Origin of the sequence: Streptomyces sp. NPDC003720 (genome assembly GCF_042875075.1) — a bacterium.
GTDB lineage: Bacteria > Actinomycetota > Actinomycetes > Streptomycetales > Streptomycetaceae > Streptomyces.
The window spans coordinates 570,629-626,271 of sequence record NZ_JBIANZ010000004.1 but is presented as its reverse complement, the minus strand read 5'-3'; the positions used below and the strand labels follow the sequence as shown (position 1 = coordinate 626,271).

Annotated in this window: 52 protein-coding genes and 1 pseudogene (2 of these 53 running past the window's edge); 22 read left to right on the top strand and 31 right to left on the bottom strand. The window is 72.8% G+C overall.

Annotated elements, in window-relative coordinates; translation table 11 throughout:
• Together ACFYU0_RS14605 and ACFYU0_RS14600 are read right to left on the bottom strand one after the other, a co-directional pair.
• Positions 1-513 carry the 5' portion of an EamA/RhaT family transporter gene (locus ACFYU0_RS14605; RefSeq protein WP_389300863.1) on the bottom strand. Its footprint begins 12 nt before the window's first position, so 513 of the gene's 525 nt are visible here — the first part of the coding sequence; the start codon lies at positions 511-513; its stop codon lies off the left edge, out of view.
• Positions 514-555: 42 nt separating this feature from the next.
• Entirely contained in the window at positions 556-873 is a 318-nt protein-coding gene (locus tag ACFYU0_RS14600; protein ID WP_389300860.1) for an SH3 domain-containing protein, read from the bottom strand.
• A 182-nt stretch (positions 874-1,055) separates the two neighbouring features.
• Between ACFYU0_RS14600 and ACFYU0_RS14595 the strand changes: the two genes are divergently transcribed.
• Positions 1,056-3,161, top strand: a complete 2,106-nt coding sequence (locus ACFYU0_RS14595; RefSeq protein ID WP_389300857.1) for a serine/threonine-protein kinase — start codon at positions 1,056-1,058, stop codon at positions 3,159-3,161.
• A 53-nt stretch (positions 3,162-3,214) separates the two neighbouring features.
• Here the strand turns inward: ACFYU0_RS14595 and ilvD are convergent, their stop codons facing one another.
• From ilvD to ACFYU0_RS14575, 4 genes are all read right to left on the bottom strand, one after another.
• Positions 3,215-5,068, bottom strand: coding sequence for a dihydroxy-acid dehydratase (ilvD, locus tag ACFYU0_RS14590; RefSeq protein ID WP_389300854.1), 1,854 nt, complete (start codon positions 5,066-5,068; stop codon positions 3,215-3,217).
• Positions 5,069-5,225: 157 nt separating this feature from the next.
• On the bottom strand, positions 5,226-5,831 hold the full coding sequence (locus tag ACFYU0_RS14585) for a TetR family transcriptional regulator (protein ID WP_351667223.1): 606 nt from the start codon (positions 5,829-5,831) through the stop codon (positions 5,226-5,228).
• A complete protein-coding gene (locus ACFYU0_RS14580; RefSeq protein WP_351667225.1) occupies positions 5,828-6,640 on the bottom strand; it encodes a sugar phosphate isomerase/epimerase in 813 nt (270 codons plus the stop codon). The genes ACFYU0_RS14585 and ACFYU0_RS14580 overlap by 4 nt, the downstream gene beginning before the upstream one ends.
• Before the next feature lie 150 nt (positions 6,641-6,790).
• Positions 6,791-7,723, bottom strand: a complete 933-nt coding sequence (locus ACFYU0_RS14575; RefSeq protein WP_351667227.1) for a Ppx/GppA phosphatase family protein — start codon at positions 7,721-7,723, stop codon at positions 6,791-6,793.
• 71 nt (positions 7,724-7,794) lie between these two features.
• Between ACFYU0_RS14575 and ACFYU0_RS14570 the strand changes: the two genes are divergently transcribed.
• Positions 7,795-8,622, top strand: coding sequence for a hypothetical protein (locus ACFYU0_RS14570; RefSeq protein ID WP_351667229.1), 828 nt, complete (start codon positions 7,795-7,797; stop codon positions 8,620-8,622).
• On the opposite strand, the gene ACFYU0_RS14565 is transcribed toward ACFYU0_RS14570, so the two are convergent.
• Entirely contained in the window at positions 8,619-10,298 is a 1,680-nt protein-coding gene (locus ACFYU0_RS14565; protein WP_351667231.1) for a hypothetical protein, read from the bottom strand. The two genes, ACFYU0_RS14570 and ACFYU0_RS14565, sit on opposite strands and share 4 nt — an antisense overlap.
• 196 nt (positions 10,299-10,494) lie before the next feature.
• On the opposite strand from ACFYU0_RS14565, the gene radA reads away from it, so the two are divergent.
• Both radA and disA read left to right on the top strand, forming a co-directional pair.
• Positions 10,495-11,904 (top strand): DNA repair protein RadA, encoded by a 1,410-nt coding sequence (gene radA / locus ACFYU0_RS14560; protein ID WP_351667232.1) that lies wholly within the window; start codon positions 10,495-10,497, stop codon positions 11,902-11,904.
• A gap of 80 nt (positions 11,905-11,984) precedes the next feature.
• Positions 11,985-13,109, top strand: a complete 1,125-nt coding sequence (disA, locus tag ACFYU0_RS14555) for a DNA integrity scanning diadenylate cyclase DisA (RefSeq protein ID WP_351667234.1) — start codon at positions 11,985-11,987, stop codon at positions 13,107-13,109.
• 104 nt (positions 13,110-13,213) lie between these two features.
• Here the strand turns inward: disA and ACFYU0_RS14550 are convergent, their stop codons facing one another.
• Positions 13,214-14,050: a hypothetical protein gene (locus ACFYU0_RS14550; RefSeq protein WP_389300849.1), complete on the bottom strand. Its 837-nt coding sequence runs from the start codon at positions 14,048-14,050 to the stop codon at positions 13,214-13,216.
• Positions 14,051-14,242: 192 nt separating this feature from the next.
• On the opposite strand from ACFYU0_RS14550, the gene ACFYU0_RS14545 reads away from it, so the two are divergent.
• The 5 genes from ACFYU0_RS14545 to cseC all read left to right on the top strand — a co-directional run bounded on the left by ACFYU0_RS14545 (position 14,243) and on the right by cseC (position 18,678).
• Positions 14,243-15,118 (top strand): A/G-specific adenine glycosylase, encoded by an 876-nt coding sequence (locus tag ACFYU0_RS14545; protein WP_351667238.1) that lies wholly within the window; start codon positions 14,243-14,245, stop codon positions 15,116-15,118.
• 274 nt (positions 15,119-15,392) lie between these two features.
• Positions 15,393-15,932, top strand: a complete 540-nt coding sequence (locus ACFYU0_RS14540) for a SigE family RNA polymerase sigma factor (RefSeq protein WP_351667240.1) — start codon at positions 15,393-15,395, stop codon at positions 15,930-15,932.
• Positions 15,920-16,573, top strand: coding sequence for a hypothetical protein (locus ACFYU0_RS14535; RefSeq protein WP_389300846.1), 654 nt, complete (start codon positions 15,920-15,922; stop codon positions 16,571-16,573). The genes ACFYU0_RS14540 and ACFYU0_RS14535 overlap by 13 nt, the downstream gene beginning before the upstream one ends.
• Positions 16,574-16,608: 35 nt before the next feature.
• Positions 16,609-17,313, top strand: coding sequence for a two-component system response regulator CseB (gene cseB / locus ACFYU0_RS14530; RefSeq protein ID WP_351667242.1), 705 nt, complete (start codon positions 16,609-16,611; stop codon positions 17,311-17,313).
• Between the two features lie 12 nt (positions 17,314-17,325).
• Positions 17,326-18,678 (top strand): two-component system sensor histidine kinase CseC, encoded by a 1,353-nt coding sequence (cseC, locus tag ACFYU0_RS14525; RefSeq protein WP_389300844.1) that lies wholly within the window; start codon positions 17,326-17,328, stop codon positions 18,676-18,678.
• 108 nt (positions 18,679-18,786) lie between these two features.
• Here the strand turns inward: cseC and ACFYU0_RS14520 are convergent, their stop codons facing one another.
• Positions 18,787-20,361 (bottom strand): MDR family MFS transporter, encoded by a 1,575-nt coding sequence (locus ACFYU0_RS14520; RefSeq protein WP_351667246.1) that lies wholly within the window; start codon positions 20,359-20,361, stop codon positions 18,787-18,789.
• Between the two features lie 122 nt (positions 20,362-20,483).
• Here ACFYU0_RS14520 and ACFYU0_RS14515 point away from each other — a divergent pair, with 122 nt between their 5' ends.
• Entirely contained in the window at positions 20,484-21,083 is a 600-nt protein-coding gene (locus ACFYU0_RS14515; RefSeq protein WP_389300842.1) for a TetR/AcrR family transcriptional regulator, read from the top strand.
• Position 21,084: 1 nt separating this feature from the next.
• On the opposite strand, the gene ACFYU0_RS14510 is transcribed toward ACFYU0_RS14515, so the two are convergent.
• Positions 21,085-21,636 (bottom strand): M23 family metallopeptidase, encoded by a 552-nt coding sequence (locus ACFYU0_RS14510; protein ID WP_351667250.1) that lies wholly within the window; start codon positions 21,634-21,636, stop codon positions 21,085-21,087.
• Between the two features lie 553 nt (positions 21,637-22,189).
• On the opposite strand from ACFYU0_RS14510, the gene ACFYU0_RS14505 reads away from it, so the two are divergent.
• The gene (locus ACFYU0_RS14505) at positions 22,190-22,825 is read left to right on the top strand and encodes an HAD family acid phosphatase (protein ID WP_389300840.1); all 636 of its coding nucleotides are present in this window, start codon (positions 22,190-22,192) and stop codon (positions 22,823-22,825) included.
• A gap of 87 nt (positions 22,826-22,912) precedes the next feature.
• On the opposite strand, the gene ACFYU0_RS14500 is transcribed toward ACFYU0_RS14505, so the two are convergent.
• The gene (locus ACFYU0_RS14500) at positions 22,913-25,438 is read right to left on the bottom strand and encodes an ATP-dependent Clp protease ATP-binding subunit (RefSeq protein WP_351667254.1); all 2,526 of its coding nucleotides are present in this window, start codon (positions 25,436-25,438) and stop codon (positions 22,913-22,915) included.
• A gap of 430 nt (positions 25,439-25,868) precedes the next feature.
• Between ACFYU0_RS14500 and ACFYU0_RS14495 the strand changes: the two genes are divergently transcribed.
• Positions 25,869-26,564, top strand: a complete 696-nt coding sequence (locus tag ACFYU0_RS14495; protein ID WP_389300839.1) for an SCO3374 family protein — start codon at positions 25,869-25,871, stop codon at positions 26,562-26,564.
• Here the strand turns inward: ACFYU0_RS14495 and ACFYU0_RS14490 are convergent.
• The 10 genes and pseudogenes from ACFYU0_RS14490 to ACFYU0_RS14445 form a co-directional block, all read right to left on the bottom strand.
• Positions 26,543-26,878 carry an Lsr2 family protein gene (locus ACFYU0_RS14490; RefSeq protein ID WP_199211446.1) on the bottom strand — a complete coding sequence of 112 codons (336 nt, stop codon included), beginning with the start codon at positions 26,876-26,878 and terminating at the stop codon, positions 26,543-26,545. The two genes, ACFYU0_RS14495 and ACFYU0_RS14490, sit on opposite strands and share 22 nt — an antisense overlap.
• 204 nt (positions 26,879-27,082) lie before the next feature.
• Positions 27,083-27,616: an amino-acid N-acetyltransferase gene (locus ACFYU0_RS14485; protein ID WP_351667258.1), complete on the bottom strand. Its 534-nt coding sequence runs from the start codon at positions 27,614-27,616 to the stop codon at positions 27,083-27,085.
• 9 nt (positions 27,617-27,625) lie between these two features.
• Positions 27,626-28,075 carry a BlaI/MecI/CopY family transcriptional regulator gene (locus tag ACFYU0_RS14480; protein ID WP_389300917.1) on the bottom strand — a complete coding sequence of 150 codons (450 nt, stop codon included), beginning with the start codon at positions 28,073-28,075 and terminating at the stop codon, positions 27,626-27,628.
• 182 nt (positions 28,076-28,257) lie between these two features.
• Positions 28,258-28,437 carry a hypothetical protein gene (locus ACFYU0_RS14475; protein ID WP_351667260.1) on the bottom strand — a complete coding sequence of 60 codons (180 nt, stop codon included), beginning with the start codon at positions 28,435-28,437 and terminating at the stop codon, positions 28,258-28,260.
• A gap of 55 nt (positions 28,438-28,492) precedes the next feature.
• Positions 28,493-29,149, bottom strand: a complete 657-nt coding sequence (locus ACFYU0_RS14470; RefSeq protein ID WP_389300915.1) for a hypothetical protein — start codon at positions 29,147-29,149, stop codon at positions 28,493-28,495.
• 169 nt (positions 29,150-29,318) lie between these two features.
• A complete protein-coding gene (locus ACFYU0_RS14465) occupies positions 29,319-30,116 on the bottom strand; it encodes a type III pantothenate kinase (RefSeq protein ID WP_351667262.1) in 798 nt (265 codons plus the stop codon).
• Positions 30,117-30,121: 5 nt separating this feature from the next.
• The gene (gene nadC, locus ACFYU0_RS14460) at positions 30,122-31,099 is read right to left on the bottom strand and encodes a carboxylating nicotinate-nucleotide diphosphorylase (RefSeq protein ID WP_351667264.1); all 978 of its coding nucleotides are present in this window, start codon (positions 31,097-31,099) and stop codon (positions 30,122-30,124) included.
• Between the two features lie 5 nt (positions 31,100-31,104).
• Positions 31,105-32,823: an L-aspartate oxidase gene (locus tag ACFYU0_RS14455; protein WP_389300834.1), complete on the bottom strand. Its 1,719-nt coding sequence runs from the start codon at positions 32,821-32,823 to the stop codon at positions 31,105-31,107.
• Positions 32,820-33,821: pseudogene (gene panC / locus ACFYU0_RS14450) on the bottom strand (pantoate--beta-alanine ligase); the annotation flags it as partial. The pseudogene panC and the gene ACFYU0_RS14455, both read right to left, overlap by 4 nt.
• Entirely contained in the window at positions 33,821-34,765 is a 945-nt protein-coding gene (locus tag ACFYU0_RS14445; RefSeq protein ID WP_389300832.1) for a Rossmann-like and DUF2520 domain-containing protein, read from the bottom strand. The gene ACFYU0_RS14445 and the pseudogene panC, both read right to left, overlap by 1 nt.
• Positions 34,766-34,937: 172 nt before the next feature.
• Here ACFYU0_RS14445 and ACFYU0_RS14440 point away from each other — a divergent pair, with 172 nt between their 5' ends.
• The gene (locus ACFYU0_RS14440; protein WP_389300830.1) at positions 34,938-36,110 is read left to right on the top strand and encodes a threonine aldolase family protein; all 1,173 of its coding nucleotides are present in this window, start codon (positions 34,938-34,940) and stop codon (positions 36,108-36,110) included.
• A 59-nt stretch (positions 36,111-36,169) separates the two neighbouring features.
• Here the strand turns inward: ACFYU0_RS14440 and ACFYU0_RS14435 are convergent, their stop codons facing one another.
• From ACFYU0_RS14435 to ACFYU0_RS14425, 3 genes are all read right to left on the bottom strand, one after another.
• The gene (locus ACFYU0_RS14435) at positions 36,170-36,802 is read right to left on the bottom strand and encodes an ATP-binding protein (protein ID WP_389300827.1); all 633 of its coding nucleotides are present in this window, start codon (positions 36,800-36,802) and stop codon (positions 36,170-36,172) included.
• Between the two features lie 40 nt (positions 36,803-36,842).
• Positions 36,843-37,514, bottom strand: coding sequence for a response regulator transcription factor (locus tag ACFYU0_RS14430; protein ID WP_351667275.1), 672 nt, complete (start codon positions 37,512-37,514; stop codon positions 36,843-36,845).
• 109 nt (positions 37,515-37,623) lie between these two features.
• Positions 37,624-38,829, bottom strand: a complete 1,206-nt coding sequence (locus ACFYU0_RS14425) for a sensor histidine kinase (protein ID WP_351667277.1) — start codon at positions 38,827-38,829, stop codon at positions 37,624-37,626.
• A 118-nt stretch (positions 38,830-38,947) separates the two neighbouring features.
• Here ACFYU0_RS14425 and ACFYU0_RS14420 point away from each other — a divergent pair, with 118 nt between their 5' ends.
• Positions 38,948-39,967 (top strand): SAM-dependent methyltransferase, encoded by a 1,020-nt coding sequence (locus ACFYU0_RS14420; protein WP_351667279.1) that lies wholly within the window; start codon positions 38,948-38,950, stop codon positions 39,965-39,967.
• A gap of 21 nt (positions 39,968-39,988) precedes the next feature.
• On the opposite strand, the gene ACFYU0_RS14415 is transcribed toward ACFYU0_RS14420, so the two are convergent.
• Positions 39,989-41,137: an NADH-quinone oxidoreductase subunit D gene (locus ACFYU0_RS14415; protein WP_389300824.1), complete on the bottom strand. Its 1,149-nt coding sequence runs from the start codon at positions 41,135-41,137 to the stop codon at positions 39,989-39,991.
• 31 nt (positions 41,138-41,168) lie between these two features.
• On the opposite strand from ACFYU0_RS14415, the gene ACFYU0_RS14410 reads away from it, so the two are divergent.
• Both ACFYU0_RS14410 and ACFYU0_RS14405 read left to right on the top strand, forming a co-directional pair.
• Positions 41,169-41,672: a PH domain-containing protein gene (locus tag ACFYU0_RS14410; RefSeq protein WP_351667283.1), complete on the top strand. Its 504-nt coding sequence runs from the start codon at positions 41,169-41,171 to the stop codon at positions 41,670-41,672.
• Positions 41,669-42,994 carry a PH domain-containing protein gene (locus ACFYU0_RS14405; RefSeq protein ID WP_389300821.1) on the top strand — a complete coding sequence of 442 codons (1,326 nt, stop codon included), beginning with the start codon at positions 41,669-41,671 and terminating at the stop codon, positions 42,992-42,994. Before ACFYU0_RS14410 ends, ACFYU0_RS14405 begins: the two co-directional genes overlap by 4 nt.
• A 75-nt stretch (positions 42,995-43,069) precedes the next feature.
• Here ACFYU0_RS14405 and ACFYU0_RS14400 read toward each other — a convergent pair whose 3' ends face one another.
• Both ACFYU0_RS14400 and ACFYU0_RS14395 read right to left on the bottom strand, forming a co-directional pair.
• Entirely contained in the window at positions 43,070-44,479 is a 1,410-nt protein-coding gene (locus ACFYU0_RS14400) for a hypothetical protein (RefSeq protein WP_389300819.1), read from the bottom strand.
• A gap of 96 nt (positions 44,480-44,575) precedes the next feature.
• Positions 44,576-45,700: an alpha/beta hydrolase gene (locus tag ACFYU0_RS14395; RefSeq protein WP_389300817.1), complete on the bottom strand. Its 1,125-nt coding sequence runs from the start codon at positions 45,698-45,700 to the stop codon at positions 44,576-44,578.
• A gap of 227 nt (positions 45,701-45,927) precedes the next feature.
• Here ACFYU0_RS14395 and ACFYU0_RS14390 point away from each other — a divergent pair, with 227 nt between their 5' ends.
• The 6 genes from ACFYU0_RS14390 (at position 45,928) to ACFYU0_RS14365 (ending at position 51,048) form a co-directional block, all read left to right on the top strand.
• A complete protein-coding gene (locus tag ACFYU0_RS14390) occupies positions 45,928-47,742 on the top strand; it encodes a phosphatidylglycerol lysyltransferase domain-containing protein (protein WP_351667291.1) in 1,815 nt (604 codons plus the stop codon).
• 94 nt (positions 47,743-47,836) lie between these two features.
• Positions 47,837-48,751 (top strand): dihydropteroate synthase, encoded by a 915-nt coding sequence (gene folP / locus ACFYU0_RS14385; RefSeq protein WP_389300814.1) that lies wholly within the window; start codon positions 47,837-47,839, stop codon positions 48,749-48,751.
• Positions 48,748-49,287, top strand: a complete 540-nt coding sequence (locus ACFYU0_RS14380) for a nuclear transport factor 2 family protein (protein WP_389300812.1) — start codon at positions 48,748-48,750, stop codon at positions 49,285-49,287. Before folP ends, ACFYU0_RS14380 begins: the two co-directional genes overlap by 4 nt.
• A 247-nt stretch (positions 49,288-49,534) precedes the next feature.
• Positions 49,535-49,894, top strand: a complete 360-nt coding sequence (gene folB / locus ACFYU0_RS14375; RefSeq protein WP_351667297.1) for a dihydroneopterin aldolase — start codon at positions 49,535-49,537, stop codon at positions 49,892-49,894.
• On the top strand, positions 49,891-50,502 hold the full coding sequence (folK, locus tag ACFYU0_RS14370; RefSeq protein WP_143629579.1) for a 2-amino-4-hydroxy-6-hydroxymethyldihydropteridine diphosphokinase: 612 nt from the start codon (positions 49,891-49,893) through the stop codon (positions 50,500-50,502). Before folB ends, folK begins: the two co-directional genes overlap by 4 nt.
• Before the next feature lie 57 nt (positions 50,503-50,559).
• Entirely contained in the window at positions 50,560-51,048 is a 489-nt protein-coding gene (locus ACFYU0_RS14365; protein ID WP_351667299.1) for a DUF3180 domain-containing protein, read from the top strand.
• Between the two features lie 52 nt (positions 51,049-51,100).
• Here the strand turns inward: ACFYU0_RS14365 and folE are convergent, their stop codons facing one another.
• From folE to tilS, 4 genes are all read right to left on the bottom strand, one after another.
• Positions 51,101-51,706 (bottom strand): GTP cyclohydrolase I FolE, encoded by a 606-nt coding sequence (gene folE / locus ACFYU0_RS14360; RefSeq protein WP_351667301.1) that lies wholly within the window; start codon positions 51,704-51,706, stop codon positions 51,101-51,103.
• A gap of 108 nt (positions 51,707-51,814) precedes the next feature.
• The gene (gene ftsH, locus ACFYU0_RS14355) at positions 51,815-53,854 is read right to left on the bottom strand and encodes an ATP-dependent zinc metalloprotease FtsH (protein ID WP_351667303.1); all 2,040 of its coding nucleotides are present in this window, start codon (positions 53,852-53,854) and stop codon (positions 51,815-51,817) included.
• 195 nt (positions 53,855-54,049) lie between these two features.
• Positions 54,050-54,610: a hypoxanthine phosphoribosyltransferase gene (gene hpt, locus ACFYU0_RS14350; protein WP_351667305.1), complete on the bottom strand. Its 561-nt coding sequence runs from the start codon at positions 54,608-54,610 to the stop codon at positions 54,050-54,052.
• Positions 54,611-54,695: 85 nt separating this feature from the next.
• A protein-coding gene (tilS, locus tag ACFYU0_RS14345; RefSeq protein WP_351667307.1) for a tRNA lysidine(34) synthetase TilS crosses the window boundary here: on the bottom strand, positions 54,696-55,643 show its 3' portion. Its footprint extends 99 nt past the window's final position; only the last 948 of its 1,047 coding nucleotides appear in the window; the start codon falls outside the window, past its right edge; the stop codon is at positions 54,696-54,698.

Genomic DNA, 55,643 nt, shown 5'->3' with positions numbered 1-55,643 from the left:
CTTGCGCCTCGACGGGTCGCCCGTGCGCCGGGAGGACCGGCGCTCGTACTCCTCGCGGGCCTTGTCGTACTCCTCGCGGTGCAGCTTCTCGCCCGGCGCCTCGGTGAGGGCGCGGAAGAAGTAGGCCAGCAGTGAGCCGACGAAGCCGATGGCGAGCAGGCCGCGCAGCGAGGCCTGCCGCTGGGGGTCGTGGCGCCTGCCGAAGCCCTCCCACGTGTTGCGGAAGGCCAGCGCGCTGCAGATCGCGAACATGGCGATGATCAGCACGGTCACGAAGGCGCCGGTGCCGGCGATCCGGAGGCCGTCGTAGGCGAAGCGCAGCACCAGGCAGGAGACGACGGCCGCGGCGAGGGAGCCGGCCGCCACGCCGGCCCGGCGGGCCGCGTACCCGTGGTCGTGGTCCACCCAGGAGGTGCCGAAGAAGCGGAGGGGTTCGGGGCGGGGGCCGCCGCCGGCGGTCTCGCCGCGCGCGGAGCCCGCCTGGTCCTCCGGGGTGCCGGTTTCGTCGCTCACGGGACGATTATGGCTCCGGGGGCCGGCGGGCTCCTGGCGGGGTCAGCCGCAGCGCGGGGCGACGTAGCCGTCGCTGCCCGTCTGCACGTAGGCGTCGGAGACGTACTCGCCGTTGTCGATGTTGTCCCAGAGCTTCGAGGTGCCGTAGGGGCCGGTCACCGTCGTGCCCGGGGTCTGGCAGTAGATCGGGACCTTGGCGCCGTAGGACAGCACCCTGACGATGTTGTAGCTGGTGCCGGGGCCGCTGCGGACGTTCAGGCGGACGTCGGGAGCGACCGCGTAGTAGCGCAGCGACTGGGCTGTCACCGCCGCCTCGCCGGCGTCCTCGTTCCCGGGCTCCGCGACTGGCTCTACGGACATGGTGTTCCTCCCCCGCTGGTCCCCATGACCGCCATGGGGACCCGTTGCATCCCTGTGAGTCGACTCGCGAGACGTGTGTACGCGACTCGCACGCAGACGCTAGCAAGCCGCCTCTGTCCCGTACGAGTCATCGACTAGGCTCCGTGCGTCGCGCGCACGGACGAAGAGCACGGGGGTGGTCCATGGCGCCGCAGCGCAGCACCGGGGCGGGGGCGGAAGCGGAACTTCCCGAGTACGCCGGCCGGTACCGCCTGGAGTCGCATCTGGGGTCCGGTGGCATGGGAGTGGTCCATCTGGCCCGCAGCGACTCCGGGTTGAAGCTCGCGGTGAAGGTCGTGCACGCCGAGTTCGCGAGGGACCGCGAGTTCAGGGGCCGTTTCCGGCAGGAGGTGGCCGCGGCTCGCAGGGTGAGCGGGGCCTTCACCGCGCCGGTCGTGGACGCCGACCCCGACGCCGAACGCCCGTGGATGGCGACGCTGTTCATCCCCGGTCCGACGCTTTCGGACCATGTGAAGCGGAACGGGCCCATGCCGTCGGCGCAGTTGCGCCGGCTCATGGCCGGGCTCGCGGAGGCCCTGCGCGACATCCACCGGGTGGGCGTGGTGCACCGGGACCTCAAGCCGAGCAATGTCCTGCTGGCCGAGGACGGGCCGAAGGTCATCGACTTCGGTATCTCCCGGCCGAAGGACAGTGAACTCCGCACGGAGACGGGCAAACTGATCGGCACGCCGCCCTTCATGGCTCCCGAGCAGTTCCGCCGGCCACGGGAGGTGGGCCCGGCCGCCGATGTCTTCGCGCTGGGTTCGGTGATGGTGCACGCGGCGACCGGGCGGGGGCCGTTCGACTCCGACAGCCCGTACGTCGTGGCGTACCAGGTGGTGCACGACGAGCCGGATCTGACCGGGGTTCCGGAGTCCCTCGCGCCGCTGGTGCTGCGCTGCCTCGCCAAGGAGCCCGAGGACAGGCCGACTCCGGACGAGCTGATGCGGGAGCTGCGGTCGGTCGCCGCGTCGTACGACACGCAGGCGTTCATACCGGTGCAGCGCACGGGTGAGGCTCCCAGGGCTCCCGAACCAGCCGTCGCCGTCCAGGAGACGGGGAGCCGTCCGGTGCGGCGCCGGTTCAGGGCCGGCAAGGCGTTGACGGGCGCCGTGGCGCTCGGGCTCGTCGTGGCCGGCGTGCTGGTCTCGGTCCGGCCGGCGGGAGGCGATCCCGGTCCGGCCGCCTCCGGGCCGCGTACGGGGAAGGCCGCGTTCAGCGCCTGGGACACCCGGGCCGCGGCAGCGGGCACCGGGATGCCCCGGTGTTCGTACGGTGAGGGCAGGTTGCTGTGCGCCCAGCCCGGCGCGGTCTACGCCCTCTCCCCCGCCGACGGCACCCGGTTGTGGCGGCGTTCCGTCGCCGTGCGGACGGTGAGCGGGGCGCCGGTCCTGTCGGCCGGTCTGGTGCAGCCGTTCACCGACGGGGGGCCGCGGGTGGCGGCCCTCGATCCCTCGTCGGGCAAGGAGGTGTGGGGGCGCGATGTGCCGGCCGGCACGACGGTGCGGTACGCGGGGGACACGGCTCTGCTGACGGCCCCCGACGGGACCGTCACGGGCCTGGACGCGGCGACGGGCAGGGCCCGGTGGACGCACCGGATCGCCGGGCAGGCGAAGCCGTCCTTCACCGCCTTCCCGCGCGATCCGCTGGCGTACGCGGCCAGTACGTCGGCCGACGGGGCGAGCACCCTCGTGACCGCGGTGGATCCGGGAACCGGGCGGGTGCGCTGGCAGGCACGGCTGAAGGGGAGCCTCAGACCCGCCGGTTCGGCGGGCGGGGCCGTCTCCTTCCTCTCGGTGGACCCGGTCTACGGCTCCACGAAGGCGGTCGTCCGTTTCGATCCGGCGACCCGGTCGTCGCGGCGGGTGGACCTTCCCGTGGCCCTGGACGGCGCTCAGGCCACGGTGCGCGGCGACATGGTCCTGCTCCTGGGCACCGGTGGCCGGCTGCAGGCCGTCGACATGGCGAAGCGGAGTGTTCCGTGGCGCCTGGAGACATCGGTGAGCCGCGGTTCGGCGCCGGTCGCGGACGGCCGGCACGTGTACTTCACCGCGAGCGACGGACGGCTCCTCGCCGTCGACTCGCGTACGGGAACACTCGTCGGGCAGACGCGGGCGCGCCTGGGCGAGCACGCGACACGGGTGGTGGCGGCGCCGCCCGCTCCGCTCGTGCAGCACGGCGACGTCTACGCCACCGCGCCCGACGGCACCGTCTTCGCGGTGCCCGCGAAGGACCCCTCGGCCTGGTGACACAGCGCGCGGGGCCGCCCCCCGGTGGAGGCGGCCCCGCGCGGTGCCCGGCTTCAGCCGAGCTTGCTCACGTCGCGCACCGCGCCCTTGTCGGCGCTGGTCGCCATGGCCGCGTAGGCGCGCAGCGCGGCGGAGACCTTGCGGTCGCGGTTCTTCGGGGCGTACACCCCGGCCAGCGCCTGGTCGCGCCGGGCCAGCTCCGCCTCGTCGACCAGCAGCTCGATGGTGCGGTTCGGGATGTCGATGCGGATGCGGTCGCCGTCCTGGACCAGGGCGATGGTGCCGCCGGACGCCGCCTCCGGGGAGGCGTGGCCGATGGACAGGCCGGACGTGCCGCCGGAGAAGCGGCCGTCGGTGATCAGGGCGCAGGTCTTGCCGAGGCCGCGGCCCTTCAGGTACGAGGTCGGGTACAGCATCTCCTGCATGCCGGGGCCGCCCTTGGGGCCCTCGTAGCGGATGACGACGACGTCGCCGTCCTTGACCTCCTGGGTGAGGATCCGCTGGACGGCCTCCTCCTGCGACTCGCAGACCACCGCCGGGCCCTCGAAGGTCCAGATCGACTCGTCGACGCCGGCGGTCTTCACCACGCAGCCGTCGACGGCCAGGTTGCCCCGGAGGACCGCGAGGCCGCCGTCCTTGGAGTAGGCGTGCTCGACGGAGCGGATGCAGCCGCCCTCGGCGTCGTCGTCCAGGGCCTCCCAGCGCTCGGACTGGGAGAAGGCCTCGGCGGAGCGGACGCAGCCGGGGGCCGCGTGCCACAGCTCGACGGCCTCCGGCGACGGGGAGCCGCCGCGGACGTCCCAGGTCTTCAGCCAGTCGGACAGGGAGGGGCTGTGGACGGCGTGCACGTCCTCGTTCAGCAGGCCGCCGCGGTGCAGTTCGCCGAGGAGGGCGGGGATGCCGCCGGCGCGGTGCACGTCCTCCATGTAGTACGTGCGGTTCTTCGCGACGTTGGGCGCGACCTTGGCGAGGCAGGGGACGCGGCGGGAGACGGCGTCGATCTGCTCCAGGCCGAATTCGACGCCCGCCTCCTGGGCGGCGGCCAGCAGGTGCAGGATCGTGTTGGTGGAGCCGCCCATCGCGATGTCCAGGGCCATGGCGTTCTCGAAGGCCTGGAAGGTGGCGATGTTGAGCGGCAGGACGGTGTCGTCGTCCTGCTCGTAGTAGCGGCGGGTGAGGTCCATGACCGTGCGGGCCGCGTTCTCGTAGAGGGCGCGGCGGGCGGTGTGGGTGGCGAGGACCGAGCCGTTGCCGGGCAGGGAGAGGCCGATGGCCTCGGTCAGGCAGTTCATCGAGTTGGCGGTGAACATGCCGGAACAGCTGCCGCAGGTCGGGCAGGCGTTCTCCTCGATGCGGAGGATGTCCTCGTCGGAGATCTTGTCGTTGACGGCGTCGGAGATCGCGTCGACCAGGTCCAGGGTGCGGACCGTGCCGTCGACCAGCGTGGCGCGGCCGGACTCCATCGGGCCGCCGGAGACGAAGACCGTCGGGATGTTCAGGCGCAGGGCCGCCATCAGCATGCCCGGGGTGATCTTGTCGCAGTTGGAGATGCAGACCAGGGCGTCGGCGCAGTGGGCCTCGACCATGTACTCCACCGAGTCCGCGATCAGGTCGCGGGAGGGCAGGGAGTAGAGCATGCCGCCGTGGCCCATGGCGATGCCGTCGTCCACGGCGATCGTGTTGAACTCGCGCGGGATGCCGCCCGCCTCCTTGATCGCCTCGCTGACGATCCGGCCGACCGGCTGGAGGTGGGTGTGGCCCGGCACGAACTCGGTGAAGGAGTTGGCGACGGCGATGACCGGCTTCCGGCCGATGTCCGCACCGGGTACACCGGAGGCGCGCATAAGGGCGCGGGCGCCCGCCATGTTGCGGCCGTGGGTGACTGTGCGGGACCTCAGCTCGGGCATCGTCGCTCGCTCCTTCGAAGACCTTCTGCCAGAGAGTTCTGACTCCTCCGAGCGTACGCCGCCCCTCCAAGGGATGGACAAGCATGTCCGGAATGCGGGACGCGTGTTTCACGGCCGGGGGTTCCGGGGCCGGGCCGGGCCACGGGCGCCGGCGGTGTCAGGGCTGCGTCAGATGGCTCTGCACCACGGGCGCGACCCGCGCGATGATCTGCTCCAGGTCCACCGAGGCCAGCGGCTCCAGCTTGATCACGTGGCGCATCATCGCGGCGCCGACGAGCTGCGCGGCGGCCAGCTCGGTGCGCAGCTCCGGGTCCGGCAGGTCCACCTGGGCGGCCACCCGGCGCAGCACCTGGGTGGCGACCAGGCGGCGGAAGACGGCCGCCGCGGCCTCGTTGTTCACGGCGGAGCGGAGGATCGCGAGCAGGGGCGTACGGGTCGTGGGGTTCTCCCACACGCCGAGGAAGAAGCGGGTCAGCCGCTCGCCGACCTCGGCCGGCGGGACCTCGGCGATCGCGTCGGGCACGTCGAGCGCGGGCGCGAAGGCGACCGCGACGGACGCCTCGAAGATCTGCTCCTTGGTGCCGAAGTAGTGGTGGACGAGCGCCGAGTCGACCCCGGCGGCCTTGGCGATGCCGCGCACGGACGTCTTCTCGTAGCCGCGCTCGGAGAACTCCTCGCGGGCGGCGGCCAGGATGCGGTCGCGGGTGCCGGCGGACTCGGTGCGCGGGGGCCGGCCCCGCCGGCGCGCGGTGGTGCCGGTCATCGCCGGGGCACCCGCACGGCGGAGGCCAGGTGCTGCCGGGTGAAGGCGAGGGCCTCGGCGAGGTCGGCCTCGCGCTCGGCGCTGGACATCGCCCGGCGGGTGTTGACCTCGATCACGACGTGGCCGTCGAAGCCGGTGTGCGAGAGCCGCTCCAGCAGCTCGGCGCAGGGCTGGGTGCCGCGGCCGGGGACCAGGTGCTCGTCCTTGGCGGAGCCCCGGCCGTCGGCGAGGTGGACGTGGCCGAGCCGGTCGCCCATGCGGTCGATCATGGCGAGCGCGTCGGTGCGGGCCGTCGCGGTGTGGCTGAGGTCGATCGTGAAGTGCCGGTAGTCGTCCTTGGTGACGTCCCAGTCGGGGGCGTAGGCCAGCATCTCGCGGTCGCGGTAGCGCCACGGGTACATGTTCTCGACGGCGAACCGCACGTCCGTCTCGTTCGCCATCCGCCACACCCCGGTGACGAAGTCGCGGGCGTACTGCCGCTGCCAGCGGAAGGGCGGGTGGACGACGACCGTGTCGGCGCCCAGCTTCTCGGCGGCCGCCCGGGCCCGCTGGAGCTTGGTCCAGGGGTCGGTGGACCAGACGCGCTGGGTGATCAGCAGGCAGGGGGCGTGCACGGCGAGGATGGGGACGCCGTGGTGGTCGGACAGCCGGCGCAGCGCCTCGATGTCCTGGCTCACCGGGTCGGTCCACACCATGACCTCGACGCCGTCGTAACCGACGCGCGCGGCGATCTCGAAGGCCGTCGCCGTCGACTCCGGGTACACCGAGGCCGTCGACAGGGCGACCTTTACGTCCCTTGGTTCAGCCACGTCCGTCACCTTACGGGGTAGGGCGGCCCGGACGCGGGGTGCCGGTTCGCCATTGTGAGCTTTGCCATCCGCGCCGTCGCCGGCGGGCCGGGGGCCGCTCGCGCGCGCGGCGGCGGCATGTGCGGATACGGTTCCGCACCCCCTCGGCACTCAGCCCGAGCCCATGTGGTCGAGACGGCGGAGGATGACGCCCTCGCGCAGCGCCCAGGGGCATATCTCCAGGCTCTCCACGCCGAACAGGTCCATGGCGCCCTCGGCCACCAGGGCGCCGGCGAGGAGCTGGCCCGCCCTGCCCTCGGAGACGCCGGGGAGTTCCGCGCACTGCTCGGCGGTCATCCCGGACAGCCGGGGCACCCAGGCCTCCAGGGACTCCCGCTTGAGCTCGCGCTGGACGTAGAGGCCCTCCGCGCTGCGGGCGGCGCCGGCGATCCGGGCGAGCTGCTTGAAGGTCTTGGAGGTGGCGACCACGTGGTCGGGGGCGCCGAAGCGGCTGAACTCGCCGACGGTACGGGCGATCTCGGTGCGGACGTGGCGGCGCAGGGCGCGCACGTCGTCGGGTGCGGGCGGATCGCCGGGCAGCCAGCCGGCGGTGAGGCGGCCCGCGCCGAGCGGCAGGGAGACGGCCGCGTCGGGCTCCTCGTCCATGCCGTAGCCGATCTCCAGGGAGCCGCCGCCGATGTCCAGGACGAGCAGCTTGCCGGCGGACCAGCCGAACCAGCGGCGGACGGCGAGGAAGGTGAGCCGGGCCTCCTCGGCGCCGGTGAGCACCTGGAGCCGTACGCCGGTCTCGTCCTGCACGCGCGCGAGGACGTCGTCGGCGTTGGTGGCCTCGCGGACGGCGGAGGTGGCGAACGGCAACAGGTCCTCGACGCCCTTGTCCTCGGCGGCCTGGAGCGCGTCCCGGACCACGTCGACCAGCCGGTGGATGCCGTCGTCGCCGATGGCGCCGCTGTCGTCGAGCAGTTGGGCGAGCCGCAGGTCGGCCTTGTGCGAGTGCGCGGGCAGCGGCCGTGCGCCGGGGTGGGCGTCCACCACCAGCAGATGCACCGTGTTGGAACCCACGTCCAGGACACCGAGTCTCATGTACGGCACGCTACTGCCAGATCCGCCCTCCTCGGTCCCCGCGGCGGCCCCGGGCCACTTACCCTGGAGGCGTGCCAAAGACGAAAAAGGCGAAGGACGACAAACCGTCCAAGTCCGGCAAGACGCCCAGAACGGCCCCGGTACCGAGTGACGAGAAGGGCCTCGACTTCGCGCGCGCGTGGGTGGAGTTCCCCGATCCGGCGGACGAGGAGCAGGTCTTCCGCTGCGATCTGACATGGCTGACCTCTCGCTGGAACTGCATCTTCGGCAGCGGCTGCCAGGGCATCCAGGCGGGCCGCGCGGACGACGGGTGCTGCTCGCTGGGCGCCCACTTCTCCGACGAGGACGACGAGAAGCGGGTCGCAGGGCACGTGGCGAGGCTCACGCCGGAGATCTGGCAGCACCACGACGAGGGCATCCGCAACGGCTGGACCTCCGAGGACGAGGAGGGTTCGCGGCAGACCCGGCCCTTCCAGGGGTCGTGCATCTTCCAGAACCGTCCGGGTTTCGCGGGCGGCGCGGGCTGCTCGCTGCACATCCTCGCCCTGAGGGAGGGCCGGGAGCCGCTGGAGACCAAGCCGGACGTCTGCTGGCAGCTGCCGATCCGGCGGACGTACGACTGGATCGAGCGGCCGGACGACACGCGCGTGCTGCAGGTGTCGATCGGCGAGTACGACCGCCGGGGCTGGGGCCCGGGCGGCCATGACCTGCACTGGTGGTGCACCTCGGCGACGTCGGCGCACGGCGCGGGCGAGCCGGTGTACGTCTCGTACCGGGCGGAGCTGACCGAGCTGATGGGCAAGGCCGGCTACGACCGGCTGGCCGAGCTGTGCGAGCAGCGGCTGGCCTCGCAGCTTCCGCTGGTGGCCCCGCATCCGGCGGACCCGGGGCGTCCCTAACCGTCCGACGGGCTCGGGTCCGCGTCGTCGCTGGACGGCGGGGGCGAGCTCGGCGGGTCGGACGGCGTCGGGTCGGCCGGGGTGGACGGCGGATCCGAGGGCGAGGTGGGCGGACTGGACGGCGGGTCGGTGTGGGCCGGGGCCGAGGGGCTCGGGTCGGGGGCGGGCGTCGAGGGCCGGGCCGAGGGGCCGCTGGGGGCGGTGCCGTAGCCGTCGATGGTGACCACGGCGCCGGCCGGTGACACCGCCACCCGCGCGTGCCAGTGTCCGGACGGCTCGCGCAGCCGGTCGACGTACACCTTGACCGTGAAGGTCTCGCCGGGCCGGAGCGTTCCCCCCGACCGGCTGAAGTAGAGCCAGGACGCCGGGGTCGACGCGGACCAGCGGACCGGTTCCGGGCCGGACGCGGTGAGCGTGATCAGCGTGACGTCGCCGTCGGTGCGCGCGCCGACCGCGAGCCGGCCGGCGCCCTTCCCGCCGGCTCCGCCGACGCTGACGACCTCCACGGACACGTCCGCCGTGCCCTTGCCGGCCGGGGCGCCGGACGGCTTCACGCGGGCGTTGCCCGCGTTCTCGTAGCCACCGCCGGTGTCGCCGCCGAACGCGTCGGGGCCCCGCGCCTCGCTCGCGGGGCCGCCCGGGCGGCCGTCCTCGCCGCCCACCGGACCGCCGCGGTAGGCGGCCCACAGGGCGAGCACGGGCGCGGCGACCACGGTGGCGACGACGGTCGTGGTGACGGCACGCGCGCGGAGCCGGTCGCGGCGGGCCGCGCGGTCCTTGGGGTCCATCGGGAAACCGCGCCGGTCGAAGCGGGGCACGGCCGCGCCACGCGCGCGCGGGTGGTGGGCGAGGGCGACGTGCAGGGCCGCGCGGGGCGCCTGCAGGACCGGCAGCTCGGCCGGGGTGACCGTGGCGCCGGGCCAGCGGCCGGGGACGGCGCGCTCGGCGGTGCGGCGGCAGCGGGGGCAGTCGTCGACGTGCCGGACCAGCTCGCGGCGCAGGGTGGGGCTGAGGACCAGCCGGCTGTCCCCGGTGAGGTGGGCCACGCTCGGGCAGCCGCCGGTCTCGACCACGGCGAGCGCGGCGCGGGTGCGCTCGACCTCGCAGGCCGCGGAGGCCAGCAGCTCGCGCGCGGCGGCGGGCGCCATGCCGAGGACGGCGGCGACCTCGCGCTCCGCGAGATGGTGGCGGACGGCGAGCTCCAGCGCCTCGCGCTGCTCGGGGGTGGTGCCGGCCGCCTCCGGCCAGGCGAGCAGGGCGAGTTCACCGCGCCGCTGCTCCAGGACCTCCGGCGCCACGGGCGGCTCGGCGTCCCGTTTCGCGGTGGCCGGGCGGCCCGACGCGTGCGTGGCCTGGCGTTTCTGCCGAGCCTCGGCGAGCCCGCGCAGGCACGCCCAGCGGGCCAGGGCGTACAGCCAGGCCCGCTGGTCGACGGCCTCCGGGACGCGCTGTCCGCGCCGCTCGGCCAGCGCCAGGACGTCCCCGAGGGCGGCGGTGGCCGCGTCGTGGTCGCACAACACGGACAGGCAGTAGGTGAACAGACCGTCCAGGTACGGCTCGTAGCGCGCCGGCGGCCGCTGCGCGAGGGTGCGCGCGGCGGCGCGGTCGCGCGCCTCCCGGTGTGTCCGATGTGCGCCGGTGGTGCGGGTCGTCGTCTCCGGACTGCTGCTCATCACCCGTGCGACCGTAGGCGGCGGCGCAGTGCTCCTTCCGGCGCCTTGAGCTCTTTTAATTCGTACGGGTGAAACGATCCCTCATAAGGGGACAGGAACCTTTCGTTCCACGGCACGGGCGGACGCGCCGTGACCGGTACCGGACCGCTCCCGGACGGCCCGCGGGGGCGCTGTCAGTGCCGCGGGCTACGGTTTCCGCATGGCTGCCCGTACCAAGACCACCAAGGACCGACCGTCCTACCGCTGCACCGAGTGCGGCTGGCAGACCGCCAAATGGCTCGGCCGCTGCCCGGAGTGCCAGGCCTGGGGCACGGTCGAGGAGTACGGCGCGCCCGCGGTCCGCACGACGGCGCCGGGCCGCGTCACCAGCTCGGCGGTGCCCATCGGCCAGGTCGACGGCCGTCAGGCGACCGCCCGTACGACCGGCGTGCCGGAGCTGGACCGGGTGCTCGGCGGCGGTCTGGTGCCCGGCGCGGTGGTCCTGCTCGCGGGCGAGCCCGGCGTCGGCAAGTCCACCCTGCTGCTGGACGTGGCCGCCAAGTCGGCCAGTGACGAGCACCGCACCCTCTATGTGACGGGTGAGGAGTCGGCGAGCCAGGTGCGGCTGCGCGCCGACCGCATCGGCGCCCTGGACGACCATCTCTACCTGGCCGCCGAGACCGATCTGGCGGCCGTCCTCGGCCACTTGGACGCGGTGAAGCCGTCGCTGCTGATCCTGGACTCGGTGCAGACGGTCGCCTCGCCCGAGATCGACGGCGCGCCCGGCGGCATGGCCCAGGTGCGGGAGGTGGCCGGCGCCCTGATCCGCGCCTCCAAGGAGCGCGGCATGTCCACGCTGCTGGTGGGCCACGTCACCAAGGACGGCGCGATCGCGGGTCCCCGGCTGCTGGAGCACCTGGTGGACGTCGTGCTGCACTTCGAGGGCGACCGGCACGCCCGGCTGCGCCTGGTCCGCGGCGTGAAGAACCGCTACGGCGCCACGGACGAGGTCGGCTGCTTCGAGCTGCACGACGAGGGCATCACGGGCCTCGCCGACCCGAGCGGGCTCTTCCTGACCCGCCGCGCCGAACCGGTCCCGGGCACCTGCCTGACGGTCACCCTCGAGGGGCGCCGCCCGCTGGTGGCGGAGGTGCAGGCGCTGACCGTGGACTCCCAGATCCCCTCGCCGCGGCGGACCACCTCGGGTCTGGAGACCTCCCGGGTGTCGATGATGCTCGCGGTGCTGGAGCAGCGGGGGCGGATCAGCGCGCTCGGCAAGCGGGACATCTACTCCGCGACGGTGGGCGGGGTGAAGCTCTCGGAGCCCGCCGCCGACCTGGCGATCGCCCTCGCGCTCGCCTCGGCCGCCAGCGACACCCCCCTGCCCAAGAACCTGGTCGCGATCGGCGAGGTGGGGCTCGCGGGCGAGGTGAGACGGGTCACGGGCGTGCAGCGCAGGCTCGCCGAGGCGCACCGGCTGGGCTTCACGCACGCGCTCGTTCCGGGCGATCCGGGCAAGGTCCCGGCCGGGATGAAGGTGCTGGAAGTCGCCGACATGGGGGACGCGCTGCGGGTGCTGCCGCGCTCCCGTCGCCGAGAGGCCCCACGGGACGCGGAGGACCGCCGGTAGACTTTGCCCAGGTCTCGCCCGTCCGTACGAACCGAGTGCGCGCGACGGCAGCACCCAGAACCTGCGACCGGAGGAGTGCAGTGGCAGCCAACGACCGGGCAGCAGCTCCCGGAAAGTCCGGTGGGAGCGCCGGCTCCGATCGCCTGATGCGCGCCTCGCTGAGCGCCGTGGCTCCTGGCACGCCCCTGCGTGACGGCCTGGAGCGGGTCCTGCGCGGCAACACCGGCGGCCTCATCGTCCTGGGCTCCGACAAGACCGTCGAGGCGATGTGCACCGGCGGCTTCGTCCTGGACGTGGAGTTCGCCGCGACGCGGCTGCGGGAGCTGTGCAAGCTGGACGGCGGCATCGTGCTCTCCTCCGACCTGTCGAAGATCCTGCGGGCCGGCGTGCAGCTGGTCCCGGACCCGACGATCCCGACGGAGGAGACCGGCACCCGGCACCGCACGGCGGACCGCGTCTCGAAGCAGGTCGGCTTCCCGGTGGTCTCCGTCTCCCAGTCGATGCGGCTGATCGCGCTCTACGTCGACGGCCAGCGCCGTGTCCTGGAGGACTCCGCCGCGATCCTCTCCCGCGCCAACCAGGCCCTGGCCACGCTGGAGCGGTACAAGCTCCGCCTGGACGAGGTCGCGGGCACGCTGTCCGCGCTGGAGATCGAGGACCTGGTGACGGTCCGGGACGTCTCGGCGGTCGCCCAGCGGCTGGAGATGGTCCGGCGCATCGCCACCGAGATCGCCGAGTACGTGGTCGAACTCGGCACCGACGGCCGTCTTCTCGCGCTCCAGCTCGAGGAGTTGATCGCCGGAGTGGAGCCCGACCGCGAACTCGTCGTCCGGGACTACGTCCCCGAGCCGACGGCCAAGCGGTCCCGCACGGTGGACGAGGCGCTGGCGGAGCTGGACGCCCTGACACACGCGGAGCTCCTGGAAATGGGCACCGTGGCACGCGCGCTGGGCTACACGGGCTCCCCCGAGACCCTGGACTCCGCGGTGTCCCCGCGCGGCTTCCGGCTGCTGGCGAAGGTGCCGAGGCTGCCGGGCGCGATCATCGACCGCCTGGTGGAGCACTTCGGCGGGCTGCAGAAGCTGCTCGCCGCGAGCGTGGACGACCTGCAGACGGTGGACGGCGTCGGCGAGGCCCGGGCGCGCAGCGTCCGCGAGGGCCTGTCCCGCCTGGCCGAGTCGTCGATCCTCGAGCGGTACGTCTGACCGGAGCGGGCGCGCCCGCTCAGCGGCGGGCACGCGTGGCGCCGGGGGCGTGACGGCCCGTGTCCGGCCGCGGCACCGGGCGCCTCACCAGCGGCGGCGCCGCGCTAGTCGGCCGACAGCACGAACGAGGCGCGTGCCTTCGCGAACCCCGGCGCCTTCGCCTCCAGCAGATAGGTTCCCGCCTTCGCCGACCCCGCCGGGGGCGTGGCGCACTCCGGCGCGCTCGGCTTGCGGTCCCACTTCACGGTGTACGTGATGCTCTGGCCGGCGCCGACCCGGAAGAGCAGGCTCGCCGCGCCCTTCGGGCAGTCGTCCGAGGACCAGTACGCGTCGTCGCCCTCCGCCGGCGTGATGGTCAACACCGCCTTCTTCGGGCCGAGATCGACCTTGCAGTCGCCGGACGAGGAGTTCTTCGCGACGAGTTCGAACTCCGGCGTCTGGTCGGGCGAGTAGGAGTTGTGCACGCTGCGCAGGGTCAACGTGACCGCGCCGGGCGTGCAGTTCGGCAGCGAGGAGGACGCGGGCAGCGCGTCACCGGTGCCGACCCCGCCGCCGCCCGCGGCGGAACCGCCGCCTGAGCCCCCGCCCGAGCCGCCGTCCGGGCCGCCGTCGGACCCGGCCGAACCGGAGCCGCCCTTGCCGTCCGAGCCGGAGTCGGAGCCGGAGCCGCTCCCGCCGGTGTCCCCGCCGCCGCCCGACTCGTCACGTCCGCCGGGGTGTTGGCTGTACGCGGGTCCGGACGAGGAGGGTCCCGGTGTGATGGTGGACGCGGGATTCTTGCCGTTCGGCCCGTCGGCGCCGTTCCTGCCGCCCCCGCCGCCCCATGTCACGATCCACGTGATCAGCAGCGCCAGCAGGGCGAGGACGGCCAGCATCAGCACCCTCCGTCGCCAGTAGATGGAGGAGGGGAGCGGCCCGACCGGATTGCGCAGAGATCCCACGGCGCAAACTGTACGAGAGATCAAGCCTCCCGCTCGCGCCACCCGCCGCCCGGACGACAACTTTTCCGGATCATCATCCCGGCAACTGCCGGGGACGAAAGGCTTCTTCACTCACCGCCACGCGACGCGACGCTCCGCGACCGCGCCGTCGTCGGCCACAACACACGCGAGGCGTGGCAGGATCGGAAGGCCATGACTGAGAAGCTTCACGCCCCCGTGATCGCCTGGTTCGACTCCCACGCCCGCGACCTCCCCTGGCGCCGCCCGGAAGCGGGTCCCTGGGGCGTGATGGTCAGCGAGTTCATGCTGCAGCAGACCCCGGTCAGCCGGGTGCTCCCGGTGTACGAGCAGTGGATGGAACGCTGGCCCCGCCCCGCCGACCTCGCCAAGGAGGCCCCCGGAGAGGCGGTGCGCGCCTGGGGCCGGCTCGGCTACCCCCGCCGCGCCCTGCGTCTGCACGGAGCGGCCGCGGCCATAACGGAACGGCACGGCGGTGACGTGCCGACGGACCACGCGCAGCTCCTGGCGCTGCCCGGGATCGGCGAGTACACGGCCGCCGCGGTGGCCTCCTTCGCGTACGGACAGCGCCACCCGGTGCTCGACACCAACGTGCGCCGGGTCCTCGCGCGGGCGGTGACGGGCGTCCAGTACCCGCCGAACGCCACCACGGCCGCCGAGCGGCGGCTGGCCCGGGAGCTGCTGCCGGAGGAGGAGGGGACGGCCGCGCGCTGGGCCGCCGCCTCCATGGAGCTGGGCGCGCTGGTGTGCACCGCGAAGAACGAGGGCTGCCCGCGCTGCCCGATCGCCGCGCAGTGCGCGTGGCGGCTCGCGGGCAAGCCGGAGCACGAGGGCCCGCCGCGCCGGGGCCAGACGTACGCGGGCACGGACCGCCAGGTGCGCGGCAAGCTCCTCGCCGTGCTGCGGGAGGCGCACGCGCCGGTGCCGCAGGCGTCGCTGGACCGGGTCTGGCACGAGCCGGTGCAGCGCGCCCGCGCGCTCGACGGGCTCGTCACGGACGGTCTGGTGGAGCCGCTGCCGGGCGGTCTGTACCGGCTGCCGCTGACCTGACGCACGCTTAAGTCACGGCCCACCGGCCTTCGTTACGACACCTCCAGGTCGACGAAACGGCGAATAGCCGGACAAAAGCCCCGCGTTCCTTACCCCGTACCTACTTCCGTTACACAACCGACGGACAGCCGATTGCCGGCCGCAGGCTGCTCCGCACAGCCTCGTGACAACCGCTCCGTAGCTTTCTTCCCGTGCCCGGCGGACCAACGGGCAGGCAGCACGGCGGGACTTCCGGCACGGGGCCGGAGTACACGGGGAACGGAGGCGGTCGATCATGGCGCAGGGAGAGGTGCTCGAGTTCGAGGAGTACGTCCGCACCCGGCAGGAAGCGCTGCTGCGCAGCGCCCGCCGACTGGTCCCGGACCCGGTCGACGCCCAGGACCTGCTGCAGACCGCGCTGGTGCGCACGTACGGACGCTGGGACGGCATCGCCGACAAGCGGCTCGCGGACGCCTATCTGCGCCGGGTGATGATCAACACCCGCACCGAGTGGTGGCGGGCGCGCAAGCTGGAGGAGGTCCCCACCGAGCAGCTCCCGGAGTCCACCGTGGAGGACGCCACCGAGCAGCACGCGGACCGGGCCCTGCTGATGGACATCATGAAGGTGCTCGCACCGAAGCAGCGCAGTGTCGTGGTGCTGCGACACTGGGAGCAGATGTCCACGGAGGAGACGGCCGCCGCCCTCGGCATGTCCGCGGGTACGGTCAAGAGCACGCTGCACCGGGCGCTCGCCCGGCTCCGCGAGGAGCTGGAGGCCCGCGATCTGGACGCACGCGCGCTGGAGCGTGAGGAGCGGGAGCGTTGCGCGGCCTGAGCGGGGCCGGGCCCGAGCGGGCCCCAGGCAGTTCCATGGCGGTGATCGCGGCGGCGGCCTCGGTCACCGCCCTCGGCCTTCTCGCCGCCGCCTGCGGCACCGGGGGGACCGGCGCACGGGACGAGGGACCGGCGCACGCCTCCGCGGTGGCGGGCGCCGTCGCCTCCCCGCCGCCGAGTCCGTCCGACTCCTACCGGCGGGTGGACGCGGTGGCGCTGCTGCGGCACGACCCGGCGGTCTCGGCCTCGGTCAAGCGCGATCTCAAGCCGTGCAACGGCGACGACTACCCGGTCGACGTGTCCTACGGCGACCTGACCGGCAGCGCCGTGAGCGACGTCGTCGTCAACGTGCTGACCTGTACGGACGCGGTGGGCGTCGGCTCGTACGTGTACCGGGACGAGAACGGCGCGTACAAGAACGTCTTCCGGTCCGAGGAGTCCCCGGTCTACGCGGAGATAGTCCAGGGCGTCCTCACCGTGACCAGGCAGGTGTACCGCAGGGGCGACCCGATCTCGCGCCCGTCCGGCGAGGACGTGATCCCCTACGAGTGGCGGGCGGGGCGCTTCGCCCAGGGGAAGCCCGTCCACAACGACTACAGCAAGTCCGTCGGCGGGGACGCGACGCCCCCGCCCGACAACTGACCGGCCACAAGCACACGAGGACTGAGAGCACCGGGATGGCAGACCAGACCCACGTCCTGTTCGTCGAGGACGACGACGTCATCCGCGAGGCCACCCAGCTCGCCCTGGAGCGGGACGGTTTCGCGGTGACCGCCATGCCCGACGGGCTCTCCGGGCTGGAGTCGTTCCGGGCCGACCGGCCCGACATCGCGCTGCTCGACGTGATGGTCCCCGGCCTGGACGGCGTCAGCCTGTGCCGCCGTATCCGGGACGAGTCGACCGTGCCGGTGATCATGCTGTCGGCGCGCGCCGACTCCATCGACGTGGTCCTCGGCCTGGAGGCGGGCGCCGACGACTACGTGACCAAGCCGTTCGACGGCGCCGTCCTGGTCGCCCGGATCCGCGCGGTGCTGCGCCGCTTCGGGCACGCCGGCGGGGCTGCGCCCGGCTCCGGGGCCGCGGCGGACCCGAACGGCGGGCCGCTGGTCTTCGGCGAGCTGGAGATCGACACCGAGGGCATGGAGGTGCGCCGGGCCGGACGCCCGGTGGCGCTCACCCCTACCGAGATGCGGCTGCTGCTGGAGTTCTCCGGCGCACCCGGCACCGTGCTCTCCCGCGACAAGCTGCTGGAGCGGGTCTGGGACTACGGCTGGGGCGGGGACACCCGGGTCGTCGACGTCCATGTGCAGCGGCTGCGCCAGAAGATCGGCCAGGACCGGATCGAGACGGTCCGCGGGTTCGGCTACAAGTTGAGGGCCTGAGCGGAGCGGGACATGCGGGGGATCATTCGGCGCCCGATGCGGCGCGTGGAACGGGCGGGGCTGCGGACCGGGCTGAGATGGAAGCTGAGCGCGGCGATCGCGCTGGTCGCCGGTCTGGTGGCGATCGCGCTCAGCCTGGTCGTGCACAACGCGGCCCGGGTCTCCATGCTGGACAACGCCCGTGACCTGGCCAACGCGCGGGTCCAGATCGCGCAGCGCAACTACGAGCTGGGCGGGCGGCCGAACTTCCCGAGCATCAAGATCGACGATCCGGAGCTGCCGCCCCCGCTGCGCGACAAGGTGCGCGAGGGCCGCCGGGCCAGCTACGTCAGCGACCGCGGCACCGGGCCGGACATCTGGGCGGCCGTGCCGGTCAAGGACGGGCACGTGCTCTCCCTGCACAGCAACTTCCCGGACCGCTCCACCGACGTGATGAAGGACCTCGACCAGGCGCTGGTCATCGGCTCCATCGCGGTCGTGCTCGGCGGCAGCGCGCTCGGCGTGCTGATCGGCGGGCAGCTCTCGCGGCGGCTGCGCAAGGCGGCGGCCGCGGCGGGCCAGGTCGCCAAGGGGGAGACGGACGTACGGGTGCGGGAGGCCATCGGCGGGGTCGTCCGGGACGAGACCGACGACCTCGCGCGTGCGGTGGACGCCATGGCGGACGCGCTGCGGCAGCGTCTGGAGGCCGAGCGGCGGGTGACCGCCGACATCGCACACGAGCTGCGCACCCCGGTGACGGGCCTGCTGACGGCCGCCGAGCTGCTGCCGCCGGGGCGCCCCACCGAGCTGGTCCTGGACCGGGCCAAGGCGATGCGCACCCTGGTCGAGGACGTGCTGGAGGTGGCCCGGCTGGACGGGGCCTCCGAGCGCGCCGAGCTGCAGGACATCATGCTGGGCGAGTTCGTCGCCCGGCGGGTCGCGGCGAAGGACCCGGACATCACCGTACGGGTGGTGCACGAGTCGGAGGTCACGACCGACCCGCGCCGTCTGGAGCGGGTGCTGTTCAACCTGCTGGCCAACGCCGCCCGGCACGGCAGGCCGCCGGTGGAGGTCACCGTCGAGGGCCGGGTCATCCGGGTGCGCGACCACGGTCCCGGCTTCCCCGAGGGCCTGCTCGCCGAGGGGCCGAGCCGCTTCCGCACCGGCAGCCAGGACCGTGCGGGCCAGGGCCACGGCCTGGGTCTGACCATCGCGGCCGGCCAGGCCCGGGTGCTGGGCGCCCGGCTGACCTTCCGCAACGTGCGCCCGGCCGGGGCCCCGCAACACGCTTCGGCGGAGGGCGCGGTGGCCGTCCTCTGGCTCCCGGAGCACGCCCCCACCAACACCGGCAGCCATCCCATGCTGCCGCTGTCCGGCGGGCGTTAGAGCGGCCTCCGCCGCGGGCCCCGGCCGGCTCGGTTCACCGGCCACCGCCCGGCACGGCGAAGGCCCCCGGGGCGGACACCGCCGGGGGCCTTCGGACCGGACGGGGCCTCAGAGGGCCTCGGTCACCTCGGGCTTCTGGGGACCGCCCTTGAGCGGCACCTCCTTCACGAAGAGCGCCGCGACCAGCACGACGACCGCGATCACCGAGCCCAGCAGGAACGCCGAGTGCGTACCGGAGGACACCGCGTGCTGGTAGGCCTCCCGGGCCTGCACCGGCAGCTTGGCCAGGCTCGCCGCGTCGAGCTGCGCCGACTTCTCGGTCATCTTGGAGCCCAGCGCGCCGGCCTTCTCCGCCATGACGTCCTGCACCCGGTGGTTGAACAGCGCGCCCATGACGGCCACACCGAAGGAGGAGCCGAGCGTACGGAACAGGGTCGTGGAGGAGGACGCCACGCCCATGTCCTTCATCTCCACGCTGTTCTGCGCCACCAGCATGGTGATCTGCATCAGGCAGCCCATGCCCGCGCCCAGCACGGCCATGTAGAGACCGGAGGTCAGCCGCGTGGTGCCGGTGTCCATCAGCGACAGCAGGTACAGCCCGACGATCATCAGCACACCGCCGACGATCGGGAAGACCTTGTAGCGGCCGCTGTTGGTGGTGACCCGGCCGGCCACCATCGAGGTCACCAGCATCGCGCCGAGCATCGGCAGGAGCAGCAGACCGGAGTTGGTCGCGGACGCGCCCTGGACCGCCTGCTGGTACAGCGGCAGGAAGAGGGTGGCGCCGAACATCACGAAGCCGGTGATGAAGCCGATGACCGACATCAGGGTGAAGTTGCCGCTGCGGAAGATGTGCAGCGGCAGCACCGGCTCGGCGGCCCTGGTCTGCCAGAACACGAACCCGACCAGCGCGGCCACGCCGATGCCGATCAGCTCCATGATCCGCGCGGAGGTCCAGGCGTACTCGGTGCCGCCCCAGGTGGTGACGAGCACGATGGAGGTGATGCCGACGGTCAGCAGCAGGACGCCGAGGTAGTCGATGCCCGCCTTGGACCGCTTCTTCGGCAGGTGCAGCACCGCGCTGACCAGCGCGAGCGCGACGGCGCCGAGCGGCAGGTTGATGTAGAAGGACCAGCGCCAGCCCCAGTTGTCGGTGATGGTGCCGCCGACCAGCGGGCCGCCGATCATCGCCAGCGCCATGACGCCGGCCATCATGCCCTGGTACTTGCCGCGCTCCCGCGGCGGGATCAGGTCGCCGATGATCGCCATGACGCCGACCATCAGACCGCCGGCGCCGAGGCCCTGCACGGCGCGGAAGCCGATCAGCTGGCCCATGTCCTGGGCCATGCCGCTGAGCGCGGAGCCGATCAGGAAGATCACGATGGAGCTGAGGAAGGTGGCCTTGCGGCCGAACATGTCACCGAGCTTGCCCCAGATCGGGGTCGCCGCCGCGGTCGCCAGCGTGTAGCCGGTCACCACCCAGGACAGGTGCTCGAGGCCGCCGAGCTCACCGACGATCGTCGGCATCGCGGTGCCCACGATCATGTTGTCGAGCATCGCGAGCATCATCGCGATCATGAGCGCGAGCAGCACCACCCGCACGCTCTTGGGCTGCTTCTCCTGCGATTTCCCCGGTTGCCCGGGCTGTTTCCGGTCCGCCGCGACCGCTTGTGTGTCCGCCATCTCTCCCACTCCCCCCGGCGGCCCCTTACTTGCCGCCCGGCTAGTTCACTACAGTGGGGGAAGGTAGACCCGTCACTAGCCGGTCGTCAAGTAAGTTTTGCGGGAGCGCGAGGAGTACGAGGATGGGCGTCACCATGGACGGCACCAAGCAGCAGCGCCGCGGCAACACCCGCCAGCGCATCCAGGACGTGGCGCTCGAACTCTTCGTCGAGCAGGGCTACGAGAAGACCTCCCTGCGCGAGATCGCCGAGCGTCTCGGCGTCACGAAGGCGGCCCTCTACTACCACTTCAAGACGAAGGAAGAGATCATCGTCAGCCTCTTCGAGGATCTGACGCAGCCGATCGAGGACCTGATCGAGTGGGGCCGCAGCCGGCCGCACACGCTGGAGACCAAGCAGGAGATCGTGCGGCGCTACAGCCAGGCGCTGGCCGGAGCGGAACCGCTCTTCCGGTTCATGCAGGAGAACCAGGCGACGGTGCGGGAGCTGCGCATCGGCGAGTCCTTCAAGGACCGGATGACCAGCCTCAGGGACATCATCATCGACCCCGAGGCCCAACTCGTCGACCAGGTCCGCTGCGTGAGCGCGCTGTTCACGCTGCACGCGGGGATGTTCGTGATGCGGGACCTGGAAGGCGACTTCGAGAAGAAGCGCGCGGCCGTCCTCGAAGTCGCCGTGGATCTCGTCACGCAGGCGCATCAAGGCGCCCACGGGGAGCGGTAGATCAGACCTTCAGGCCGTGGGCCTTCAGGAAGTCCACCGGGTTGACCGCGGAACCGTAGTTCGGGGTGGTCCGGATCTCGAAGTGCAGGTGCGGGCCGGTGGAGTTGCCGGTGCTGCCCGAAAGGGCTATGTGCTGACCGGTCTTGACGGCCTGGCCGATCTTCACGTCGATCCGGGAAAGGTGCGCGTACTGCGAGTACGTGCCGTTGTCGTGCTTGATGACGACGGCGTTGCCGTAGGCGGGGCCGTCACCGGCGCCGTTGGGGCCGGCCTTGACCACGGTGCCGCCGTGCACGGCGAGAACCTCGGTGCCGGTCGGGACGGCGAAGTCCTGACCGCTGTGCTTGTGCGCCCAGTGGCTGCCGTCCTGCATGAAGCTGGCGGACAGCGTGTACTTCTTCACCGGGTCGACCCAGGAGGCGGCCGACGGGGTGGCCGCGCTCGCGACCCCGGTCCCCACCACGGCCGTGGCACCGATGCCGGCAGCCAGGACGGCCACGCGGGTGCGGAGCGAGGACGTACGCGAAGAACGGGACGTGAAGCGCTGGAACATCGAAACTCCGTGGACTAGGGAACGTAGGGGCCGTGCGGCGTACAGGCGTTCGCCGCTTCGGCCATTCATTGGTAACCCACCACCTCAGTCCGCCACAAAGCCCTTTTTCTACGGCGGTACGTAGTAGAGGGCAGCAAAACATCCCACTTCTTGACAGACCCTGACCCTTCGGACACCACCCCCTCTGAGCTGCGATTTCTTTGCCGCACGAGCGTGGGAATGTCCCGTTTTGCACCGATAGCACATGTCACTAATCCGGTTAGTACAGGGCATTTCCCCTGTGCGGCTTGTCACCGCGCCGGGACCCGTGGAGGCCCCTGAATGTGACGTGCGCTACTCGCTTGCCGGGTGCGGAAGTTGGCGGTCCGGGGCGAATCCGGAAGCCGACGCTCCGTCAGCCGGCCCTCTCCGGCCCGCGAAATGTGACGCAGACCCCTGTACGACTACCGTTCAGTAACCCTACGGTTCCTCTCGCGCCATCCTCAGCACTGATCATGCCCCTGACAGTCCACCGTTCTGGCCGTTCAGTACGGACGTGAGAGGACCCCCACCGATGACCAGACGCCCCTGGGCGCGCCGTATATCCGTCACCGCCGTCTCCGTGGCCGCGCTCGCCGCGCTGGCCGCCCCCGCCGAAGCGGCCGGTACGGCCGCCGGCACGGGCGGCACCGCCGCCGCCTCCGCAACGGCCGCCAAGGCCGACTACGCCACCTGGCAGAAGGACTGCCAGGCGGTCATGGACCAGGCCCTGCCCTACCTGAAGGACCGCATCGCCGCCGCCAGGCCGGGCGAGAAGCAGGCGATCGTCTTCGACGTCGACAACACCACCCTGGAGACCGACTTCGGCTTCAGTTTCCCGCAGCCCGCCAACAAGCCGGTGCTGAACGTCGCCGAGTACGCCCAGGAGCACGGCGTCTCGCTCTTCTTCGTCACCGCCCGCCCGGGCATCATCGAGGCGCCCACGAAGTGGAACCTCGAGCACGACGGCTACGAGGTCTCGGGGCTGCGCGTCCGCGGCCTGCTCGACCTCTTCAAGGACGTGGCCGCCTACAAGACCGCCCAGCGCGCCGACATCGAGAAGCGGGGCTACACGATCGTCGCGAACATCGGCAACAGCGCCACGGACCTCTCGGGCGGCCACGCCGAGAAGACGTACAAGCTGCCGGACTACGACGGCCAGCTGTCCTGACGGACGAGTGACGGACGACGCGAAAGGGGCTGCCCCGGGACCGAAGTCCCGGGGCAGCCCCTTTCGTCCATCGTGACCCCGGAGGGGTTACGCGTCCTTGCTCAGGTTCGGACCGGCGCCGCCGGCCGCCTGCTCGATCGGCGGGACGTCGGGCAGCGCCGACTTCTCCTCGCCGCGGAAGGTGAAGGTCTGGGACTCGCCCTCGCCCTCGGTGTCCACGACCACGATGTGACCGGGGCGCAGCTCGCCGAAGAGGATCTTCTCCGAGAGCGTGTCCTCGATCTCGCGCTGGATCGTGCGGCGCAGCGGCCGGGCGCCCAGCACCGGGTCGTAACCCTTCTTGGACAGCAGCTCCTTGGCGGTCTGGGAGAGCTCGATGCCCATGTCCCGGTCCTTCAGGCGCTCGTCCACCTTGCTGATCATCAGGTCGACGATCCGCAGGATGTCCTCCTGCGTGAGCTGCGGGAAGACGACCACGTCGTCGACGCGGTTGAGGAACTCGGGGCGGAAGTGCTGCTTGAGCTCGTCCGACACCTTGTTCTTCATGCGCTCGTAGTTGGACTTCGTGTCGCCCTGGGCCGCGAAGCCCAGGTTGAAGCCCTTGGAGATGTCCCGGGTGCCGAGGTTGGTCGTCATGATGATGACCGTGTTCTTGAAGTCCACGACCCGGCCCTGGGAGTCGGTCAGACGACCGTCCTCCAGGATCTGCAGCAGCGAGTTGAAGATGTCCGGGTGGGCCTTCTCCACCTCGTCGAACAGGACGACGGAGAACGGCTTGCGGCGGACCTTCTCGGTCAGCTGGCCGCCCTCTTCGTAGCCCACGTAGCCGGGGGGCGAACCGAACAGACGCGACACCGTGTGCTTCTCGCTGAACTCCGACATGTCGAGGGAGATCAGCGCGTCCTCGTCACCGAAGAGGAACTCGGCGAGGGCCTTGGACAGCTCGGTCTTACCGACACCGGACGGGCCGGCGAAGATGAACGAACCACCCGGGCGCTTCGGGTCCTTCAGACCGGCGCGCGTACGGCGGATCGCCTTGGACAGCGCCTTGACGGCGTCGACCTGGCCGATGACCCGCTTGTGGAGCTCGTCCTCCATGCGGAGCAGACGCGAGGACTCCTCCTCGGTCAGCTTGAAGACCGGGATGCCGGTGGCGGTCGCGAGGACCTCGGCGATCAGCTCGCCGTCGACCTCCGCGACGACGTCCATGTCGCCGGCCTTCCACTCCTTCTCCCGCTTGGCCTTGGCGGCCAGGAGCTGCTTCTCCTTGTCGCGCAGGGACGCGGCCTTCTCGAAGTCCTGCGAGTCGATCGCGGACTCCTTGTCCCGGCGGACGCCGGCGATCTTCTCGTCGAACTCGCGCAGGTCCGGCGGAGCGGTCATCCGGCGGATGCGCATCCGGGAGCCGGCCTCGTCGATCAGGTCGATCGCCTTGTCCGGCAGGAAGCGGTCCGAGATGTAGCGGTCGGCCAGGGTGGCCGCCTGCACCAGCGCCTCGTCCGTGATGGAGACACGGTGGTGGGCCTCGTACCGGTCACGCAGACCCTTGAGGATCTCGATCGTGTGCGGCAGGGACGGCTCGGCGACCTGGATGGGCTGGAAGCGGCGCTCGAGGGCCGCGTCCTTCTCCAGGTGCTTGCGGTACTCGTCCAGCGTGGTGGCGCCGATGGTCTGCAGCTCACCGCGGGCCAGCATCGGCTTCAGGATGGAGGCCGCGTCGATGGCGCCCTCGGCGGCGCCCGCACCGACCAGCGTGTGCAGCTCGTCGATGAACAGGATGATGTCGCCGCGGGTGCGGATCTCCTTGAGCACCTTCTTCAGGCGCTCCTCGAAGTCACCGCGGTAGCGGGAGCCGGCGACCAGCGCACCGAGGTCCAGGGTGTAGAGGTGCTTGTCCTTGAGGGTCTCGGGCACCTCGCCCTTGACGATGGCCTGGGCGAGGCCCTCGACGACGGCGGTCTTGCCGACGCCGGGCTCACCGATCAGCACCGGGTTGTTCTTGGTACGGCGGGACAGCACCTGCATGACCCGCTCGATCTCCTTCTCGCGCCCGATGACCGGGTCGAGCTTGGACTCACGAGCGGCCTGGGTGAGGTTCCGGCCGAACTGGTCGAGGACCAGGGACGTCGAGGGGGTGCCCTCGGCAGGGCCGCCGGCGGTGGCGGTCTCCTTGCCCTGGTAACCGGAGAGCAGCTGGATCACCTGCTGCCGCACCCGGTTGAGGTCTGCGCCCAGCTTGACCAGGACCTGGGCGGCGACGCCCTCGCCCTCACGGATCAGGCCGAGCAGGATGTGCTCCGTGCCGATGTAGTTGTGGCCCAGCTGAAGGGCTTCGCGGAGCGACAGCTCCAGGACCTTCTTGGCACGGGGAGTGAAGGGGATGTGACCGGACGGGGCCTGCTGGCCCTGACCGATGATCTCCTCCACCTGCTGGCGGACCGCCTCAAGCGAAATGCCGAGGCTCTCCAGGGCCTTAGCGGCGACACCTTCGCCCTCGTGGATGAGACCCAGGAGGATGTGCTCGGTGCCGATGTAGTTGTGGTTGAGCATCCGGGCTTCTTCCTGAGCCAGGACGACAACCCGCCGCGCGCGGTCGGTGAACCTCTCGAACATCGTTAATCGCTCCTCAGAGCGGTCAGGCAGTGGGGGGAACTTCCCCTCCCTGTCCTTCCGCAGCTTAGTCCCGCAAGCGGGGACCGCTCATTCCAACTGCCGACACCGTCGATGGCCTCCTGACCCCGAACGCCGACATCTGTCCCAACCCGATGGTGCGAGACGATGTTCCCGCAGGCCAGGCAGTTACCCCAGTCGCCAGTACGCCGATGGCGAACGTGAGGCCGTCCGTCCTGCGTGTCGCCCCCTCCCACTAGGCATGTCTTACCCGCTGGGACGGACACTCCATGCCGCGCCCACCGGTTCCCTCCGCTATGGGCGAACAACCTTGCGCCTGCCCGGGCTCCCGAGCGCCCCTTTTCCCCGCACACCGCGCGACGGGCGGAGCGCCCAGCGTAACCAGCGGCCCGGTCCGGCGGTTGCACCCGGCATGGCTGGCTCGGTCCCCATGACCTCATCGGTCCCCCTTCCCCGTCGACCGCTCGATCCGGTGCCGTCCGCCCCGCGGGCGGCCGGGGTGCCGGGCGGCCCGGACACCGGGACCCTGCACTGGTACGAGAACGAGCTGGGCTGGCCGACCGTGCCCGGACGGCCTCCGATGCTGGTCACAGGGGTGCACTTCGACGTCCTGGACGTGCCGGCCGAGGCGGGCGCCCCCGCGCTCCGGCACCTCGGGCCGGGTTCCCCGGTGGCCCTGTGGGGCGAGCGGATGCGGCTGCTGGTGTCCGTGGGCGGCGCGGAGGAGCTGCCGGGGGTGCTGGAGTGGCTGGAGTGGCGCGGGGTCGCGCTGGATCTGCGGGCGCTGGGAGCCGGCGGCCTCATGGAGGCGCCTGCGCGGCCCGGAGAGGCCCGCTCAGGGGCGGCGCTGCCGCCGGGGCGGGGTTCCGCGGCCGGGCACGGCTCCGTTCCCGTGCAGGGGGCCGCCGTGTGGCTGCGGCCCCCCGGGCCGGGGGGTGAGGCCGAGGCCTCGCTGCCGACGATGCCGGCCGTGGGGGGCCCGACAGGCGCCCCCGATCTCGTACGGCTGGTGGAAACGCTGGCGACGCACTGCCACCGCGTCCGGCTGGGACGCGCGAACGCCCGGCCGCCCGCCTGCCGGGGAAATCAGCCGTTGGCCTTCTCGTAGGCCTCGCGAATGGACGCGGGAACACGGCCGCGGTCGTTGACCTCGTAGCCGTTCTCCTTCGCCCAGGCGCGGATCGCCGCCGTGTCCTGGTTGCCACCGGAAGCGGCGCGCGCCTTTCCACGTCCGCCCGCGGCACGGCCTCCGGTACGACGCCCGCCCTTCACATAGGGGTCGAGAAGGCCACGCAGCTTGTCCGCATTGGTGGTCGTGAGATCGATCTCGTACGTCTTGCCGTCCAGTGCGAACGTAACCGTCTCGTCCGCCTCGCCGCCGTCGAGGTCGTCGACAAGAAGGACCTGAACCTTCTGTGCCACCGGATTTCCTTTCATCGATAACGTTGAGGGCCAGGGTGTGTACGGCGCCCGCCGTTTCGCCGCCCCCTGTTAATGCAGTACTGCAGTACGTCGGAAAGCAAACCGCTTTTGCCGGAAAAACACAAACCCCTGGGAGAGACCCGGGGGCCCGCCGCGGTCCGGAAACATGCGCGTTTCGGACATAGGGCACCGAGGCAATGGCGATCACAGATGCAGAAGCATCCGGCTGTTGCCCAAGGTGTTCGGTTTCACTCGTTCGAGACCCAGGAACTCCGCGACGCCCTCGTCATAGGAACGCAACAGCTCCGCGTACACATCGGTGTCGACCGGCGTCTCACCGATCTCCACGAAGCCGTGCTTCTGGAAGAAGTCGACTTCGAAGGTCAGACAGAAAACGCGGCGAACACCGAGCCAGCGCGCGGTCTGCAGCAACTTCTCCAGCAACTGGTGCCCGACTCCGGCGCCCTTGAGGCCCGGCCGCACCGCCAGAGTGCGGACTTCGGCCAGGTCTTCCCACATGACGTGCAGCGCGCCGCAGCCGACCACCTCGGCGTTGTCGTCGCGTTCCGCGACCCAGAACTCCTGGATGTCCTCGTAAAGGGTGACCATGGCTTTGTCGAGCAGGATGCGGTCGCGGACGTAGGCGTCGAGGAGGTGGCGCACGACCGGGACATCGCTGGTCCGGGCCCGGCGGACGGTGATGGCTTTCGCGGGGACTTCGGGACGTTCTGCGGACATGAGCGGACGCTATCGCCCGGAGGTGTCCTCCGCCGCGCCGGGGTTCTGCTCTTCCCGCGCTTCGCGGGGACCCGCGGGTTCCGGCGCTTGAGCGGGTTCCGGCGCTTGTACGGGTTGCGGGGCCGGCGCGGTTTCCGGTCGCTGGACGATGCGCACGGCGTCGCTGAGGGCCTGGCGCTGTTCCTCGCTCATCATCCCGAAGAAGGCGACGAGAGCGGCGGCCGGGTTGTCGCTCTGCGACCAGGCGTCGTTCATCAGCGCGGCGGCGTAGGCGGCGCGGGTGGAGACGGCCTCATATCGATAGGCCCGTCCTTCCGCCTCGCGGCGCACCCAGCCCTTCTGATGGAGATTGTCCAAAACGGTCATCACGGTGGTGTACGCGATGGACCGTTCCTGCTGGAGGTCTTCCAGGACTTCTCGAACGGTCACCGGGCGGTTCCACTTCCACACCCGCGTCATGACCGCGTCTTCGAGTTCTCCCAATGGGCGAGGCACAGCACAGAACAATAGTGGGAGAATCAGCCGAAGGCCCGCCGGACGTGCACTTAGGTCGCCAAGGCATACAAAAAGGGCGCACGCCTCGCAAAGCACCAGGGTGCGCGGAGGCGTACGCCCTGACGGGCCGGGGTCTGCGGGGCGGCTCAGGCCTCGCCGGCGGCGGGGGTCTCGCGACCGCCCTCCACGCGCGCGAGGGCGGCGTCGACGGCCGCGTCCTCCTTGGCCTTGGCGGCCCCGCCCTGGGTCTTCACGATCACCCTGACCACACCGATGAAGAACACGGCCATGACGACCGGGGGCACGAGCGCGGAGACGTAGTCCATGACACCAGGGTAGCCATGCGGGCCGGGACGAAAGGGGCGGGGTGGGCGCGGCGTCTCAGCCCGCGGCGAGCTGGCGCGTCTGCGCCGGGCCCGCGGGCGGCGCGGGCGGCTTGCGCCGCGGGAAGACCTCGCCCGGCGTCGGGACGGGGCGCTTGGGGGCGGGCTCCCCGGCCGGGCGCTCGGGCCGCCCGGGAGGGGCCTGGCCGGGCTTGGGAGCGGGCTTCTGAGCGGGTTTCTCCTGCCCCTCGGCCGCTCGGGCCACTTCGTCCCCCGCGCCGCCCGAGACGGCCAGCAGACGCGTTCTGGCGGGCGGCACGGCGGGCGCCGGCACCTTGCGGGCGCCCTGGGCGAAGCGGGCCCGCACGTCCTGCTCGGCGAGCGACCGGCAGCGCTCCAGCAGGGCGGCGCCCCGAGGGTTCCCGCGCAGCGCCCGCAGAGCGGCCAGATCGTCCGGAACCGGCCGGTACCCGGTCGCCAGCACCTCCTCCAGCAGGGAGAGGTAGCCGGCCGCGGTGCCCGGCAGGGCGGCGCGGTACCGGTCGAGATCGGCCACCAGGAAGGCGCGCAGCCGGGCCGCCTCGCGCATCGCCTCGTCCAGGGACGCGGCGAGCCGGAAGCAGTCCTTGACGTCCTCGGCGGACGCTCGGCCGGGGTGAAGGGCGAGGGCGAGGGCGCGGCGGAGCACACGCAGCTCCTGTGCGCCGAACGCCATGCCGCCGCGGGATCCGTATGGCGTGGGCATGCGGCGACGCTATCGCTAATCGGACAAAAGTGACGGATCGGGCTGTGTGTCGCCGCGTGTCGCCGCCGGGTTTCCCCCGACCGGTGTCACCCGCTCGTGTGAACGGCGGCGACCGGCGCCCCATCGGGCGCCGGTCGGCTCACAGCCGCGAGACGTTCCGCTCGTAGACCAGGCGCAGGCCGATGAGGGTCAGCCAGGGCTGGTGCTCGTCGATCACCGCGGACTCGCCCAGCACCACCGGCGCGAGACCGCCGGTGGCGATCACCGTGACGTCGTCGGGGTCGTCGGCCAGCTCCCGGGCCATCCGGCTCACCACCCCGTCGACCTGCCCGGCGAAGCCGTACACGACGCCCGACTGCATGGCCTCGACGGTGTTCTTGCCGATCACGTTCCGGGGCCGGGCCACCTCGATCTTCCTGAGCTGCGCGGCCCGGATGCCGAGGGCCTCCACCGAGATCTCGATGCCGGGCGCGATGACCCCGCCGACGTACTCCCCGCGCGCGGAGACGGCGTCGAAGGTGGTCGCCGTGCCGAAGTCGACGACGATCGCCGGGCCGCCGTACAGCTCGTTCGCCGCGACCGCGTTGATGATCCGGTCGGCGCCGACCTCCTTGGGGTTGTCGAACTGGATCGGCACCCCGGTCTTCACGCCCGGCTCGACCAGCACCGCCGGCACGTCGCCGTAGTAGCGGCGGGTGACCTCGCGCAGCTCGTGCAGCACGGACGGGACGGTCGCGCAGATGGCGATGCCGTCGATGCCGGCGCCCAGGCCCTCGCCGAGCAGCGGGTGCATGCCCATCAGGCCCTGCAGCAGGACCGCCAGCTCGTCCGCGGTGCGGCGCGCGTCCGTGGAGATGCGCCAGTGCTCGACGATGTCCTCGCCGTCGAACAGCCCGAGCACGGTGTGCGTGTTTCCGACGTCGATCGTGAGCAGCATGGGCGTTACTCCGCCTCGCGCAGGTCCAGGCCGATGTCCAGGATCGGCGAGGAGTGGGTCAGGGCGCCGACGGCCAGGAAGTCCACCCCGGTCTCGGCGTACGCGCGCGCGGTGTCGAGGGTGAGCCGGCCGGAGGCCTCCAGCAGCGCCCGCCCGCCGGCGATGCCGACGGCCTCGGCGCACTCGCCCGGCGTGAAGTTGTCCAGCAGGACCAGGTCGGCGCCCGCCTCCACTACCTCGCGGAGCTGGTGCAGGGTGTCGACCTCGACCTCGATCGGCACCTCCGGGAAGGCCTCCCGCACGGCCTTGAAGGCGGGCGCGACGCCCCCGGCGGCGACCACGTGGTTGTCCTTCACCAGGGCCGCGTCCGAGAGGGACATGCGGTGGTTGACCCCGCCGCCGCAGCGCACGGCGAACTTCTCCAGGGAGCGCAGCCCCGGAGTGGTCTTGCGGGTGTCGCGGACGCGGGCCTTGGTGCCCTCCAGGACGTCCGCCCACGCGCGCGTGGCGGTCGCGATGCCGGACAGCCGGCACAGCAGGTTCAGGGCGCTGCGCTCGGCGGTGAGCAGGTCACGCGTGCGCGTGGTGACCGACAGCAGCCGCTGCCCGGCCTCCACGCGGTCGCCGTCCTCGACGTGCCGCTCTACCTCGAACTCGTCGGTGCAGACCACCGAGAGCACGGCCTCGGCGACCCGCAGGCCCGCCACCACGCCGGCCTCGCGCGCGGTGAAGTCGCCGGTGGCGACCGCGTCCTCGGGGATGGTCGAGTCGGTCGTCACGTCCACCCCGCCGTCCAGGTCCTCCTGGATGGCGACGTTGGCGATGTCCTCGACCTCGACGGGGTCGAGCCCGGCGGCGGCCAGCAGTTCGGCGAGCGCGGGGTCGAGCCCGCACTCCAGGTACTCCTCGTCGCCCTCGGCGCCGCAGGCGCAGCCGTCGCCGCAGCCGCCGGTCGGGGCGAGGGGAAGGTCGTCGGTGCTCACGTGTGTCACTGCTCCTGGGAACGCTGGGGCCGGGTAAGGGGGAAGTCTGCGGTGTCCGTGGTGTGCACGGCCAGCGACCGGTCCGGGCCGAGCCGTACGACGATGTGGCGCCGCCAGTGGGCGTCGTCGCGCTCGGCGCGGTCCTCGCGCCAGTGGCAGCCGCGGGTCTCCTCGCGGCGCAGGGCGGCGGCGACCAGGACCCGGGCCACGCACAGGAGGTTGGTGGCCTCCCAGGTGTCGACACCGGGCTCGGCGGTCTTGCCGTTCTCCCGCAGGGCGTCGCGGGCCTCGCCGTGCAGCCGCTGGAGCTGGTCCGCGGCCCGCTGCAGCGACCGCTCCGAGCGGAGCACGCCGGCGCCCTCGGTCATGATCCGCTGGATGGCGAACCGGGACTCCGGGGCCAGCAGCGGGTGGCCGGGCGTCTCGGGGTGCGCGAGCGTCGCGGGCTCGCGCACGGCCAGGCCGCCTCCCGCCCGGGTCTCGGCGATGTCGGCGGCGATGCGCTCGGCGTAGACGAGGCCTTCGAGCAGGGAGTTGGAGGCGAGGCGGTTGGCGCCGTGCACGCCGGTGCAGGCGACCTCGCCGCACGCGTACAGGCCGGGCACGGTCGTACGGCCCCGGGCGTCGGTGCGGACGCCGCCGGAGGCGTAGTGGGCGGCCGGGGCGACCGGTACGGGCTCCGTCACCGGGTCGATGCCGTTGGCGCGGCAGGCGGCCAGGATGGTCGGGAAGCGGTGCTCCCACATCTCGGCGCCGAAGTGCCGGGCGTCGAGGTACATGTGCTCGGCGTCCTGCTCCTGCATCCGCCGCGTGATGCCCTTGGCGACGATGTCCCGGGGCGCCAGCTCGGCCAGCTCGTGCTGCCCCACCATGAAGCGCACGCCGTCCCCGTCGACCAGGTGGGCGCCCTCGCCGCGCACCGCCTCGGAGACCAGCGGCTGCTGGCCCTCGGCGTCCGCGCCGAGGAACAGCACGGTCGGGTGGAACTGCACGAACTCCAGATCGCTGACCTCCGCGCCCGCGCGCAGCGCCAGCGCCACGCCGTCGCCGGTCGACACCGAGGGGTTGGTGGTCGCGGAGAACACCTGGCCCATGCCGCCGGTCGCCAGGACCACCGCGGGGGCGTGCACCGCGCCCACGCCGTCGTGCTGGCCCTCGCCCATCACGTGCAGGGTGACGCCCGCCGTCCGGCCCTCGGCGTCGGTCAGCAGGTCGAGCACGAGCGCGTTCTCGACGGTGCGCAGGCCACGGGCGCGCACCGCCTCGACCAGGGCCCGGGAGATCTCCGCGCCGGTGGCGTCGCCGCCCGCGTGCGCGATGCGGCGCCGGTGGTGCCCGCCCTCGCGGGTGAGCTCGATGCCGCCCTCGTCGTCGGTGTCGAAGTGGGCGCCGGTGGAGATCAGCCGCCGTACGGCGTCGGGGCCCTCGGTGACGAGGATGCGCACGGCCTCCTCGTCGCACAGGCCGGCGCCCGCCACCAGGGTGTCCTGGAGGTGCTGCTCCGGGGTGTCGCCCTCGCCGAGGGCGGCGGCGATGCCGCCCTGCGCCCAGCGCGTGGAACCGTCGTCGAGGCGTGCCTTGGTGACGACGACGGTCGTCAGGCCCGCGGCCTCGCAGCGCAGCGCAGCGGTCAGCCCGGCCACTCCGGAGCCGACGACGACCACGTCCGCGGAGATGCTCCACCCGGGTGCGGGGGCGTGCAGTCGTATGCCTGTGCTGGTCACGAGGCGGCTCCGAGGGATCCGAAGGTGAGGGGCAGGTTGTCGATCAGCCGGGTGGTGCCGACGCGGGCGGCCACGGCGAGGACGGCCTCGCCGGTGAAGCCGGCGCCGATCTCGGTGAAGTCGGACGGGTCGACCAGGGCGAGGTAGTCCAGCCTCAGCGGCGGGTCGAGGCGGGCGGCCTCGTCCAGCACCTGGTGCACGGCGGCGCGGACGGCCGCCGGGCCGCCGGGCGCGGCGGTGGCGACGGCGTGCGCGTCGGCCGCCGCGCGGGACTCGCCCATGACGCTCAGCGCCTCAGCACGCGCGTGCGTGGAGGGCACCTCGCGTGCCCGGGCGCGCAGCGCCTCCTGTGCGGCGTGCCGGTCCCGGCCGGCGAACAGGGCACGGGACAGCGCGAGGGCGGTGCGGCGTTCGCCGGGCGAGAGGTAGCGGTTGCGGCTGGACAGGGCGAGCCCGTCCTCCTCGCGCACGGTCGGGACGCCGACGATCTCCACGCCGAAGTTCAGGTCGCGCACCATGCGCCGGATCAGGGCCAGTTGCTGGGCGTCCTTCTGGCCGTACAGGGCGACGTCGGGGCGGGTGAGGTGCAGCAGCTTGGCGACGACGGTGAGCATCCCGTCGAAGTGCCCGGGCCGGGAGGCGCCTTCGAGGCGCTCGCCCATGGGGCCCGCGGTGATCCGCACCTGGGGTTCGCCGCCCGGGTACACCTCGTCCACGGCGGGCGCGAACACGGCGTCGGCGCCCGCCTGTTCGGCGAGCTTCAGGTCGGCGTCCAGGGTGCGCGGGTAGCGGTCGAGGTCCTCGCCGGCGCCGAACTGCAGCGGGTTCACGAAGACGGTGACGACGACCTCGCCCTCCGGTCCGGCGATCTCGCGCGCGGTGCGGATCAGCGTGGCGTGGCCCTCGTGCAGCGCTCCCATGGTCATCACGACGGCACGGCGGCCGCGGCGCACGCGCGCGTGCAGCTCTTCGGCGGTGCTGAGCAGGGCGGTGGTCATCAGGCGTTCCCCTCGGTGCCGTTGGTCCCGTTCGTGCCGTCGGCCCCGCCGGCCAGCACGCCGAGCAGGTCCTCGGCGAGCTCCGGCTTCAGCAGGCCGTGGGCGAGCGCCCGGTCGGCGGTCGCGCGGGCCATCGCCAGGTAGCCCGCGACGGCCTGCGGGGAGTGCTTGCGCAGCTCGGCGACATGCGCCGCGACCGTCCCGGCGTCCCCGCGCGCGACGGGGCCGGTGAGCGCGGCGTCGCCGGAGCGCAGCGCGTTGTCCAGGGCGGCGCCGAGCAGCGGGCCGAGCATCCGGTCGGGGGCGGAGACGCCGGCCGTGCGCAGCAGCTCCATGGACTGGGCGACCAGGGTCACCAGGTGGTTGGCGCCGAGGGCGAGGGCCGCGTGGTACAGCGGGCGGTTCTCCTCGCCGATCCACTCGGGCTCGCCGCCCATCTCGATGACCAGGGCCTCGGCGGCCAGCCGCAGCTCCTCGGGCGCGGTGACGCCGAAGGAGCAGCCCGCGAGGCGCTGGACGTCGACGGGGGTGCCGGTGAAGGTCATCGCCGGGTGCAGCGCCAGCGGCAGCGCGCCCGCGCGCAGGGCGGGGTCGAGGACCTTCGCGCCGTACCGGCCGGAGGTGTGCACGAGCAGTTGCCCGGGCCGTACGGCCCCGGTCTCGGCGAGGCCGGCGACCAGGCCGGGCAGGGCGTCGTCGGGGACGGTGAGCAGTACCAGGTCGGCGTGCCGGAGGACCTCGGCGGGCGGCACCAGGGGCACGTCCGGGAGCATCGTCTCGGCCCGTCTGCGGGAGGCGTCGGAGACTCCGGACACGGCCACCGGGCGGTGCCCGGCGAGCTGGAGGGACGCGGCCAGGGCGGGGCCCACGCGTCCGGCGCCGACGACGCCTACGGTGAGCCGCGCGGGGCGGTCCTTGAGGTCTGGCTGGTGGACTGTACTCACGCGACGGTGGCCTTCCCGTTCCAGTCCGCTCTGGGTACCGGACGATTTCTCGTCATGTTAACGCTATCCGGCACGGCGCGGCCGGTCGTCCACAGGCTGTGGGCTTCGCCACGGCGCGGTAACGGGGAAACCCGGCTGCCCCGCCGGGGCCGCGCAGGGCATGATCCCCCGCATGAGCGATACGGCGGAGCAGGGCGGGGAGCGGTCGGCGGCGCAGCGGCTGCGCGAGCGGCGCGGGGTCGCCCAGAGGCAGGCGCGGCGGGTGCTGTCGCGCGCGGGCTGGCGGGGCACGATGCGCGAGCGGCTGGCGCTGCTGCAGGAGGCCGCCCCGGCGGTGTACGACCTGGACGAACCGGCGGACGTCTACGGCGACGGGGTCGTGGCCGCCCTGGAGGAGCGGGTCGCCGCGCTGCTCGGCACGGAGGCCGCCGCGTTCTTCCCGACCGGCACGATGGCCCAGCAGGTCGCCCTGCGCTGCTGGGCGGCCCGCACCGGCGACACCACCGTGGCGCTGCACGGCCTGGCCCACCCCGAGGTGCACGAACGGCACGCGCTCAGCCAGGTGGCCGGCCTGCGTCCGGTGCGGCTGACCAGCGATCCCCGGCTGCCCACGGCCGAGGAGGTCCGCGACTTCCCCGAGCCCTTCGGGGCGCTGATGCTGGAGCTGCCCCTCCGGGACGCCGGTTTCCTGCTGCCCTCCTGGGAGGAGCTGACCGAGATCGTGGCGGCGGCCCGGGAGCGGGACGCGGTGGTGCACTTCGACGGTGCGCGCCTGTGGGAGTCGACCGTCCACTTCGGCCGGCCCCTGGACGAGATAGCCAGCCTCGCGGACAGCGTGTACGTGTCGTTCTACAAGTCCCTCGACGGCTTCGGCGGCGCCGCTCTGGCCGGCCCGAGGTCCCTGGTCGACCAGGCGAGGACCTGGCGGCACCGGTACGGCGGGATGGTCTTCCAGCAGTTCCCGACCGCGCTGTCGGCGCTGGTCGGGCTGGACCGGGAGCTGCCCCGGCTGCCGGAGTACGTGCGCCACGCGCGCGTGGTCGCGGCCGCGCTGCGCGAGGGGTTCGCCGCGGCCGGTCTGCCGTGGGCGCGCGTGCACCCCGAGGTGCCGCACACCCACGAGTTCCAGGTGCTGCTGCCGTACCGGCCCGAGGTGGTGGCCGAGGCGGCGGTACGGCAGGGCGAGGAGACCTCGGTGCTGCTCTTCGCCAACGGCTGGGAGGAGGCCGGGCCGGGCGTCGCGTGCACCGAGGTCACCCTCCGCTCGGCGGGCCTGGAGTGGACCGCGGACGACGTGCGGGCGGCCGTCGCGGACTTCGCGGCCCGGCTGCCGGCGGCGCCGTAAGCGGGGGGGGACGCGGGCGGCGGGCGGCGGGCGGCGGGCGGCGGGCGGCGGGCGGCGGGTCAGTCGAACCGGATGTGCCGCAGGCCCACCCGGGCCTGCCGCAGCCGGGTCCGCACCGGGCCGCCCCGGTGGGGGCGGAGGGTGAGGCCGGCCAGGACGGCGATGCGGTCCGCCGTCCTCGGCACGGTGACGCGGTCCGTCCACAGGTGCTCGGCGAACTCCGGCTCGCGCAGCCGGCTCAGGCAGTGGTCGAGCCGGCTCACCGCCCAGGTCTCCCGGCCCGACCGGGCCTTCCGCCCGCCGGGGAGCCGCAGGAGGCGCCCGAGGCCGCGCTCGCGCAGTCTCCCGAGCACCGTCTCGCGCTCGGCGAGCAGGGTGAAGTGCCGTACGTCGTGGCCGAGTCCGCGCAGACGGCCGACCGTCTCGGCGAAGTGGCCGGGGTCGGTCACCGTCATCGGGGCGATGACCACGCCCCCGTGCCCGGTGAGGGCCAGGTCGAGGACCTCGACGACGCCCTGCCGCCAGGACGCCAGGTCCTGGAAGTCGCCGCGCAGCCCGGGCGGGAGCATGCGGTGCAGGCCGAATCCGACGTGCTCGGGGTCGCAGACGACGCTGCCGGGCAGGCGGCTCTGGATCTCGTACGCGGTCTGCGTCTTGCCGCCCCCGAAGGGGCCGTTGATCCACAGGAGCATGACGGCGACCCTACCGACGCGGGCCGCCCGCCGGGCCCGGTCAGCCGTGACCGCCGGCCCGCACCAGTCCGGTCTCGTACGCCAGCACCACCACCTGCACCCGGTCCCGCAGGCCGAGCTTGGTCAGGATGCGGCCCACATGGGTCTTCACGGTCGCCTCGGACAGCACCAGCCGGGCCGCGATCTCCCCGTTGGACAGGCCCTGCGCGACCAGCACCATGACCTCGCGCTCTCGCTCCGTGAGCCGCTCCAGCTCCTTGTGCTTGGGTGCGCCGGCGCCGGACGGCAGCATCGGCGCGAACCGGTCCAGCAGGCGCCGGGTGGTGGAGGGCGCCACCACCGCGTCCCCGCTGTGCACGGCGCGGATGGCCGTCAGCAGCTCGCCGGGCGGCACGTCCTTGAGCATGAAGCCGGAGGCGCCCGCCTTCAGACCGGAGAAGGCGTACTCGTCCAGGTCGAACGTGGTCAGGATCAGCACCTTCGGCGGGTTGGGCTCGGCGCAGATCCGCCGGGTGGCCTCCACCCCGTCCAGCTTCGGCATGCGGACGTCCATCAGGACCACGTCGACGCCGGTGGAGCGGACCGCCTGGAGGGCCTCGACGCCGTCGCCCGCCTCGGCGACGACCTCCATATCCGGCTGGGCGGCGAGCACCATCCGGAACCCGGTGCGCAGCAGCACCTGGTCGTCCACGAGCATCACGCGGATCGTCATCGGGGTCCTCTTCCAGTCGTCGTCGAAGGTCGTGCGGGGGTCGTGCGAGGTCGGATCAGGGGTCGCGCCCGGGGGCGTGACAGGTGTCAACAGGGGGCGTGCGGCGTCGTCAGTGCGCCGGTTTGAGCGGCAGCAGCGCGCTGATGCGGAAGCCTCCACCAGGACGCGGTCCGGCGTCCAGGGTGCCGCCGACCATGCCGACCCGCTCCCGCATGCCGATCAGGCCGTGCCCCTGCCCGTCGGCGCCGCCCTCCTCGTACAGCTCGTGCGGGGCGCCCTTGCCGTCGTCCTCGACGAGCAGGCCGAGCCCGTCGTCGAAGTAGACGAGGCGCACGCTCGCGCCCGCGTTGGGCCCGCCGTGCTTGCGGGTGTTGGTGAGCGCCTCCTGCACGATGCGGTACGCGGTCAGCTCCACGCCGCTGGGCAGCGGGCGCGGGGTGCCCTCGACCTTGAAGTCGACCGGCAGGCCCGAGGTGCGGCACTGCTCGACGAGGTCGTCGATCTGGTCGACGTCCGGCTGCGGGACGTACTCCCCCGTCTCCTGGTGCTCGCCGGTGCGCAGCACGCCCAGCAGGCGGCGCATCTCGGCGAGGGCCTGCCGGCCGGTGGAGGAGATGGTCTCCAGGGCCTTCTTCGCCTGGTCGGGGGCGGCGTCGAGGACGTAGGCGGCGCCGTCGGCCTGCACCACCATCACCGACACGTTGTGCGCGACGACGTCGTGCAGCTCGCGCGCGATCCGGGCGCGCTCGGCGGCGACCGCGACCTTGGACTGCGCCTCGCGCTCCCGCTCCAGCCGGGCGGCGCGCTCCTCGAGCTGGGCGAAGTAGGCGCGGCGGGTGCGCATGGAGTCGCCGAGCACCCAGGCCAGGGCGAACGGCACCGTCTGGAACGCCGCGATCGCCACCTGGCCGAGCAGGCCCGTGTGCGGGGCGGGCCAGCGGATCTGGGCCAGGGTCGCCGCGAACAGAGTGACGGTGAGAGCGAGCCGGGAGGCCCAGCGCGCGCCCATCGTCGCGACCGTGTAGGTGATCGCCAGCATCGCGAAGTCGGCGACGGTCGACTCGATGTCCAGGACCAGCTGCGCCAGTCCGGTGGCGAGGGCCAGCAGCAGCATCGGCTCGGGATAACGGCGGCGCAGCGCCACGACCAGGCACAGCACGGCGGACACCGCCAGCCCTCCGGCGACCGGCATGTGGTGCCCCGGCGCCCTGCTGAGACTCACCACGCTCACACCGGAGAGCCCGAACAGGACGACGGCCCAGAAGCTGTCGACCCACGTCGGGTGCCTGCGGAGAAAGTCATAGAGGCGCTGCACGTAACCCAGAGTAGGGAAATGAAATGAGTGCACGGGTCAACCGGAGGGCCGATCCCCGGGAGGCCCGCGTACTCCGCAAGGTGGAGGAAGTGATCACCTGTGCGCCTAGTCTGTCCCGGTGACGGACGAGGCGGCGGCGCGCAGCGGGCGCGAGGGACGCGGGTGGCGGCAGGCGGCCCAGGAGGCGCTGTACGGGCGGGACGGCTTCTACCGGCGGCCCGAGGGCCCGGCCGGGCACTTCCGTACGTCGGTGCACGCCTCCCCGCTGTTCGCGCGCGCCGTGGCCCGGCTGCTGTGCCGGGTCGACGAGGCGCTCGGCCGGCCGGCCGCCCTGGACTTCGTCGACATGGGGGCGGGACGCGGTGAGCTGGTCACCGCCGTGCTCGCGGCGCTGCCGGCCGGCGTGGCCGCACGCGCGCGCGGGTACGCCGTCGAGCTCGCCGCACGCCCCGCGGGGCTGGACGAGCGGATCGCCTGGCTGAGCGAGCCCCCGGAGCGCGTCACCGGGCTGCTGTTCGCCAACGAGTGGCTGGACAACGTGCCGGTGGACGTCGCCGAGGTGGACCCGGCGGGCGTGCCCCGGCTGGTGCTCGTCGCGGCGGACGGCACGGAACGGCTCGGGGAGCCGGTGTCGGGGGCGGACGCGGACTGGCTGGCCCGGTGGTGGCCGCTGCCCTGCGAGCAGGGCCTGCGCGCGGAGATCGGACGGCCCAGGGACACGGCCTGGGCGGCCGCGGTGGACCGGGTGGAGCGGGGGCTCGCGGTGGCCGTGGACTACGCGCACACCGCCGGCGCGCGCCCGCCGTTCGGGACCCTCACCGGGTTCCGGGCGGGGCGCGAGACGGCGCCCGTGCCGGACGGCTCCTGCGACATCACGGCGCATGTCGCGCTGGACGCGTGCGCGGCGGCGCGCGCGGAGGTCTCACCGCCCGCGCGGCTGCTCACGCAACGCGACGCCCTGCACGCCCTGGACCTCACCGGCGCGCGCCCCCCGCTCACGCTGGCCGCCACGGACCCGGCGGCCTACGTGCGCGCCCTGGCGAGCGCCGGGGAGGCCGCCGAACTGACCGCCCCGGACGGACTCGGCGGCTTCGGCTGGCTGCTCCAGCCGGTCGGCGTCCCGGACCCGCTCGCCTGAGCCGCGCGCGCCACCCGGGGGCTACTTGTCGATGTCGCCCACCACGAAGAACATCGATCCGAGGATCGCCACCATGTCGGCCACCAGCGTCCCCGGAAGCAGTTCGGTCAGCGCCTGGATGTTGTTGTACGACGCCGAGCGCAGCTTCATCCGGTACGGGGTCTTCTCACCCTTGCTGACCAGGTAGTAGCCGTTGATGCCGAGCGGGTTCTCGGTCCACGCGTAGGTGTGCCCCTCGGGCGCCTTCAGCACCTTGGGCAGCCGCTGGTTGACCGGCCCCGGCGGCAGTCCGGCCAGCCGGTCCAGGCAGGCGTCGGCGAGGTCCAGCGCGTTGTGGGTCTGCTCCAGCAGGCACTCGAAGCGGGCCAGGCAGTCGCCCTCGTCCCGGGTGACGACCTTCAGGACGTCCTGCAGGTCGCCGTACGCCAGGTAGGGCTCGTCGCGGCGCAGGTCGAAGTCGACACCGGAGGCGCGCGCGATGGGACCGCTCACGCCGTAGGCGTGCACGGCCTCCGGTGAGAGCTCCCCCACGCCCCTGGTGCGTCCCCGGAAGATCTCGTTGCCGAGCACCAGGTCGTCGAAGACGTCCATGCGGGAGCGCACGGCGGCGACGGCGGCACGCGCGCGTGCGGTCCATCCGGCCGGCAGGTCCTCCTTGAGGCCGCCGACGCGGTTGAACATGTAGTGCATGCGCCCGCCGGAGACCTCCTCCATCACGTTCTGGAGCACCTCGCGCTCCCGGAACGCGTAGAACACCGGGGTGATCCCGCCCAGCTCCAGCGGGTACGACCCGAGGAACATCAGGTGGTTGAGCACCCGGTTCAGCTCGGCGAGCAGCGTCCGCGTCCACACGGCGCGCTCGGGGACCTCCATGCCGAGCATCCGCTCCACGGCGAGGACCACGCCCAGCTCGTTGGAGAACGCCGACAGCCAGTCGTGGCGGTTGGCGAGCATGATGATCTGCCGGTAGTCGCGCGCCTCGAAGAGCTTCTCCGCACCCCGGTGCATGTAGCCGATCACCGGCTCCGCGTGCTGGATGCGCTCGCCGTCCAGCACCAGCTTGAGCCGCAGCACGCCGTGCGTGGACGGATGCTGGGGGCCGATGTTGAGCACCATGTCGGTGCTCTCGGCGGCGCCGCCGACGCCGACCGTGGTCTCCGTCGCAGTCATGGACCCAGTCTCCCCTACGTACGCTGGCCCCATGGAGACGGGGAGCCCGGCGGAGACCGGGGTGGCGGGGGACGAGCCGGTGTGGCGGGGACTGCCGCCGGGGCTGCTGCGCATGCGCCGGCTGCTGCTGGTGGTGTGGACGGGCGTGCTCGCCCTGGCGGCGGGGCTGCTGCCGGGCCTGCTCGCGGGACCGGCCTGGGCCGCCTTCGCGCTGCTCCCCCCGGCCCTGGCCGTGTGGTGCTGGCGGCTGCTGGGCCGCAACTGGCGCTCCTGGCGGTACGCCGAGCGCGCCGACGACCTGCTGATCCGCCGCGGCGTGCTGTGGCGTGAGGAGACCGTGGTGCCGTACGGGCGGATGCAGCTCGTGGAGGTCACCTCCGGTCCCCTGGAGCGCTACTTCGGGCTGGCCAGCGTCCAGCTGCACACCGCGGCCGCGGCGACCGACGCGGTCGTCCCGGGCCTGGAGCCGGCCGAGGCGGAACGGCTGCGCGACCGGCTCACCGAGCTGGGCGAGGCCCGGTCGGCGGGGCTGTGACGGCCCCGGCCCCCGGCGACGCGCCGGACCGCCCGCCGGCCGCCGAGCGGCGGCTGCACCCCGTCACCCCGTTCCGGCGGGCCTGGGCGCCGGTCGCCGTCCTCGCCGGCTGGGCCGTGCACGACCCGAGCGCGGCGCAGGAGCAGTTGGCGCGGCTGACCGGCACCATGCTGCTCGTCGGGCTCAGCGTGCTGGTCCCGGCGGCCGGTCTGTACGGCTTCCTGTCCTGGTGGTTCACGCACTTCGCGGTCACGGACGGCGAACTGCGCATCCGCACCGGCCTGCTGTTCCGGCGCACCGCGCACATCCGGCTGGAGCGCGTCCAGGCGGTCGACGTCACCCGGCCGCTCCTCGCGCGGGTGGCGGGGGTGGCCAAGCTGCGCATCGACGTCGTCGGCGCCGCCAAGAAGGACGAACTGGCCTTCCTGGGCGAGCGGGAGGCGCGCGCCCTGCGCGCGGAACTGCTCGCGCGCGCGGCGGGCTTCGCTCCCGAGACCGCGCGCGAGGTCGGCGAGGCGCCGGCGCGGCAACTGCTGCGCGTGCCGCCGCGCGCGCTGGTGGTCTCCCTGCTGCTGACGGGCGCCACCTGGGGCTCACTGGCCGCCGCCCTGGTCGTACCGCCCCTGCTGTGGCTCGCCACGCACAGCGTGTGGACGGTCCTCGCCACCGCCCTGCCGCTGCTGGGCGCCGCCGGCGCGAGCAGCGCGGGCCGGTTCGTCGCCGAGTACGACTGGTCGGTGGGCGAGTCCGCGGACGGGCTGCGCATCGACCACGGGCTGCTCGACCGCGCGCACGAGACGGTCCCGCCGGGCCGGGTCCAGACGGTGCGCGTCGTGGAGCCGCTGCTGTGGCGGCGGCTGGGCTGGGTGCGGGTGGAGCTGGACGTGGCCGGATCGGACAACTCGGTGCTGGTGCCGGTCGCCCCACGCGCCGTCGCCGAGTCGGTCACAGCGCGCGTGCTGCCCGGTGTGAGCGTCCCGGCGTCGCCGGCCCGGCCGCCGCGGCGGGCCCGCTGGTGCGTGCCGGTGTGGTGGCGCGGGCACGGCCTCGCGGTCACGGACGCGGTGTTCGCCGCCCGGCACGGCCTGCTGCGCCGCCGGCTGTCCCTGGTTCCGCATGCCAAGGTGCAGAGCGTACGGCTCACCCAGGGGCCCTGGCGGCGGCTGTGGCGGCTCGCCGACGTGCACGTGGACACCGGGGCCGGCCGGACCGTCACGGCCCGGCTGCGCGACGCGGACGAGGCCGCCCGGCTGCTGCGCGCCCAGGCGGAGCGCTCCCGCACCGGCCGCCGGGACGCCCGCCCGGACCGCTGGATGTCCTGAGCGGGGCGGCCTCCGGACCCGACGGAGCCCGGCTCCCCTCGCGGGGCGCCGGGCTCACGGGTTCGCCGTGCGGGCTCAGGAGGCCGCGCTGCGCAGTCCCTGGACGTCGATCTGTTCCGTCTCGTCGTGCGCGGTCAGGTCGATGACCTGGCCGACGCCGCGCGCCTGCTCGTCGGCGGTCTTGAACTCGGCCTCGGCCTCGGCCTTGTGCAGGGCGAGGGCCTCCTGACCGACGACGTCCGCCAGGTCCTCGTTCTGCACGGACTCCAGCGCCTCGGACGAGGTGTGCTTGTGGGTGCCGAAGAAGTCGAACCCGCCCTCGACCGCCGGACGCCGGGCGGGCGCGGCCGGTACGACGGCCACCGCGGTCGGCACCGTGAAGTGCCCCGCGGGCTGCCGGCCGGCGGGCTTGGCGGGCTCGGCCGGCGCCGTCGTGGTGGCGGCCGGGCGCGTGTGCTCCCCGGCCGCCCCGGGCTTCCCCCGCGCCTCGTCCTCCTGGACGGCGCCCTCGCTCCGGGGGGAGCCGGCCGCCTCGGTCACGCCCTCCGGGGCGCCCTCTCCTTTGGCGGCCGCCCCGCGCGGCGCGGGCGCGGCGGACCGGGGCCCGGCCGGCGTTCCGGCGGCGGACTTCACGAACGCGGCGTCGGTGACGGCCCTGCCGGGAGCCTCGGCGTCCGGATTCGCGGGCTCCTCGGGGGAGGCGTCGACGTCAGGGTCGGCGGAAAGCTCGGCATCGAGCCCGGCGGACGCCTCGGCGTCGGTTGCGGCGGACGCCTCGGCCTCGGCGTCGGTTCCGGCGGAAGTCTCGCCCTCGGCGTCGGTCCCGGCGTCGAACCGGGCCAGTGCCGTCGCGGCCCGGAGGTAGAGCCGCGAGCCCTCGGGCGAGAACACCGCGTCGTGCTCCGGCTTCTGCGCCCCGGCCGGCTCCACCGTGACCGCCGCGTCGGCGGTCTCAGGGGACTCGGGCTCGGTCGGTGTCTCCGGCTCGGCGCTGCGCGCGGGCGGCAGCGCGAGCGCGCCGGACGGCTCGCCCGCCTCGATCTCCAGCAGCCGGCGCCCCTCCAGGGCGCTCGCCCGCTCGGTCTCGGCGGTCGCGTAGCGGCGCAGCAGGGCCGCGTGCTCGTTGCGCAGCCCGGCCAGCTCCGCGCGCTTGGCGCGCAGCCGCCGCTCCAGCTTGGTGCGCAGCTCCCGCGACTCCTCCAGGTCGGTCTCCAGTTCGGCGACCCGCTCCTCGAAGCGCCACTCGTCGCTGGCACGCGCGCGTGTGAGGTCGGCGACCTGCTTGCCCGCGTGGGTGTCCCAGCGGCGCATCACGACGGCGCCGGCGACGGCGGTCGCCGCGGCGGCCGCGGCCAGCACGCGCAGCACCGTGGTCTCGGAGAACACCCAGGGACCCAGCGCGCAGACGACGGAGACTCCGGCGATCGCCGACGGTGGCAACAGCCGGTGCAGAGGCGGGGAATGGCGGTGGCGTCCACGTGGCATGGCCAGAAACTTACCGCGCGTAGGCGAATCATGGGTCCCCGCCCCGTAAAAACACGGCCACACCCACGGCTTCGCCGGCCACGGCGGCACCGGGGATCAGCGGTCGCTGAGCCGTCCGCTGATCCACTGCAGCGTCGGCGGGATCTCCCGTCGCCAGGTGTTGAAGTTGTGCCCGCCGCTGTCCAGGATGATCGACGAGATCCGGGTCCGGTTCGTGGCCTTCACCCGGTCTATGAACCTGAGCGTGTCCCGGTAGTTGTGCTCGCCGACGCGGCTGCTGGTGACGAGCAGTGAGGTGTCCGGCGCGGGGGCGTGCTTGAGGACCCACCACAGGTCGGCGCGGTCGCGCAGGTTCCGGTCGCCGTGGAAGAGGTCACCGGTCGTCGGGTCGACCGGCGCCTTGTAGTACGGCGACAGGCCCGCTCCGGCCGCGTACACGCCCGGGTGGTGCATGGCCAGCTTCAGCGCGCAGTAACCGCCGGTGGAGTCGCCGATGACGCCCCAGCTCCCGGGCCGCTTCCCCACCCGGTAGTGGGCGAGCACGGCCTCGGGGAGGTCTTTGGCGAAAAACGTCTCCGTCCGCGGGCCGCCCGGGACGTCGACGCACTCGGTGTCCCGCGGCGGCGCCACGGTCGGCCGCAGCATCACCAGGATCATCGGCTGCATCCGCCCGTCCTTGGCCAGCTCCTGCGCCGTACGCGGATAGTGCAGTTTGTTCACCAGCGCCTGCGCCGTGCCGGGGTAACCGGTCAGCACGACCGCCGCCGGGAACGTACGCGTGCGGTACCGCGGCTGGAAGTACTCGGGGGGCAGGTAGACGTAGGCGGGCGAGGCGATGCGGGATCCGCGGCCCACGATGGCGACCCGCTGTATCTGTCCGGCCGTGCGCGGGCCGCCCGTCACGCCCGGCACCGACGAGGTGGAGAGCACCTGCAGCGGGCCGCCCGGGCCGCCGCCCGAGGAGTGGTCGACGACGACGCCCTGCTCGGTCTCCCGGCCGAACAGGTCCGCCCAGTCCGCGTAGAAGCCGAAGGCCTGGTTGGCGCCGATCCCCAGGGAGGCGAAGAGGGCCAGCTGGGTGGCGAGGAGCAGACCGACGCGCCCGCTGACGGCCCGCCAGCTCCGCCGGGCGAGCCGTGGCCACAGCCACACCGTGGCGACGAACAGAGCCGCGGCGAGCACGATCGCCAGCAGCAGCACCTTGTTGCTCGTGAGACCCATGGGCTGTTTCCGCCTGCGCTTTCCGCCCGTGTCCAGCCCACACCTCGTCGCGAGGGCTTGTCCGGGGCTTTCCTTGGCCTTTGACCCGGCTTTCCGGAGGGGAGTGAACCTCTCTCCCCGAGACACCGTCCTAGAGGGCGCAATGTCGCCGGATGCCCCGATCGGCACCGGGTTCAAGGTCTCTCGCAGAACTACGGGATGCGATGTCTGTCAGGATAGATGGGGAAATGTCGGGCGAGGTTCCGAGCCGATCAAGCCGGGCGCGGCGCATCCTGCGCGGCCCGCGCCCCGAGGCCGTTCCCACCCTGGTCGCCAGAGCGTGCGCCGTCGTCGGCGTGCTGGACATCGCCGCGGGCGTCTTCCCCCGCTTCCGCCACAGCCGTATGCACGCCATGGCCGAGGTGCTGCCCGGCTCCTTCGGCCCCTTCGCCGCGGCCCTCTCGCTGAGCGCCGGCGTGCTGTTGCTGCTGCTCGCGCACGGGCTCCGGAGGCGCAAGCGCCGGGCGTGGCGGGCCGCCGTCGCGCTCCTCCCGGCAGGCGCGGTGGCCCAGTTCGGCTACCGGCACTCCCTCATCGGCATGCTCATATCGGTGGCGCTGCTGGTGCCGCTGCTGCGCCACCGCGACGAGTTCGCCGCCCTGCCCGACCCCCGCAGCCGCTGGCGCGCGCTCGCCAACTTCGTCCTGATGAGCGCCGGTTCGCTCGCCCTCGGCCTGGTCATCGTCAGCGTCCACCCGGACCGGACGGTCGGCGACCCGAGCCTCGCCGACCGCCTGACACACGTCCTGTACGGCCTGTTCGGCTTCGAGGGCCCGGTGGACTACACCGGCAGCACCTCGTGGACCGTCGCCTTCTCCCTCGGCGCGCTCGGCTGGCTCACCACGGCCACCACGGTCTACCTGGCCTTCCGCCCCGAGCACCCGGCCGCCCGGCTCACCGAGGAGGACGAGGCCAGGCTCCGCGCGCTGCTGCACCGGCACGGCCGGCGCGACTCCCTCGGCCACTTCGCGCTGCGCCGGGACAAGGCGGTCGTCTTCTCCCCCAGCGGCAAGGCGGCCGTCACCTACCGCGTCGTCTCCGGCGTGATGCTCGCCAGCGGCGACCCGATCGGCGACGTCGAGGCCTGGCCCGGCGCCATCGAGCGCTTCATGGACGAGGCGCGGGCGCACTCCTGGACGCCCGCGGTCATGGGCTGCTCCGAGACGGGCGGCGAGGTGTGGACCCGCGAGACCGGCCTCGACGCCCTGGAGCTGGGCGACGAGGCGGTGGTCGACGTGGCGGATTTCTCGCTGGCCGGACGCGCGATGCGCAACGTGCGCCAGATGGTCAAGCGCATCGAGCGGGCCGGCTACGAGACCCGGGTACGGCGCATCCGTGACCTCGGCGACGCCGAACTGGAGCGCATCCGCCGGGCGGCGGAGGACTGGCGCGGCACCGACACCGAACGCGGCTTCTCCATGGCGCTCGGCCGCATCGGGGACCCCGCCGACGGCGACTGCCTGATCGCCACCGCCCACAAGCGCGAGGAGGAGCCCGGGGAGTACGGCGACCTGAAGGCGATCCTGCACTTCGTGCCCTGGGGCGAGGACGGCGTCTCGCTGGACCTCATGCGGCGCGACCGCAGCGCCGACCCCGGCATGAACGAACTGCTGATCGTCGCCGCCCTCCAGGCCGCCCCGAAGTTCGGCGTCACGCGGGTCTCGCTGAACTTCGCGATGTTCCGCTCCGCCCTCGCGCGCGGGGAGAAGATCGGCGCGGGACCGGTGCTGCGCGCCTGGCGCGGGCTGCTCGTCTTCCTCTCCCGCTGGTTCCAGATCGAGTCGCTGTACAAGTTCAACGCCAAGTTCCAGCCCCGGTGGGAGCCCCGCTTCGTCGTCTACCGCGCCTCGTCCGACCTGCCCCGCATCGGCTTTGCCGCCATGCAGGCCGAGGGCTTCGTCGACCTCGCCCTGCCGCTGCCGCGCTTCCTGCGCCGGCGCGGCGCGGCCGTCCGGCGCCCCTGCGCGCACGCGGTCGTGGAGCACGACGTCCGGGCGGCCTGAGCCGCCCGGCGGACGGTCCGGCCGCCGCCGCGCCCGGCACCGGCACAGACGCCACCGCGCGTTCGCGGCACCGCCCTGGGCCTACGCTGAAGGTATGAACAACCTCAGCGGACGCGGCCGAGTGGCGGGCCTTCCGGCATGGGACCGGTGTGCGGTCATGGGCGTCGTGAACGTGACCCCCGATTCCTTCTCCGACGGCGGCCGCTGGTTCGACACGAGCGCCGCCGTCAAGCACGGCCTGGAGCTGGTCGCCCAGGGCGCGGACCTGGTCGACGTCGGCGGCGAGTCCACCCGCCCGGGCGCCACCCGCGTCGACGAGGCCGAGGAACTCAGGCGCGTCATCCCCGTCGTCCGCGGTCTCGCCTCCGAAGGCGTCGTCGTCTCCGTCGACACCATGCGCGCGCGTGTCGCCGAGCAGTCCCTCGCCGCCGGCGCCGCCCTGGTCAACGACGTCAGCGGCGGCCTCGCCGACCCCGCGATGATCCCCGTGGTCGCCGCCGCCGGCGCGCCCTTCGTCGTCATGCACTGGCGCGGCTTCCTCGAGGGCGGCAACGTCCAGGGGGCCTACGAGGACGTCGTCGCCGAGGTCGTGGACGAACTGCACGCGCGCGTGGAGGCCGTACTGGCGGGCGGCATCGCCCCCGACCGCATCGTCGTCGACCCCGGCCTCGGCTTCTCCAAGGAGGCCGAGCACGACCTCGCCCTCCTCGCCCACCTCGACCGGCTGCGCGCCCTCGGCCACCCGCTGCTCGTCGCCGCCTCCCGCAAGCGGTTCCTCGGCCGGGTCCTCGCCGGCCCGCAGGGCGCGCCACCGCCGGCCCGGGAACGCGACGCCGCCACCGCCGCCGTCTCCGCGCTCGCCGCACAGGCCGGCGCCTGGGCGGTCCGTGTGCACGAGGTGCACGCCAGCGCCGACGCGGTACGGGTCGCGCGCGCCGTGGAGGGAGCGCGCGCGGAGCGGTCCCCGCGGGGCGCGGGCGGCGAGCACGGGGCGGAAGGAACCCGGTGAGCGCCCCCCACACCGACGTCGAGCAGGTGGAGGCCGCCAACACCGCCTTCTACGAGGCGATGGAGCGCGGGGACTTCGAGGAGCTGACCTCCCTCTGGCTCGTGCCCACCGACCTGGGCGTCGACGAGGAGTACCACGATCCGGCCGACACCGGCGTGGTCTCCTGCGTCCACCCCGGCTGGCCGGTGCTCACCGGCCGCGCCGAGGTCCTCAGGTCGTACGCGCTGATCATGGCGAACACCGACTACATCCAGTTCTTCCTCACCGACGTGCACGTCTCGGTCACCGGCGACACCGCCCTGGTGACCTGCACCGAGAACATCCTCAGCGGCGGCCCGGCCCCCGAGGAGGGCGCGGAGCTCGGCCCCCTCCTCGGTCAGCTCGTCGTCGCCACGAACGTCTTCCGCCGCACGCCCACCGGCTGGAAGCTCTGGGCCCACCACGCCTCACCCGTGCTGACCGAGTCCGACGAGGAGGACGAGAACGGACAGGACGGGGTCAACGGCGTGAATCCGGACGACGACTCCCTGCTCTGAGCCGGCGCGCGGCCCGCGGGAGCCCGGAAGTGGTTGGAATCACGAACCTGGGGTAGGAGCCGCTACCAGCCCATGACGTGGCCGGGTTCCCCAGGGAGAACGCGCGATGAAACCTCCGGGCGCCGGCCCGCGCCGCGCCCCGGCGCCCCGGCTCCGCCGGCGCCCGCAGGTAGATTCGTCCCAGGCCGGTGTGCCGTCCGCACATGGCACCGCCCGGCCGTTCCCGACGATTGCAGGAGTGATTCGCGTGGATCGTGTCGCGCTGCGCGGCCTGAGGGCCCGCGGGCACCACGGCGTGTTCCCCAAGGAGCGCGAGGAAGGCCAGACCTTCCTCGTCGACCTCGTCCTCGGCCTGGACACCCGGCCGGCCGCGGCGGACGACGACCTGACGAAGACCGTGCACTACGGCATCGTCGCCGAGGAGGTCGTGGCCGTGGTCGAGGGAGAGCCGGTGAACCTCATCGAGACCCTCGCCGAGCGGATCGCCCAGACCTGCCTGAAGCACGAAGGGGTCGAGGAGGTCGAGGTCTGCGTCCACAAGCCGGACGCCCCGATCACCGTGCCCTTCGACGACGTGACCGTCACCATCACCCGGAGCCGAGTATGACCCGACCTTTCACCCAGGGTCACAGCGACCCGACCGTCCAGCCGGTGCCCGCCGCGGTCGTCGAGCAGGTCGACGCCGCCGACACCACGCTGAGCAACCCCAAGCGGGCCGTGATCTCCATCGGCTCCAACCTCGGCAACCGCCTGGAGACCCTCCAGGGGGCCGTCGACGCCCTCGAGGACACCCCCGGCGTCCGCGTGAAGGCCGTCTCCCCGGTCTACGAGACCGAACCCTGGGGCGTCGAACCGGGCTCGCAGCCCTCCTACTTCAACGCGGTCGTGGTGCTCAAGACCACGCTGCCCCCGTCCTCCCTGCTGGAGCGGGCGCACGCCGTCGAGGAGGCCTTCCACCGGGTCCGCGACGAGCACTGGGGACCGCGCACGCTGGACGTCGACATCGTCGCCTACGCCGACGTCACCTCCGACGACCCGCTGCTGACCCTCCCCCACCCGCGCGCCCACGAACGCGCCTTCGTGCTCGCGCCCTGGCACGACGTGGACCCCCAGGCGCAGCTCCCCGGCCGGGGCCCGGTGGCCGATCTGCTGTCGGGCGTCACCCGCCACGGCGTCGAAGCACGCGCGGACCTGGAACTCCGACTGCCCGAGTAGTCGTTAAGGTCAAGACGACCACAGTCCGGGACGGTCCGGGGGAGCTGAAGGGACACCGTGAAACAGCTGCGCATCAGGGTGCTGGCAGGCGTGTTCGTCGTGGCCGGCGTCCTGTCCTGGGCGGGCGCCCGCCTCTGGAACTCGGTCGGGACCCTGCCCAGCGTCCCCCTGGCCGCCCCCGTCGTCCTCGCCCTGATCGCGGTGGTCCTGCTCGCCACGGCGCTCTCGCTGCGGGCCCGCCTCAAGGCGCAGCGCGAGCGCCGGCCGGGCGCCAAGGGCGTCGACCCCCTGATGGCCGCCCGGGCGGTCGTCTTCGGCCAGGCCAGCGCCCTGGTGGCCGCCCTCGTCGCCGGCATGTACGGCGGCACGGGCGTCTTCCTCCTGGAACTCCTCGACATCCCCGCCCGCCGCGACCAGGCCGTCTACGCCGGCTTCTCGGTCCTGGCGGGCATCGCCGTCATAGCGTCGGCCATGTTCCTAGAGCGGGTCTGCAAGCTCCCCGAGGACGACGACCAGGACCGCACGGGCGCGGAGCCGGTGGCCTGACCACCGGCCCCGGCGGGAGCCCTCAAGGAGCCGTAACGGCCCGGCGGCCGTGTCAGTGCGCGATTATCAGGCTCATCGCCTCGGCGCGGGTCGTGGCGTCCCGGAGCTGGCCGCGGACCGCCGAGGTGGTGGTCTTGGCGCCGGGCTTGCGGATGCCGCGTACGGACATGCACATGTGCTCGGCCTCGATGACGACGATCGCGCCGCGGGCCTCGAGGATCCGGACGAGGGAGTCCGCGATCTGCGTGGTGAGCCGCTCCTGCACCTGCGGGCGGCGCGCGAACACCTCGACCAGGCGGGCGAGCTTGGACAGTCCCGTGATCTTGCCGTTCTCGGCCGGGATGTAACCGACGTGCGCCACGCCGTGGAACGGCAGCAGGTGGTGCTCGCACAGGCTCACGATCTCGATGTCCTTCACCAGGACCATCTCGTCGTGCCCGAGGTCGAAGGTCGTGGTCAGCACGTCCTCGGGCTCCTGCCACAGACCGGCCAGGAGCTCCCGGTACGCCCGCGCGACCCGGGCCGGGGTGTCCCTCAGCCCCTCGCGGTCCGGGTCCTCGCCGACCGCGATCAGGAGTTCCCGAACGGCGCTCTCGGCGCGCTTCTCGTCGAACTCGCCGATGAAGCCTTCGCCGGCCAGCGTCACGGGGTCGGTCATCTGATGCCTCGTTCCTGTACGTCTTGCCGCGGGCACAAGAAAATGCCGCACCCCCCAGGCTAGAACCTGGGGGGTGCGGCGTTCATTCCGGGCCCATCGGCCGGAACGTCAGCTCTCGGGGCGGTCCTCCGGGGTCTGCTCGGTCACCGGGGCGGTGTCCGAGGCCGTGGACTTGGCCGTGCTGATGGCCGCCGTCGCGCCGTTCGCACCGTTGGTCAGTGCCAGCTCCTTGGGGGAGAGCACCGGCGGGCGGGTGGAGGGGGTGCGGCGGGAGGAGCCGGTCCACGCGGGCCGCGGCGGGCGCTTGTGGATCGTGGCGAAGACCTCGGCGATCTCCTCCTTGCCCAGGGTCTCCTTCTCCAGGAGGGCCAGGACGAGGTTGTCGAGCACGTCGCGGTTCTCGACCAGGATCTCCCAGGCCTCGTTGTGAGCGGTCTCGATGAGCTTCTTGACCTCTTCGTCCACCAGCGCGGCGACCTCTTCGGAGTAGTCGCGCTGGTGAGCCATCTCACGCCCGAGGAAGGGCTCGCTGTTGTCCCCGCCGAACTTGATCGCGCCGAGCCGCTCGGTCATGCCGTACTGCGTGACCATCGCGCGGGCCAGGTTGGTGGCCTTCTCGATGTCGTTGGCGGCGCCGGTGGTCGGGTCGTGGAAGACCAGTTCCTCCGCCGCACGGCCGCCCAGCATGTAGGCGAGCTGGTCGAGCATCTCGTTGCGGGTGGTCGAGTACTTGTCCTCGTCCGGGAGCACCATCGTGTAGCCCAGGGCGCGGCCCCGGGACAGGATGGTGATCTTGTGGACCGGGTCGGAGTTGGGGGAGGCCGCCGCGACCAGGGCGTGACCGCCCTCGTGGTACGCGGTGATCTTCTTCTCCTTGTCCGACATGATCCGGGTCCGCTTCTGCGGGCCCGCGACCACACGGTCGATCGCCTCGTCCAGCGCCTTGTTGTCGATCAGCTTCTGGTCACCGCGGGCGGTGAGCAGGGCCGCCTCGTTCAGCACGTTGGCGAGGTCGGCGCCGGTCATGCCGGGGGTGCGGCGGGCGACGGCGGCCAGGTCGACGTCGGGCGCGACCGGCTTGCCCTTCTGGTGGACCTTGAGGATCTCCATGCGGCCCTGCAGGTCCGGCGGGTCGACGGCGATCTGCCGGTCGAAGCGGCCGGGGCGCAGGAGGGCCGGGTCGAGGATGTCGGGCCGGTTGGTGGCCGCGATCAGGATGACGCCGCCCTTGACGTCGAAGCCGTCCATCTCGACGAGCAGCTGGTTCAGCGTCTGCTCGCGCTCGTCGTGTCCACCGCCGAGGCCGGCGCCGCGGTGGCGGCCGACCGCGTCGATCTCGTCGACGAAGACGATCGCCGGGGCGTTCGCCTTGGCCTGCTCGAACAGGTCGCGGACCCGGGAGGCGCCGACACCGACGAACATCTCGACGAAGTCGGAGCCGGAGATCGAGTAGAAGGGGACTCCGGCCTCGCCGGCCACGGCGCGGGCCAGCAGGGTCTTGCCGGTGCCGGGACGGCCGTAGAGCAGCACGCCCTTGGGGATCTTGGCGCCGACGGCCTGGAACTTGGCCGGCTCCTGCAGGAACTCCTTGATCTCGTGGAGCTCCTCGACGGCCTCGTCACAGCCGGCGACGTCGCTGAACGTCGTCTTCGGGGTGTCCTTGGTGATGAGCTTGGCCTTGGACTTGCCGAAGTTCATGACCCGGGAGCCGCCGCCCTGCATCTGATTCATCAGGAACAGGAAGACGACCACGATGAGGACGAAGGGCAGCAGGGACAGCAGGACGCCGAGGAACGGGTTCTGCTTGGACGGCGACACCGTGTAGCCGTCCGGGATCTGCTTTTCCTGGTACTTGCTCTGCAGCGTGCTGGCGATGGTCACGCCCTGGTCGCCGATGTAGCTCGCCTGGATCTTGGAGCTGCCGTCGACCTTCTGACCATCCTTGAGCTCGACCTTGACGGTCTGCTCGTCACCGGTGGTGAGCTTGGCCGACTGGACCCTGTTGTCGTTGATCGCCGCCACGACCTGGCCGGTGTCCACCGTCTTGTAGCCGCCGGACGAGCCGACGACCTGCATCAACACGACCACGGCAAGGACGGCCAGCACGATCCACATGACCGGCCCACGGAAGTATCGCTTCACGTCCATCCATACGGAGCGGTGTCGCCCCGTCCCTCCTGCCATAGTGAGTTTGATAAGACAGTTCTTCTGACGGTACCCCAGCATCGTTGTCCGAAGCCGCACGGAGCGGCATCGACGGCCGGCAATCCCGTCTCTGCATGCTCCAACGCGGAGAAACCCGCTGGGGTTCCCGGTCGTCCTACAGGGAATGGCCCGGTTGGCTCAGCCGCCGTAGACGTGGGGCGCGAGCGTACCGACGAACGGCAGGTTGCGGTACTTCTCGGCGTAGTCGAGGCCGTAGCCGACGACGAACTCGTTCGGGATGTCGAAGCCGACCCACTCGACGTCGATGGCGACCTTCGCGGCGTCCGGCTTGCGCAGCAGCGTGCACACCTTGAGGGAGGCGGGCTCGCGCGAGCCGAGGTTGTTGATCAGCCACGACAGGGTCAGGCCGGAGTCGATGATGTCCTCGACGATCAGGACGTGCCTGCCCTTGATGTCGGTGTCGAGGTCCTTGAGGATGCGGACGACACCGGAGGACTGGGTGCCCGCGCCGTAGGAGGACACGGCCATCCAGTCCATCGTGACGGGGGTGGACAGCGCCCGGGCGAGGTCCGCCATGACCATCACCGCGCCCTTGAGGACGCCGACGATGAGCAGGTCCTTGCCCGCGTACTCCGCGTCGATCTTCGCGGCCAGCTCGGCCAGCTTCGCGTCGATCTCTTCCTTGGTGATGAGTACCCGCTGAAGGTCGGCACCCATGTCGTTCGCGTCCACCCGCATCACTTTCGGTCGTCCCGCACTTACGGCCGCACTCGCGTGCTCCGGCTGCCCCGCCTTCCGGAGGGGTCCCTCCGGAGCCGCGATGTCAGCTCTGCCGAATCACCAGTCTGCCACCCTGGCGGCGGGCGACGACTTTGCCCGGGAGATTGATGACTCCCTGGCCGCGCCATCCGGTGATGAGCCGGTCGACTTCCTCGATGTGGCGGGCGAAGAGGGACCCGGCCGGGGCGCCGGCCGCGATGGCGGCGCGGCGCAGGATGCGGCGGCGTACGGCGGGCGGGAGGGCGTAGAGCTTGGCGCACTCCAGGAGGCCGGTGGCGTCGCGCACGGAGGGCTCGGCCTGGCTGGCCCAGGTGTCGAGGGCGTCGGCGTCGTCGCGGGAGAGCTGGGCGGTGCGGGCGAGCGCTTCCACCACGCCCTTGCCGAGGGCCTTCTCCAGGGCGGGCAGGCCTTCGTGCCGGAGCCGGGAGCGGGTGTAGGCGGGGTCGGTGTTGTGCGGGTCGTCCCAGACCGAGAGGGACTGGGCCATGCAGGCCTTGCGGGCGGTCTGCCGGTCCAGGGTCAGGAAGGGGCGCCGGTAACGGCCGCCGGCCCCCGAGACCGCGGCCATTCCGGACAGGGAGCGGATGCCGGAGCCGCGGGCGAGGCCGAGCAGGACGGTTTCGGCCTGGTCGTCGCGGGTGTGGCCGAGCAGGACGGCGGTGGCGCCGTGGCGTTCGGCCGCCGCGTCCAGGGCGGCGTAGCGGGCGTCGCGGGCGGCGGCCTCGGGCCCGCCTTCGCGGCCGACGGTCACGGCGATGGACTCGACGGGGTCGAGGCCGAGTCCGCGCAGCTTGAGCACGACCTCGTCGGCGCGCAGTCCGGAGCCGGGCTGGAGGCCGTGGTCGACGGTGATGCCGCCGGCGCGGATGCCGAGTTTGGGGGCTTCGAAGGCGAGGGCGGAGGCGAGCGCCATGGAGTCGGCGCCGCCGGAGCACGCGACGAGCACGAGCGGGGAGGGGGGCCGCTCGGCCGGACCCCGCCCGGCGGCGGT

Coding starts and splice junctions, on each gene's coding strand:
- ACFYU0_RS14600 (WP_389300860.1), bottom strand. CDS start 873: ATGTCCGTAGAGCCAGTCGCGGAGCCCGGGAACGAGGACGCCGGCGAG.
- ACFYU0_RS14595 (WP_389300857.1), top strand. CDS start 1,056: ATGGCGCCGCAGCGCAGCACCGGGGCGGGGGCGGAAGCGGAACTTCCC.
- ilvD (WP_389300854.1), bottom strand. CDS start 5,068: ATGCCCGAGCTGAGGTCCCGCACAGTCACCCACGGCCGCAACATGGCG.
- ACFYU0_RS14585 (WP_351667223.1), bottom strand. CDS start 5,831: ATGACCGGCACCACCGCGCGCCGGCGGGGCCGGCCCCCGCGCACCGAG.
- ACFYU0_RS14575 (WP_351667227.1), bottom strand. CDS start 7,723: ATGAGACTCGGTGTCCTGGACGTGGGTTCCAACACGGTGCATCTGCTG.
- radA (WP_351667232.1), top strand. CDS start 10,495: ATGGCTGCCCGTACCAAGACCACCAAGGACCGACCGTCCTACCGCTGC.
- ACFYU0_RS14545 (WP_351667238.1), top strand. CDS start 14,243: ATGACTGAGAAGCTTCACGCCCCCGTGATCGCCTGGTTCGACTCCCAC.
- ACFYU0_RS14540 (WP_351667240.1), top strand. CDS start 15,393: ATGGCGCAGGGAGAGGTGCTCGAGTTCGAGGAGTACGTCCGCACCCGG.
- cseB (WP_351667242.1), top strand. CDS start 16,609: ATGGCAGACCAGACCCACGTCCTGTTCGTCGAGGACGACGACGTCATC.
- cseC (WP_389300844.1), top strand. CDS start 17,326: ATGCGGGGGATCATTCGGCGCCCGATGCGGCGCGTGGAACGGGCGGGG.
- ACFYU0_RS14520 (WP_351667246.1), bottom strand. CDS start 20,361: ATGGCGGACACACAAGCGGTCGCGGCGGACCGGAAACAGCCCGGGCAA.
- ACFYU0_RS14515 (WP_389300842.1), top strand. CDS start 20,484: ATGGGCGTCACCATGGACGGCACCAAGCAGCAGCGCCGCGGCAACACC.
- ACFYU0_RS14510 (WP_351667250.1), bottom strand. CDS start 21,636: ATGTTCCAGCGCTTCACGTCCCGTTCTTCGCGTACGTCCTCGCTCCGC.
- ACFYU0_RS14505 (WP_389300840.1), top strand. CDS start 22,190: ATGACCAGACGCCCCTGGGCGCGCCGTATATCCGTCACCGCCGTCTCC.
- ACFYU0_RS14500 (WP_351667254.1), bottom strand. CDS start 25,438: ATGTTCGAGAGGTTCACCGACCGCGCGCGGCGGGTTGTCGTCCTGGCT.
- ACFYU0_RS14495 (WP_389300839.1), top strand. CDS start 25,869: ATGGCTGGCTCGGTCCCCATGACCTCATCGGTCCCCCTTCCCCGTCGA.
- ACFYU0_RS14485 (WP_351667258.1), bottom strand. CDS start 27,616: ATGTCCGCAGAACGTCCCGAAGTCCCCGCGAAAGCCATCACCGTCCGC.
- ACFYU0_RS14480 (WP_389300917.1), bottom strand. CDS start 28,075: ATGACGCGGGTGTGGAAGTGGAACCGCCCGGTGACCGTTCGAGAAGTC.
- ACFYU0_RS14475 (WP_351667260.1), bottom strand. CDS start 28,437: ATGGACTACGTCTCCGCGCTCGTGCCCCCGGTCGTCATGGCCGTGTTC.
- ACFYU0_RS14470 (WP_389300915.1), bottom strand. CDS start 29,149: ATGGCGTTCGGCGCACAGGAGCTGCGTGTGCTCCGCCGCGCCCTCGCC.
- ACFYU0_RS14465 (WP_351667262.1), bottom strand. CDS start 30,116: ATGCTGCTCACGATCGACGTCGGAAACACGCACACCGTGCTCGGGCTG.
- ACFYU0_RS14440 (WP_389300830.1), top strand. CDS start 34,938: ATGAGCGATACGGCGGAGCAGGGCGGGGAGCGGTCGGCGGCGCAGCGG.
- ACFYU0_RS14435 (WP_389300827.1), bottom strand. CDS start 36,802: ATGCTCCTGTGGATCAACGGCCCCTTCGGGGGCGGCAAGACGCAGACC.
- ACFYU0_RS14430 (WP_351667275.1), bottom strand. CDS start 37,514: ATGACGATCCGCGTGATGCTCGTGGACGACCAGGTGCTGCTGCGCACC.
- ACFYU0_RS14415 (WP_389300824.1), bottom strand. CDS start 41,137: ATGACTGCGACGGAGACCACGGTCGGCGTCGGCGGCGCCGCCGAGAGC.
- ACFYU0_RS14410 (WP_351667283.1), top strand. CDS start 41,169: ATGGAGACGGGGAGCCCGGCGGAGACCGGGGTGGCGGGGGACGAGCCG.
- ACFYU0_RS14400 (WP_389300819.1), bottom strand. CDS start 44,479: ATGCCACGTGGACGCCACCGCCATTCCCCGCCTCTGCACCGGCTGTTG.
- ACFYU0_RS14395 (WP_389300817.1), bottom strand. CDS start 45,700: ATGGGTCTCACGAGCAACAAGGTGCTGCTGCTGGCGATCGTGCTCGCC.
- ACFYU0_RS14390 (WP_351667291.1), top strand. CDS start 45,928: ATGTCGGGCGAGGTTCCGAGCCGATCAAGCCGGGCGCGGCGCATCCTG.
- folP (WP_389300814.1), top strand. CDS start 47,837: ATGAACAACCTCAGCGGACGCGGCCGAGTGGCGGGCCTTCCGGCATGG.
- folK (WP_143629579.1), top strand. CDS start 49,891: ATGACCCGACCTTTCACCCAGGGTCACAGCGACCCGACCGTCCAGCCG.
- folE (WP_351667301.1), bottom strand. CDS start 51,706: ATGACCGACCCCGTGACGCTGGCCGGCGAAGGCTTCATCGGCGAGTTC.
- ftsH (WP_351667303.1), bottom strand. CDS start 53,854: ATGGACGTGAAGCGATACTTCCGTGGGCCGGTCATGTGGATCGTGCTG.
- hpt (WP_351667305.1), bottom strand. CDS start 54,610: ATGCGGGTGGACGCGAACGACATGGGTGCCGACCTTCAGCGGGTACTC.